Here is a 56,653-nt window from a genome sequence, read left to right on the forward strand (position 1 = left end):
CATGATCGGTTCCGGCATCGGTGGTCTCAACGGCATCGCCGAGACCGCGGTCCTGCTGAAGGAACGTGGGCCGCGCCGAGTGTCGCCTTTCTTCATTCCGGGCCGTCTGATCAATCTCGCCTCCGGCTATGTCTCGATCAAGCATGGGCTGAAGGGGCCGAACCATTCGGTGGTCACGGCCTGCTCGACCGGCGCTCACGCGGTCGGCGATGCCGCCCGCCTGATTGCGCTGGGCGACGCCGACGTCATGGTCGCCGGCGGCGCCGAATCGCCGATCGGCCGCATCGGCATTGCCGGCTTCAACGCTGCGCGTGCGCTGTCGACCGGCTTCAACGAGACGCCCGAGAAAGCCTCGCGTCCTTACGACAAGGACCGCGACGGCTTCGTGATGGGCGAGGGCGCCGGCGTCCTGGTCCTGGAAGAACTCGATCATGCCCTGCGTCGTGGCGCGAAGATCTATGCCGAGGTGATCGGCTACGGCCTCTCCGGCGATGCCTATCACATCACCTCGCCGTCGCCCGACGGCGATGGCGGCTTCCGCAGCATGGCGGCAGCGCTGAAGCGCGCCGGGCTGACGTCGTCCGATCTCGACTACATCAATGCGCACGGCACCTCGACACCGCTTGGCGACGAGATCGAGCTTGGTGCGGTCGAGCGACTCCTTGGTAATGCCGCCTCGAAGGTCGCGATGTCCTCGACCAAATCCTCGACCGGCCATCTCCTGGGCGCGGCAGGCGCGATCGAGGCAATCTTCGCTATTCTCGCGATTCGCGATAATGTCGTGCCGCCGACTATCAACCTGGACAATCCGTCGGTCGAAACCGCGATCGATCTCGTGCCGCATATGGCGAAGAAGCGCGAGGTCAACGTTGCGTTGTCGAATTCTTTTGGTTTTGGCGGTACCAATGCGTCGGTCATCTTCCGGCGCCTGGTCCAATAGTTTGTGGTTGCGACGAATCCACCGTTTTGCCGTATTCGGCGATAGTCATACACGTGGGCGCGTGCATTTGGCAGGACAAGCGATTGTCAGGCCGCAATTGAACCGGCAGGATTCAGGTTGCTTCGATGAGTGAAAGGCCGCCCATTTCGCCCCGAAGCCCGCGGGCAGCGCTCGAGCCCGAGCAGGTCCCGCCGCCGCCGAAGCGATCGGAGCGGGCGCGCAACCCTTTCGTGATCGTCGGCAACGCCATCATCACCCTCCTGCTGATCGCCATGATCGGTGCGGGCGGCGTTTATTATTACGGCCGGCAGGTGCTGGAAGCGCCGGGACCGCTCCAGGAAGACAAAGTCGTCAACATCCCGCAGCGCGCGGGCAAGCGCGACATCGCCGAGACCCTGAACAGGGAGGGCGTGACCGACGTCAATCCGTGGGTGTTCATTGCAAGCGTTGCTGCGCTGAAGGCGAGCTCGGACCTGAAGCCCGGTGAATATTCGTTCCAGAAGAATGCTTCGTTGCGCGACGTCATCGCCACCATCGTCGAGGGCAAGGTGGTGCAGCATGCCGTTACGATTCCGGAAGGCCTGACCTCCGAGCAGATCGTGGCGCGGTTGTCCGATAACGACATCTTCACCGGCAGCGTGCGCGAGCTGCCGCGCGAAGGCACGTTGTTGCCGGAGACCTACAAGTTCCCGCGTGGGACCCCGCGCGATCAGGTGGTCCAGCGCATGCAGCAGGCGCACAAGCGCGTGCTGGCCGAGATCTGGGACCGTCGCAGCCAGGACGTTCCGGTCAAGACGCCGGAGCAGCTGGTGACGCTGGCCTCCATCGTCGAGAAGGAGACCGGCAAGCCGGACGAGCGCAGCCGCGTCGCCGCCGTGTTCGTCAATCGCCTCAGGCAGAAGATCAAGCTTCAGTCCGATCCGACCATCATCTACGGCCTGGTCGGCGGCAAGGGTACGCTCGGCCGGCCCATCAAGCGCAGCGAGATCACGCAGCCTTCGCCCTACAACACCTATGTGATCGACGGCCTGCCGCCGGGCCCGATCTCCAATCCCGGCCGCGCCTCGCTGGAAGCCGCTGCCAACCCGGCCCGCACACGCGACCTCTATTTCGTCGCTGACGGCACCGGCGGGCATGCCTTCACCGAGACCTACGACGCGCACCAGAAAAACGTCGCCAAGCTGCGCGCGATGGAGAAGCAGATCCAGAACGACACGGTCGAGCCGGCCGACGACGCGCAGGCCCCGGCCGCCGCCGCGCCCGCCGCCGCCGATACGGCACCGACCGCGACCACGCCCAAGCCGACCCAGCAGAAAAAGCCACCGGCTTCTCGCCCGGCCAATCCCGCGCCGGCCCGGCAGGGCGCGGCGCAGCCAGTGCCGCCGGTGATCCAGCGCTAGCGCAGGCCTGCCTACGGGACTTTGCGGATTACACTTTCCTGCAAAATAGTCTTAAGATTCGCGCGGCCGATGGCCTCGCGAATCTTACCTGTCCGGAGAAATTGACCCGATGGCGCTGTCGTCCATGACCGGCTTTGCCCGAAGCCACGGCGCGAGCGGGCCGTACACGTTCGAATGGGAATTGAAGTCGGTCAACGCCAAGGGCTTTGACCTGCGCGTGCGGCTGCCGCAGGGGTTCGACGAGCTCGAGGCCTATGCCAAGAAGCGCGCCGGCGAGCTTTTGTCGCGCGGCACCGTCTACGCCAATCTCACCGTCAAGCGCGCCAATGCCGCAGCCTCCGTCCGCGTCAATGAAGACGTGCTCAACGCCGTCCTGAAGGCCGCTGCCGTGATCGCCGGCAAGGTCGATGCTGTCGCGCCAAGCGTTGACGGCCTCTTGGCCATCAAGGGTGTGATCGAGGTCGCCGAGCCCGAGGGCGACGAGGAGGAGGACCAGGCCGCGCGCGCTGCCGTGGCCGAAGCCTTCGACAAGGCGCTCGCCGAACTCGTCGAGATGCGCAAGCGCGAGGGCACCTCGCTCGGGCAAATCCTGATCCAGCGGGTGGACGAGGTCGAGCAGTTCGCGAAAAAGGCCGAGGCTGCGCCCGGCCGCAAGCCGGAGGCAATCAAGGCCAGGCTTGCCGAGCAGATCGCGACGCTGCTCGATACCTCCGACCGTTTCGATTCCGATCGCCTGATGCAGGAAGCGATCCTGATCGCGACCCGGGCCGACATCCGCGAGGAGCTCGACCGCATCGCCTCGCACGTCGCCCAGGCGCGCGAGCTGATCGGCAAGGGCGGCCCGGTCGGGCGCAAGCTGGATTTCCTGGCGCAGGAGTTTCACCGCGAGGTCAACACCTGCTGCTCGAAGTCGAACGACATCGAGCTGACCAATACCGGGCTCGCCATGAAAAACGTGGTCGAGCAGTTTCGCGAGCAGGTCCAGAATCTGGAGTGATCGATGACGACGGGCGGCCACGTAACTGACGGTGTCGAGCGGCGCGGGCTGATGTTCGTGCTGTCCTCGCCATCAGGCGCGGGCAAAACGACGCTGTCACGTCTCCTCATCGACCGCATGCCCGGGCTGAAAATGTCGGTCTCGGCGACCACGCGGGCGATGCGTCCCGGCGAGGTCGACGGTCGCGACTATCTGTTCGTCGACAAGCCCAGGTTCGAGGCCATGGTGAGGGGCGACGAGCTCCTGGAATGGGCGACCGTGTTCGACAACCGCTACGGCACGCCGCGCGCGCCTGTCGAGGCGGCGCTGTCGGCCGGGCAGGACGTCTTGTTCGACATCGACTGGCAGGGCACGCAGCAGCTGCGCGAGAAGGCGCGTGCCGATGTCGTCAGCGTGTTCATTCTGCCGCCCTCGGCCGGTGATCTCGAGAAGCGATTGCATTCGCGCGCGCAGGATTCCGACGAAGTCATCCGCAATCGCATGAGCCGCGCCAGCCACGAGATGAGCCACTGGGCCGAGTACGACTACATCGTCATCAACCACGACGTCGATGAAGCCTTCGCCGAGGTGCAGTCGATCCTGAAGGCCGAACGGCTCAAGCGCGAGCGGCGGACTGGCCTCGTTGGATTCGTGCGAGGTCTGCAAGGTCAGCTTCAAGGCTAGGCTGCGTCAGCCGCGGCCCTTCCTTTGCCAGCCGTTCCAGCATCGCCGTGATGACGTCGATATCGACGGTATCCTCATCGCGTGCATCCTCATCGCGATCGGCCGGCGCTTCGTCATGGCTGTCCTCGGCAGCCAACTGAGGCGCTGACGGCTCGATCTCGAACTCCCCGTCGAGAATCTCGATCTCGGTCTCGTCAGGTTCTGTTGCCGCGACATCAGTGGAACGGGCCTGCGCTGCGATCTGGCCGATCGCATCGGCGAATGCGGCCATTTGCGGCGGCTGAGGACGCGCAGCGTCGAAGTCGACCGGACGCGGCCGCTCCGCGCGCGGCATCCGGGTGGGCGCTGCATCGAGCCAGGGCGCGCGGCTGTCGTCGTGATCCTGCGGCTCCCGATGGTCCCAGTTCACGCGGCGATGGTCGCCGGCCTGGACGCGGACGCCGGCGAAGCGGTAGATGATGCTGGCAAGGAGGCCGGCGAGCGCCAGTGCGCCGCCGATGACGAGCAGGAGCATTTGGAGCGAGCCGGTCGGCCTGTCGGCGGGCGCATCGGCCGCGGCGAGCGTCACTTGGGCAGGGAATTGGACAGGAGACGTGGCCGGCTTCGCGCTCGGCGGCGCATCCGATGTTGCCGGAGCAGCCGCGGGCTGTGGCGCGGGCGCGGCGGCGGCTGTCGATGCATCGGGCCAGCGTGCGGCGACGGCGGGCTGCTGTGCATTGCTGTCAGCATTCGTGCTTGGAGCTTGCGGCGCTGCAGCGGGCTGCGCGTTTTGCGCGGCACTCTGCGGCGCAATGTATTCGGCGTGCGCATTCTGCACCGATTGCGGCGCGGGTGAATCCGGCTGCTGTGCGCTGTTTGCCGTCTGCGTCGTGGTCGCGGCCTTGCCGCCTTCGGCGCGCAGGTACCAGCACTGCCGCTTGGTCGACCGCTCGAGGCGATAGTACCAGTGCTGTCCTTCCGGCGCCGTGCCCTTCGGCGAGGCGAGGCAGTCGCTGGCGGCGTTTGCCGTGCTTGCAGCGGCAGGCGCGCTCGGCGCGTCCTGCGAGACGGCTGCCAGCGGTGCGCCGGCGACGATGCTGGCGACAAGTGTGGATATGAATCTCGCGGATCGGTTGCCCATCCTGGTCTCCCGGTGACGCATGACGCTACTCTTACCGTCCCTTTCTCAACAAAGAGTTGGGTGGCAATGAGCCGCAAATCCGGAGAGGATGTGGCCTGAATTGGGCCCGCCCGGCGATCGCTCCGCCGCCAATTGGGCTTTTTCGACGGCTCTATTGCTTGGTCGAGGTCCATGTTCCCGAACAGCCGTCGGAGCGGCGGAAGGTGCCGGAACCGCTCCGTCCCGACAGGCGGCCGGCGCCCGTGAAGGTCACGCCGTCGCCCGAGCCTGCCGTGTGCACCGAGCCGTTCGGGCTGACACTGCCGCTGACGCCTTCGCCGATGACCCGGCCCGAGGTGACCACGACCGCGCCGGTAGTTGAGCCGCCGCAGCCGACGCTGATGACGGCCCAGGCGCCGTCAAAACTGCCGCCGCCACCACCTCCACCGCCGCTGCTGCGCCGTGGGGACGAGCGCGGTTCGTCGGCGGCCGGCTTGCTTCTGCGTGCGGACGGGGCCGGCTCGGCCGAGCGATCCGAGCGCGAGCCGGACAGCGACTTCTCGTCATTGCCGATCGCGCCGCCGGCGCTGCCGGACTGCGCGAAGGCGGACGATGAGGCGAGGGCGGCGGTAACGAGGGAAGCGAAAGCAAATGAGCGGGCGGTGTTCGGCATGATCGAGAAATCCAAAATCATGAGAAATCAGCGGCAAAATCAGCGACCGGAGCCGTCGGCACAGACGGCTCCAATAATGCGGCAAGCTTTGCCAGCCTTGCCGCATTCGTCAAGCGCGGCGTCCTTCGCGCGCTGCACGTTGTCGCGCTGGACCAGCGACCAGGACTTGTCCGAGATCGCGAACGCGCCGCAACGGTTGCCGTAGAAGGAGAGCTCGATCGGACATTTGGCGCCGGCACAATTGCCGCGTGCATCCGCTACCGCCGCGCGCCGCGAGGCATGATTCCACGAGATGCCCCATTTGTTGCCGTCCGGCCCATAGACGATCGAGCCCCACGGCTTGAGATCGTCCATCTTGCGCATCCGCAGCAGCAGGCCCTCGGTCGGCTCGCCGGTCGGTGCCATCGCGATCCGCTCCTGGAGCTTTGTGACCGCGCGGGTGAGGCCGTCAGCGGTATCTGGATCGAAATTGAGCTCGTAGAGCCGTTCGCTCAATTCGCTGAGCAGCGCCGCATCGCGCAGCGGCACGCGGTCGGGATCGGCGCGCAGGCGCTCTGCCGGCAGTGGATCGGGCTGCATCGCGGCGACCTGCGGCGGCGCGGCTTGCGTCGGGGCTACGAAATAGAAGGTGCCGTCGATCGGCGAGGACGACACCCATGGCTGCTGCGCGCCGGAGGTGGCGCGCTTCACTGCGAGCCCGACCTGGTTGAAAGTCTGGAACACGTCGAGACCTGCGGTCCGGATCGTCGCGGCCAGCGCCTTGGTGTAGGGGCTGTGGCCGTCGCTGCCGTCCTGGGCGACGTTGCCGGGCTGCGTCGCGTAGGAGATCAGCGTGCCCTCGGGCGCGCGCATCTGCGCCAGGCCGCCGTCCGAGGAGCGCAAGCCGCGTGAGCCGAAGGGGTTGTTGCGGCAGGCATCGAGGATTACGAGATTGAGCCGCGTGCCGGAGCCCTGCATCTGCCGCAGCACGAGGTTGACGTCGGTCATCTGGAAATCGACATCGGCCTCGCGCGTCGGGTTGGCGTTGACCGGCACGAGGTAGTTGGCGCCGGCGACCTGCACGCCGTGGCCGGCATAATAGAACAGCGCAACGTCGGCGCCCTGCACCTGCCGCCCAAAACTCTGCACGGCTGTGTCCATCGCCGGCTTGTCGAGATCGAGCTGGGCACGGCCGCCGACCAGCGTAAAGCCAAGCAGGCCAAGCGTCTCCGCCATCAGGCTTGCGTCCTTGGAGGGATTGTCGAGCGGGGTGATGTTCTTGTAGGCGGAGTTGCCGACCACCAGCGCGATGCGCTTCTCGGCCGATGCTTGGTGTGTCGCAGCGGCAAGCGTGGCGGCGATCAGCGCTGCCAGCACCAGGACGCGATTGAAAATCCTCGCGTACATCAAAAACCCCCAAAACAATGGCCGCAATCTACCAGCCGGGCGCGCATCCGAAAAGCGGTGCGACATTCTGCGCGGGGGAGTGTGGTGCGTGGCGAACAGGCGAGGGACCATGGCTCCGCGCTCTCGCGCCCCAATGGGCCGAGCTATGCTGCTTGGTTCGCACCCCCAAAGAATCAAAGGGCGCAGGGAAGACCGGGCGCTGGCTGGCACCCGCAAGTCCGTGCGCTACAGAAATGCACACGGTTTGGACTACAGGTGTAGCCGAACGCCCGGCCTTCCCTGCGCGGATGGTTTTAACGGTGTCCTTCGTGCTCTCCTCGGGGAGCGATGCACTATTGCCCCCGTCGCCTCACCGATGGCTGATGTGCGGGCCCGGTCGGGCCGCCACATCACCGCAAGACTTGACGCACAGGCTCCGGGCGTCAGGACCACACGACTTCTCCGTCCGCGGACGTCCTCGCCGGATCATCCGGGGCTCGCGTGTGCTCACCCCCGATGTCCGTTGAGGCCGCTGCAACCGCGCCGTGTCGTGCCGCGCGTGTGACAAGCTCACGGCGAACCGCCCCGCCGTCACACCTCGCGCCGACGCTGCCGCGTCCACCGCAACCCGGCCCGCATCTCGTGACGATCGCGAAACGCCCCTTTGACGGACCGAGGTGAGGGGTATATGCCATAAATCCGAAATTCGGAAAAGTGAAATGTTTTTGCGGCTGGGGATTGACGAGGTGTTTCGCCCGACGGGTCGGGTCAGCCTGCCTCGATCTCCGGAGCGCGCGTGAGCGCGAACCCGGAATCCATTTCTGCGTGCTGCGCACCCATCCTGGAATGACGGAGGAGGTGAGGTCGAACGGAGCGCGCCTACTTCCAGAACCGTGCGAGTGACAGCGCCAAAAGCCCGAGCACGGTGCTGATCAGACCCACGATCGCGTTGGATTGCGCGAACAGGCCCGTTTCAATGAAGATCTGGCCGGCGATGAAGAAGCAGATCGCGGCCAGCAACAGACAAGCGCAGCCGACGGCGATCGACAAATATCGTATCGCTTTCATGGCCAGAGCTGGTCTTGCGGGGAGTGCGGGGTCGCTCATGCAGGTCACAACGGCACGGTCGACGGGATGTTCCTTCGTCTCCGCGTACGGGAAGCGTCAGTCATTTGCGCAGCAATCCACCAGCGCGCGCCAGATGCGTTTGATTTCGACGGTCTTCTGAAGTTCGAGGACGTGGTTCGCGCTTGGCTGTGGGGATGTCAGCTCCGAGCGCATCTCTCGCGGCGCGATCCAGCGCTCGGATATAGGATCGTACCATTTGCCTGGATTGACCAAGTTAATGTCCCTTCGTGGGAGGCAAACGCGATGGAGGCTCGGAGTGTTCCAAAACAGGCCTGAAAAGATGAGTATCGCGGCGGCACGAAACGCTAGCGCTTCGGCATGTCGTCGACGGCTTCGAGCAAAGGCGGCGTCAGGGAGAACGGCGTCGTCATCGAAGGGGCTGATGGTCCTCCCCGTCAGAGCCCGCCCAGCACTTCCCCAAAATGCTTCTTCACCGCGCCGTTGCAGGCGCAGGCGCTGGCTTCGAGCGCCGGCGCGTCCAGGATCAGGATAGCGCCGCGTCGGGTCGCGAGGATGCGCCTCGCCTTGAACATCTGGATGACGCGGCTGGCATAGCTGCGGGAAACGCCGAGCATGCCGGCAAGCTGCTCGTGGGTGAGGGGGATCTCGTCGCCGCCGATATACTCCTGCGCGGCGATGATCCACTTGGCCGCGCGCTGCTCGATCGAATGCGCGGCGTTGCAGGCTGCGGTCTGAAGCAGCTGCGCGAACTGGCAGGCCGCGTAGCGCGCGAACAAATCCTGGAGGCTGGTCGATTTTTGCTGCGCCTGTTCGAGCGCGCGCAGCGGCAGGCGAACAACCGTGCCGCCAACCTTCACGACGATGCGTGAATAGGCGAGCGAGGGGCCGCGGCCAGCGGGAACGCCAACCGCGCCCTCGCGGCCGACCAGGAGGCTTTCGACCTCGCGATCGTCCTCGACCGGCACTGCGAACGACACGAAAGCGGGGCCGCAGGGGAAGTGGACGACGGCGATGCTGTCGCCGGCGTGATGCAGGATGTGGTTCGCAGGCAGCTCGACCGATTGCAGATGAGGCGCGAGCAGCTCGAAATCATGGGCGCTGAGCTTTTGAAGAAGCTCGTTCTGGGGCCGGCCGGTCACGCTTTTTATCTCTTACCAGGCCGGGAATCGGCACCGGAGAACTCTACGTTTCCGCAAAGGAACCGACGGTTCCAAAGTGCACACAAGGGCTTTTGATAAATCGAAAAGTTGGCGACGGACTGCCGCGTTGCATGCGGGCCACGCCTCGAACTCTGTTCACGTCCGGAGAACTACGGAAATCCGAATGCGAACGCTCTGTTCAGGAGTGAACATAAGGCGCGCGCGGATTGGATTAGCATCACGGCCGCCGAGTGCGCACCCCGTGCGCTCTGCCCGACGGACCGCCGGCCGATACCCACCCTACGCCGCCAGGCCGGCTGGTCCGAGGGGGCATCGCTTGCGGCCGCTATACAACGCGCGCTTCGCGCTCGGCCGACAGGCGGTTCGACGCCAAATGGTTTCGGTAGGCGTCGATCGCCCTGTTGGCGAGCATCAGCGGGCGGCGCTCGCCGGTTTTGAGCTGCGATTCGATGGCATCAAGGATGATGTTTGCGGACGCATCCGGCGAGCCGAGCTCGCCGCCCTTCTCGAGGAAGCTCCAGGCAATGAAGAACGCGCTTTCGACCGTGCAGCGGATGGACATGTGCTGCCAACGCGGTGCGGCCGCCCGCGTTCCGCGGGCGTCGTGCGCGTTGCGAAGGCGCGCTTTACTTCAGCGACGAGCTGATCGAACCGAACTTCAGCTTCAACGTCGAGCCCAGATTGTTGACCACGGCGATGATGGCCAGCGCGATGCCGGCGGCGATCAGACCGTACTCGATCGCGGTCGCGCCGGACTCGTCGGCCAGGAAGCGGCGAATGGTCTGCATGGTCTCACCAGGAATTTCGAAAGGGGAATTGACGAGGACTATAGTCCGCGGGTCATAGGTTCCCCTATTTGGAACCACGGCTTACGTCAATTTCGAGTTAATCGCGGATGAAAGCGCGGCGGCGAGCCACGCGTCTCACCGCCGTGAATTCGGTTCCTCGGCACTCAGTTCTTCAGCACGATGCGGCCGACCACCTTGCCGGCGCGGAGCTCCTCGATCCATTTCTGGACGTCGCCCATCGGCTCTTCCCGCATCGGCGTCGGCTTGATCTTGCCGGCGCGCGCGAGCGCCATCAGCTCCTTCGCCTCAGTGAGCGTGCCGACCATGAAGCCCTCGATGGTCATGCGCTTGTAGACCCATTGCACCATCGGCAGCGTGAACTGGCCGCCCATCAGGCCGGACACCACGATCTTGCCGCCGCGCGCGGCGACCGCGACCGCAAACGCCATCGACTTCTCGTTGCCGGCGAAATCGACGATCTCGTCAAAGCCGCCTTCGGTCTCCTTCAGTATGCGCTTGATCACGTCAGGCTCGGATGGATCGTAGGCAACAGCGGCGCCGTTCCTCAACGCGGTGTCGCGCGCGGCCGGGCTGAGATCGGCGACCGTGATCGGCTGCTTGAACATGGCTTGCGCGAACGACAGGCCCATCATGCCAACGCCGCCCAAGCCAATCAGCAGGATGTTGCGCTGGCGCGGACGATCGACCAGGCGCTTGAGCGCGCCGTAGGCGGTGACGCCCGAGCACATCAGGGTCGCGGCCTGGTTGACGGGCAGGGGATCGTAGTCGAGCAAATATTTCGCGTCAGGCACCAGTACGTGGGTGGCAAAACCGCCGTCGATGGAGACGCCGAGGAAGCGCTGCTTCACACAGAGATTCTCGTCGCCCTTGGCGCAGTCGCGACACTGGCCGCAGCCGATCCAGGGAAACACGGCCTTCTTGCTCCCGACGAGACCCGCCGGTACGTCGGGGCCGACTTCGTCGACGATTCCTGCGATCTCGTGGCCGAGCGTGAAAGGCAGCGTCATACCGCGCGTGGTGTCGAGCTTCTTGCCGCCGCCGAGATCGGCATAGCCGTCCTGGATGTGCAGATCGGAATGGCAGAGGCCGCATCGCTCGATGCGCACCAGCACCTCGCGTCCTTGCGGCTTCGGCGTGTCGACGATGGTCTCGCACAGCGGCGCATCGAACTTGACCAGGGACTGCCGACGCATCAACGCCATATTCCTTCCTCCGAAATTTCTTTCTCAACTCTCGCTGCGTATATCGGCCAATTCACGCGCCATGGCAACAAAGCCTGCGATCGGAATGGTCTCGGCGCGCCGCGTCGCATCGACGCCTGCGGCCGCAGCAAGCCGGGCCGGATCGACGCCCAGCGATTTCAGGCTCTGGCGCAGCATTTTCCTGCGCTGGCCGAAGGCAGCGGCTGCGACCTGTTCGAGCAGTTTTCGATCGCAGGGAAGCGGGTTTGCGCGCGGCACCAGACGCACGACGGAAGACGTGACCTTCGGCGGCGGCACGAAGGCGGACGGCGAAATGTCGAACAGGATCTTCGTCTCGCAGCGCCAGTTTGCGAGCACGCCGAGCCGGCCATAGGCCTCTTCGTCTTCGCGCGCGACGATGCGTTCACCGACCTCGCGCTGAAACATCAAGACCATCATCTCGTACCAGGGGGGCCACGGCTCGGTGGTGAGCCAGCCGATCAGCAGATGGGTCGCGATGTTGTAGGGCAAATTGGCGACGATCTTGGCCTTGTCGCCTGCGAGCAGCGGGCGCGGATCAAAGGTCATGGCATCGCCATGCACGATCTCGAGCCGGCCGGGATAGCGCGCGGAAATATCCTGCAATGCCGGGATCGCGCGCTCGTCATGCTCGATCGCGATGACGCGTTTGGCGCCGAGCGCGAGCAAGGCGCGCGTCAGGCCGCCGGGACCCGGGCCGATCTCGACGATGGTGGAATCTTCGAGCGGTGCTGCGGCGCGCGCGATGCGGGCGGTGAGATTGAGGTCGAGCAGGAAATTCTGGCCGAGCGATTTGCGGGCCGACAGAGCGTGCTGGCGAATGACCTCGCGAAGCGGCGGGAGGTCGTCGATCGCGCTCATCAGCTTTTTGCAGCCGCCATGCGGCTGGCGAGCCTCAAGGCTGCGATCAGGCTGGCCGGATTGGCTTTGCCGGTGCCGGCGATGTCGAACGCGGTGCCGTGATCGGGCGAGGTGCGGATGAAGGGCAGGCCGAGCGTGACGTTGACGGCGTCGTCGAAGGCGACCGTCTTGATCGGGATCAGCGCCTGGTCGTGATACATGCAGACCGCGCAGTCATAGGTGTTGCGGGCAGCCTCGTGGAACATGGTGTCTGCGGGCAGCGGCCCTTTCGCATCGATGCCGTAATTGCGCAGCGTCTTGAGCGCCGGCGCGATCACGGTCTGCTCCTCATGGCCGAGCGAGCCGTCTTCGCCGGCATGCGGGTTGAGGCCCGAGATAGCGATGCGCGGCCGGGCGATGCCGAAGCGGGATTTCAGTTCAGTGGCAACGATGCGCACGGTCGAGACGATCAGCTCGCTCGTGAGCTGGCTCAACGCCTCGCGCAGGGATACGTGGATCGTTACCGGCACGACGGCAAGCCGCGGCGACCACAGCATCATCACCGGCTGCGGCACGCGGCCATCCTGCTCGGCGAGCTCGGCAAGGAATTCGGTGTGGCCGGGATGACGAAAGCCGGCGCGATAGAGCACGCTCTTGGCGATCGGATTGGTGACGACGGCGCCGGCGTGCCCCGTGTGGACGTCGGCGACCGCCTGGCGGATCGAGGCGAGCGCAGCTGGTGCGCTCGATCCATCGGGCTTGCCGGGCAGGGCGGTCGCGCGCTCGCCGGTCGCAACCACGGGCAGGGCGTCTGCGAAGGCAGCCTCGGCCTCGCTGGCGCTCACCGAGGCAATCCTGATGTCGGTGCCGAGCGTTTTGGCGCGCTGCGCGAGCAGCGCCTCGTCGCCGAGCAGATAGAAAGCGGGCAGGTTCAATTCGCGGCGCCTGAGCCAGGCTGCGATGGTGATGTCGGGGCCGATGCCGGCGGGCTCTCCCAGCGTCAAGGCGAGGGGCTTTGCGGGAGTGGTGGCCATCAGCGGTTGCGATATTCGATCATCGCCGCCTTGCGGATCTCTTCGAGATAGGCCTTCTGGGTCTTCTCGTATTTCTCCGAGTACATCTTCTCGCGGATCTCGCGCTTCTTCGGCGTGTCGATCGTGGTCGGCTTGCGCGCGCACAGCACGACCATCTCGATGCCCTGCTTGGTCACCTCGGGTGCGGTCAGATGGCCGATCGGCGTGTCGTCGAGCACCTTGCGCAGCGCCTCGGGCAGGTCCGCAGTCGTCTTGGTGACGCTCTCGCGGATGGTGGCGTTCGGGGTCGAGCGGAACAGCGAATTGGCCTCATCGCAACTGGTCACGCGCGCGCGGTAGGTCTCGGCTTCCTTCTGCCGCGTCTCCAGGAAGGCTGGGGGCGATCCGCGCGGCACGATCAGCACGATCGGCTGCATCTTGTATTCGGTGCCGTCGATCTGAAGCTTTTCGTTGCCCTCAGCCTTGACCTTGTCGGCGACGTCCTTCTCGCCGACCATCAGCTTCTCCTTGTAGCGGCCGCGAACGAGGCTGGTCCAAACCATCTCGGCCTTCATGCGGCCCTTCAGGGTTTCGGGGCGGACACCCTTGACCTCGAGCGACTTGGTGAGCTGCTCCGGCGAGATGCGCATGCGCTGCGCCATGCCCTCGTAAGACTGGTTGATGTCGGAGACGCCGGGATCGACGCCGTACTTCTTGCCTTCCTTGATCTTCACCCTGTCGTCGATCAGCTCGTTGATGACGTCCTGCCGGCCCGGGGTCTTCTGCGTCGTGAGCTGATCGAGCTTGGAGCGCTGCTCGATGTCGAAATCGGTGATGGGATCGCCGTTGACCATGACGACAATGTTCTGCGCCCGTGCCGGCGCGCCGGCCAGGATCAGGACTGCGCCGAGGACGAGAAGGAGGAAGCGGAAGACAGGCATTGGGGTCGTCATGATTGTCGCTCGTATGTCAGCCGCGATGAGCCTGCGATCGGAATCACGCGGCCGTCACTTCAAACCGTTCACTGGAAGCCGCCGGCGGAACTGCTGGTCGTCGACGTCTGTGCGATCGTGCGCAGGCCGATCTGGAACATGAACGCGTGGCTCAGCACGGGCGGCGTGGTCCCCGCAGAATAGCTATACGAAGTTACATAGTTCGCCGCCAGCACGAAGCAATCGTCGACATAACCGGCGCCGAGCACATATTGGTTGATCTTGTTGGCCTCGAGGTCCCAGCGCGCCGAGCCCGTCACCACCCAGTTGGTCGCGAGCTTGATCGAGCCCGACGTCAGGATGCCCTCGCGGCGCGTCAGATAGCCGAGTTCCGGCTGCGGCGCGTAATTGCCGTACATCATGCTGACTGACCAGCGATTGAAATTGGCGCGGCCTTCCGCCTCGAAGCGCTGGATGTTCCAGGTCTGCTCGTCCATGCGGGAGCGGACGCTGAACGTATAGGTGCTGTTCGGCGAGTAGGCGACGCTGGCGACGTAATCGGAGCGCGGCTTGTCGAGGCCGGAATCCACGCCGGTATTGATGGAGTCCTGAACCGCGTAGGAGTTCATGCCGAACAGCTGGTAGGACTGCCCGAACAGCACCTTGACGGCACCGCCCCTGTCGAACTGCGTGGTGGCCTGCACGCCGACATTGGCGCGGCCGCCGCCCTCGACGCGGTCGTAGCCGGAGAACTTGTCGACGCTGAACAGGTTCGATGTGTCGAACACCATGCTCTGCGCATCCTCGTTCGGGAGCTTGCCGGCATAGGTCTCGTTCGGCCGGATGATGATCTGCGCGATCGGCTCGATGGTGGTCGAGCCCCAGGGCTGAACGTTGATGAAGGGATAGCGGTATTCGAGGCCGACGGTCGGCATCAGGCGGAACGCCTGGGTGTCGCCGACCGGCAGGTAGTTCGACACGCCCGGCTGGTTGGAGACATCCGAGTTGATCGCATCGGCGCGAAGGATCGCGAACGGCGTCCAGATTTCTCCGAACGGATCGGTGAAGGACTTGCGCCACTGCGCTTCCGCCGTCAGGCGGGTGTAGGTGCCGGGGAAGCCGCGCAACAGGCACTGCGACGGCGTGCGCGCGAGCGGATCAGCCGACGTCGTCGTGCACAGGCTGTTGGTATTGGCCGCCGTCGTGATCGGATCGAACACGGCGTCGTTACGTGTCAAATTGACGAAGTTGGTCTTGTAGGAGACTTCGCCGCCGAAGATCGGATAGTTGAGCACGTTCGAGTAGTCGATCACGGGATAGACGACCGGGACCTGCTGCTGGTTGCCCGAGAAGCTCAGCCAGTACATCGTGCGCGCGTCGAAGAAGCTGCGATTGCCGACGCCGGTCAGATAGAGCTGCGACAGCGCATCCGTCGGCAGGTTCAGGAACGAGCCGAGCGGATCGCGGTATGCCGACAGGCGGTAATCCGACATGAAATAATAGTCGGAGAGGATGACGCCGTCCCAGCCCCAGACCCATTTGTCGTTCAGCGCGAACTGGCCCTTGGTCTCGACGCCGCCGCGGAACTGGCGGTCGCCCGGCTGGCCGGCGAAATTGTCGGGGTTGAGCTGGTCGATGCCGTAGACGCGAACCTGATAGGCGCCGTCCATCAGGCGCTGGCGGAACTCGGCCTGGAACAGCACGCCCTGCTTGGAGGTGATGCGCGGGCTGAAGGTCGCGTCCATGTCGGGCGCGATCGCCCAGTAGAACGGGACTTCGACGCCGTAGCCGAACGCCGTGTAGGAGGTGAAGCCCGGCATCAGGAAGCCGGTCTTGCGCTTCACGGTCGGGTCGGGCGTCGAGAAATACGGCATGTAGGCGAGCGGCACGCCGAAGAATTCGAGCTGCGCCGTCTCGAAATACAGCATCTTCTCCTGCTGGTCGTGGATGATGCGGGCACCCTTGACCTGCCAGAGCGGCGGTTTCTTCGGATCGTCCTTACACGGCGCGCAGGCCGTGTAGACGCCGTTCTCGAACACCGTGTAGTTGCCGCTGGAGCGGTCGGCGCGGGTCGCGGCCATGCGGGTCTGGTCGGCGGTGTCCACGCGCAGCGAATCCACGAAACCGTCGCGGTAGTCGTCGGAGAGATCCATGATCTCGGCATAGGTGATCTTGCCGTCGGCATCCGTCATGCGGATGTTGCCTTCGGCATGGAGCCGCTTGGTCTTCTGGTCGTAGATGACCCTGTCGGCCTCGACGCTGGTGCCGTTGTAGAACATCTGCACGTTGCCGACTGCCGAGACGCGCGAATTGTTGTAGTCGTAATCGACCTCGGTCGCCTGCACGAGCATCTGCCCGTCATTGGCGGCCTTCGGCGGTTTCGGACGTGGCGGCAGCGGATTGTAGGTGAAGCTCTGGGCGGCGGCCGGCGTCACCGCGGCAAGATCGATCATGCCGCCGAGCGATGCGACAGCAGCGAGCGCGAGCAGGATATTGCGGATCTTGCGCGTAGACAAACCAAACCCGTTCGCGCGCACGAGGGTGCGCAACGCCAAACCAGACACGGGTCCGCGGCGGACGGCCGTCACTATCCGTCCTCCTGATACAGCAAGGCCAAAAAGCCGGTGAGGCCGCCCACCACCACGGGCAACCACGCCGCAGCGATCGGATGCATCAACTCAGCCTTGCTCAAGTCTTCAGTCACTTTCGACAAAACGTAGAGCAGAAAGCCTGCGCCCACGCCACTCAAAACCATCTTCTGTACGCCGCCCATCCGGAAGAAGCGCAACGACACGGAGGCCGCGAGCATCACCATGGCGGCGAGCAAAAACGGCTGTGCCAGAAGCTTGTGATACTGGAGTCGATATCCGGCTGTCGCGAAGCCCGAACTCTCGGAGGAGCGGATGTAGCTCGGTAGTTGCCAAAAGGACACAGTTTCGGGTGTGGAAAAGCTGTTGCGGACCTGCGCCTCTGTCAGCGTCGTCGGAATCTCCAGGCTGGCCTGGTCGACCGGCGGCGCGTCGAGCGAGAAGCGGCGCACACCCCTGAACAGCCAATGGCCGGATTCGAGGGTCGCCTCGCGCGCCTCGATCCGCTCCTTGAAGTGCTGCTCTGTGTCAAACCGGAACAGCGTCAGTCCGGTCAGTCGGACGCCCTGCTGCTCGCTGCGCGCTGCGTTGATGATGGTCTGGCCGTCGTTGGTCACCTGGTTGAGCCAGAAGCCCGAGGCGTCCTGGATGCCGCCGCCGGGCGCCGAGCCAAACAGCTCCGCTTCCATGCGCTTGGAGAGCTCGCGCAAATTCGCCGACATCGGATTGTAGGCGACGGTGGCGATCACCCCGATCAGGAGCGCGCTGCCGAGCGCCGGCGAGATGAATTGCCAGGCCGAGATGCCGGCGGCGCGCGCGACTACGAGCTCGAGCCGGCGGGAGAGGGCGAGATAGCAGGTCATGGCGCCGATCAGCATGCAGAACGGCGTCAGCTTCTCCAGCAGTTGCGGCACGCGGAACAGCGAGGTCTCGGCCACCATGATCGCGGAGGCGGACGCAAGGCCTGAGGTCTTGCGCACCATCTCGATGTAGTCGACCAGCACCAGCAGCAGGAAAATGCTCGCGAACACGCCGAGCGCGGCGACCACGAAGCGGCCTGCGAAATAGCGCCCGAGTGTGTTGGTGAGCATGCTCATGCGGTGGCCGGCCGTCCGAACAGCCGCGCGATGCGCGCGTTCGATCTGTTGATGGCCTCGATCAGGCCGGACGGCGGTTCGACCACGACGCCGCCGACGATCAACCACATGCCGACGCCGATCGCTGTCGCCAGCATCGCATATTGCACGGCGGCTGCGAACGGCGACTTCACCGCCATCACCGAGCAGGCAAATCCGGCCATGCGCAGGCCGAACACTGCGATCACCGAGCCGCCGATCGAGAAGTTGCGGCTCTGGCGCGTGGTGCGCGGCGCGCCGAGGAAGGCGAAGGTCAGCGCCGCAAATGCAAACGGATAGAGCGGCGCCATCAGGCGATCATGCAGCTCGGACCAGAACTGGCCGGGGACCGCCTTGTAGACCGGGTCGTCGTCGGACGGCGAGAACAGCTCCCAGAGATAGCGCTCGCGGATGCCGAGGGTGACGTCGTGCCCCTGGTTGGAGAACTTCGACATGTCGAAGCCGTAGCGGCCGAACGCCACCAGCGCCGGGTCGCGCTTGCCCGCCTCGAAGCGCTGGAGATTGCCGTCCTTGAGAATCAGGAACGATCCGTTCTCGTTCTTCACGACCTCGCCGTGCTCGGCGACGATCGAGACGCGCTCATTCGGATCGCGGCGGTCGTCGATGAAGATGCCGGCAAGGATGCCGCCGGGCTGGCGTTCGCGGATCCGGATCGTGAGGTTCTTGTCGAGCTGGGCGAAGCGGCCGGGCTGGAGGATGTTGGTGAGCACGTCGGCGGTGATCTCGGCGTCCCATTGCTTGATCCGCCGCATGCCGTCGGGGGCGAGGTAGGCCGAGATGAAGGCGACCAGCAGCGCCACCACGCAGGTGGCGTAGAAGAACGGATAGAACAGCCGGAACGGCGAGAAGCCGGCGGCATTCATCACGATGATCTCGGAATCGGTCGCGAGCTTGTTCAGCGTGTGCGAGATCGCGATCATCAGCGCGATCGGCGAGATGATCAGGACCAGCGCCGGGATGACGAGGCTGGTGATGCCGAGGAAGGTCAGGATGGTCTGACCCTGGCTCGTCATGAGGTCGATGCCGCGCAACGCCTGCGTAATCCAGATCACGCCGGTGAGGCTGACCAGGACGAGCGCAAACGACGCCAGCGTCGTGCGGAAGATATACCTATCGATTGACCCCATGCGCTACCGCACGAATCCCCACCAAAGCCCCAATGCAGTCCCCGGAATTTCTGGCTGTCCGACCCATCCCGGAAAGGGAGCCCCAGGGTCGTTGCAGCCATCTCGTCCGCCGTTCACTTTCTCACTACCATCCCTTTGATCCGTCAACAAAATGGCTGCCCCGTGGCGCCGTCAATATATGGTTAATATTTCCCTCGTTGTGGCGTTCGCGCCACGGGCGGTGCTTGGCATCGGCCGTGCCTGTGGCCCATAGTGTGGAAAGTCCAGTGAATCGCCGTTCAGCTCCGACCTTTGGCCGGGATCGCCGACCGGCAAAAAGTCCCATGTTCTTGAGGAGTTACCCATGTCCGATGCCATCAAGGTCGGCTTCGTCCCGTTGGCTTCCGCCGCCCGTGGCATCCTGATCGTGTTCTGTGACGAGGGCCTGAAGCTGGGACCGGCGACGGCGAAGGCGCTGGGCGGTGCTGGCGAGCTTGTGAAGCGGGCAGCCGCCACCGCCTCATTCAAAGGTAAAAGCGGAGCAGCCCTGGACATCCTGGCCCCCGAGGGTCTGAAGGCAGAGCGCCTGATCGTGATCGGGACCGGGAAGGCGTCAGCCTTGAAGGCGAACGATTTCCTCAAATTCGGCGGCATGGCGGCGAGCAAGCTCAAGACGGGTTCCGCGGCCATGACCATCATGGCGGAACTGCCCGACGGCGCCATGACGAGCGAGCAGGCGGCTGCGATCGCCTCGGGCCTGCGGCTGCGCCTCTACAAGTTCGACCGCTATAAGACGAGGAAGAAGGACGGCGAGGAGGGCGGCTTGCGCGCCGACATCTCGCTGGCAGTTGGTGATGCGGCTTCGGCGAAAAAGGCCTTCGCCTCGGCCGGCGCAATTGTCGACGGCGTCATCATCGCGCGCGACCTCGTCAACGAGCCGCCGAACGTGCTCTACCCCGAGGAGTTCGCACGGCGCGCCAGTCAGCTCCGCAAGCTCGGCGTCAAGATCGAAGTGCTCGACGTCAAGGCGATGCAGAAGCTCGGCATGGGCGCGCTGCTTGGCGTCGGCCAGGGTTCGGCGCGGCCGAGCCGCACCGTGATCATGCGCTGGGACGGCGGCAAAAAGGGCGAGGCGCCGGTCGCCTTCGTCGGCAAGGGTGTCTGCTTCGACACCGGCGGCATCTCGATCAAGCCGGCCGGCAGCATGGAGGACATGAAGGGTGACATGGGGGGAGCGGCCTGCGTCGTCGGCCTGATGCATGCGCTCGCGGCGCGCAAAGCCAAGGCCAATGTGGTCGGCGCCATCGGCCTCGTCGAGAACATGCCCGACGGCAACGCGCAGCGGCCGGGCGACATCGTGACTTCGATGTCGGGCCAGACCATCGAGATCATCAACACCGATGCGGAAGGCCGTCTCGTGCTGGCCGACGTGCTCTGGTACGTCGCCAAGAAGACGAAGCCGAAATTCATGGTCGATCTGGCGACGCTGACCGGCGCGATCGTGGTCGCGCTCGGCACCGAGCATGCCGGCATGTTCTCCAACAATGACGAGCTTGCCGACCGGCTGCTGACGGCCGGTATCGAGAGCGGAGAAAAGGTCTGGCGCCTGCCGCTCGGCCCCGAATACGACAAGCTGATCGACTCCCAGTTCGCCGACATGAAGAACACCGGCGGCCGCCATGGCGGCTCGATCACCGCGGCGCAGTTCCTCCAGCGCTTCGTCGACGGCACGCCCTGGGCGCATCTCGACATTGCCGGCACCGCGATGGGCGCGCCGAAGACCGAGATCAACCAGAGCTGGGCTTCCGGCTATGGCGTCCGCCTTCTTGATCGACTGGTTGCGGATCACTACGAGCGCAAATGACCTGAAATGACTGAGGTGCTGTTCTACCATCTGCAAAACATGACGGTTGAGAACGTCTTGCCGCCGCTTCTCGAGAAATCGCTGGAGCGGGGCTGGCGCGTCGTTGTGCAGTCGACTTCGCCGGAACGCGCCGATGCGCTGGACGCGCATCTGTGGACTTATCGCGACGATTCCTTCCTGCCCCACGCGACATGGCGCGTGACCGATGCCGCCGACCAGCCGATCGTGCTGGCGATCGAGGAGGACAATCCGAACGGCGCCAATGTCCGCTTCCTGGTCGACAACGCCGCGCTGCCGCAGGACTGCCAGAGCTACGAGCGCATGGTGCTGCTGTTCAACGGCGAGGATCCGGACGCACTTGCCTTGGCCCGCAGCACCTGGACGGATTGCAAGACGCGCGGATTTGAGGTCACCTATTGGCAGGCCGACGAACGGGGCCGGTGGCAGCGGCGGAATTAGCGGTCGTTTGCAATTAATGATAATTTGTACTTTCGACGGCAAGCTGGTTTCGGTCACCTTCGTGCCGCAAAGTGATGTTGGGACAATCGCTTAGGACTGGTCCTTCAGGCGGGGAATGTAGTTTATCGTGCGACACCAAAAGCTTCCAAAGTCGCTCATAGTTGCGTTGGCCGCTGTCGCGCCGCTGATCGCGGGCTGCTCGGGCGGAACCGATCTGCTGTCGAAGGACGCCGAATGGTTCAACAAGCCGAGCCGCCTGTTCATCAAGAACATCTCGATCGAGTCGCCGCCGCTGACCCCCGACAAGCCAGTGGGGGCTGAAGATCTCGTCAGCGCCGATGGCGCATGCCCCGGCATGGCACCGCCTCCTGGGCCGGCTGACGCCAACGCGTCGACCACGGCGCCCGCGGCCATGGGCGGCACGGTCGCGCTCGGCCACACCGAATGCGACGTGGTGCGCGGCATCGGCGCGCCCTCGAACGTCAATCTCTCCGGTGATGCCGCCGGCCGGCGCGTCGCGGTGGTTACCTGGAACACGGGTCCACGCGCGGGCATCTACACGTTTACATCCGGCCGTCTGTCCTCGATCGAGGGCACGCCGGAGGCGCCGGTTGTTCCGAAGCCGGTGAAGCCGAAGGCGAAGAAGAAAGCGGCGACGTAAAGGCCGCACGCATCAAGCGGCCTTTCGTCCCTTGATCGCCGTCGACCAGGCGTGAACCGTGATCTCTCCGGTCGCGCTTGCCGGCAGTCTGTCCTTCAGTCGGCGTTTCAGCTCCGCGCTCTCCGCATCCGACAGTTTCCCGACGATTCCGCTCGGGCTGCTCACGACCATGGATAGCCAATAATCGTCGAAGTCAGCGAAGGTGCGTTCGACGACAAGCTCGCGCGTCTCGACATCGCGGATGCCGAGCTCCGCCCAAAGCGCCTTCAGCGCTGCGAAACGCGAGACCTCCGCGCTCGGCGGACGTGCGGCCGGTTTGCCCATCGCGTCTATCTCCTCCCACAAATGCTGCGTAGGGGTGCCGCCGCGCATGACGTCCCAAGTGTAGGACGCGACAATGCCGCCGGGCTTGGTGACGCGGAGCATTTCCGAGGCGCCCGTGCGCGGGTCGGGGACGAAGAACAGCACCAGCGCCATCACCGCGACGTCGAAGCGGTTGGCGTCGTAGGGAAGGGCCATCGCATCGCCAATCGACAGCTCGACCTGCTTTGCCGAGAACTTTTGGCGTGCAGTCTCAATTTGTGCGTCTGAGGGATCGATCGCGCAGACGGATGAAGGCGCGGACTTCGCAAGAATGAGCTCAGTGAACGCGCCGTTGCCGGCACCGACATCAACCCAGGCCTGTCCGGAGCCCGGCGCCAGCCAGTCGAGGAAAAGAGTCCCGGCCGAACGGCTCCAGGGCGCCATGAAGCGCTCGTAAGCCGCGCCATCGGTGAATTTGATCGGTTCGGGTGACGACATCTGAGATCTCCCCTAAAAATGACCTATCCAAATATCCTTGGGGCCGAAAAGGCCGGTCCCTGTTTCGTAGCATGGTGCCGCGCGGCGCGCGACGGGCCGCAGCAAATTTGCCCAGCCTGACATTTTCCGATGTGCAACACGGCTTGCATCTATCGAATGCCGCGCCCGGACGGTTACAGTGCTGCCATACGCTATTGGGGACGGGGCATGAGACGGCGCGAATTCATTGCCGGATTAACGGCTACTGTGGCCGCGCCGCCGGGCGCGCGAGGGCAGCCGGCCAAACAGGTACGCCGTGTCGGCGTGCTCGTCGGCCTTGCGGCAAACATCGATGTGCCGGTGGCAAAGGCCTTCCTCAAGCCGTTCCGCGAGGCCATGGGAAAAGTGGGCTGGGTCGAGGACGGCAATGTCCACATCGACTACCGCTTCGGCGGCGCGTTGTCCGATCTTGCCAACACGCGTGCGTCCGCCGCTGAGCTCGTGGCGTTGGCGCCCGAGGTGATCTATGCCCAGGGCTTGCCGGCGACGCTGGCGCTGCGGCAGCAGACCACGACGATTCCGATCGTGTTCACGCAGGTGATCGATCCGGTCGGCTTCAAGCTTGCCGACAGCCTCGGACATCCCGGCGGCAACATCACCGGCTTCGTCACCTGGGATTTCGAGATCGGCGGCAAATGGATGCAGCTGTTGCGCGAGCTTGCTCCGAAACTTGCCCGCGTAGCGATCCTCTTCAATCCGGATACCGCGCCTTATGCGCCAGGCATTGTCGCCGCGGCGAGGGATGCTGCATCCGGAGTAGAGGTGGTCGAGATGCGGACGCATAATGACGGCGAGACCGAAGCACAGCTCGAGGCGCTCGGCCGCACGCCGAACAGCAGCCTGCTCGTCATTCCAGAACCCTTCACCAACGGGCATCGCGACCACATCGTTGCCCAATGCGCGCGCTTTCGCGTGAACGCCCTGAATTCCGTGTTGGGCGCCGTCGATGGCGGGGCGCTGATGTCTTACACATTCGTCTGGGACGAGCTTGTCAGCGCGCCCGTCGACTATATCGATCGCATTCTGAAAGGGGCCTCGCCGCACGATCTACCGATTCAGGCGCCCCACCGTTACGAGCTGGTCATCAATCTGAAGACGGCCAAGGCGCTCGGCGTCGATGTGCCGCCCGTGCTGCTCGCTCGTGCCGATCGCGTCATCGAGTAGTCAGACCTACCCCGCCGCCTCGTCATACTGTGTGCTCGCCTCTAACCATTGCTCCTCGGCGCGCGCCAGCGCGTCCGCGGCATTCGCGCGTGCCTTCGACAGTTGCGCGGCCTGCTTGGGATCGCGCGTAAAAATGTCGGGAAGCGCCAGCGCGGTGTCGATCTTGGCGATGATCTCGCTGACGCGGGCGATCTCGGATTCGGCTTCCGCGATGCGCTTCTTCAGCGGGCCGCGATTATCTGATCTCGCGCGCTGCGGTTTCTCGCTCGTGGCACTGCGCTCGCGCGGGGCGGCTTCCGCGTTGCGCGAGGACAGCACCAGGCGGCGGTATTCGTCGAGGTCGCCATCGTAATTGGTCACGGTGCGGTCGGCGACGATCCAGAGCTGATCGGCGCAAGACTCGATCAGGTAGCGGTCGTGCGAGACCATGATGATCGCGCCGGGAAATTCGTTGATCGCCTCGGCAAGCGCGGCGCGGCTGTCGATGTCGAGATGGTTGGTCGGCTCATCCAGGATGATCATGTTGGGGCCGAAGAAGGTGGCAAGCCCCAACAGCAGCCGCGCCTTTTCGCCGCCCGACAATTTTCCCACCTTGGTGTCGGCCGCCTTGCCGGAAAAGCCGATCGCGCCGGCGCGCGCCCGCACCTTTGCTTCGGGCGCATCGCCCATCAGCTTGCGCACGTGATCGTAGGTGGAGGCGTCCTCGTTCAGCTCGTCGAGCTGATGCTGGGCGAAATAGGCGATCGACAGCTTGTCGGCGCGCGTCACCTTGCCGGAGAACGGCGCGAGCCGTCCGGCGAGCAGCTTGACCAGCGTCGATTTGCCGTTGCCATTGGCGCCCAGCAGCGCGATGCGGTCGTCATTGTCGATGCGCAGCGTGACGCGGCCGAGCACCGGCGTTGCCGGATCGTAGCCGACAGAGACGTTGTCGGCGGCGATGATCGGCGGCGACAGCAGCTTCTCCGGCGCCGGGAAGGTGATCTCGCGGACGTCCTGGGTCACCAGCGCATTGATCGGCTTCAGCCGCTCCAGCATTTTGACGCGGGATTGAGCCTGGCGTGCCTTCGACGCCTTGGCCTTGAAGCGGTCGACAAAGGCTTGCAGGCGGGCCCGCTCGGCCTCCTGGCGCTTGACCGCCTTGGCATCGAGCAGCTCGCGCGTGGCTCGCTGCTCTTCGAAGGAGGAGTAGGTGCCCTTGTAGAGTGTGAGCTTGCTGCGCTCCAGATGCAGGATCTGGTCGACGGAGCTTTCGAGCAGGTCGCGGTCATGGCTGATCACGATCACCGTGCGCGGATAATGCGCGAGATGATCCTCGAGCCACAGCGTGCCTTCGAGATCGAGATAGTTGGTAGGCTCGTCGAGCAGCAACAGGTCGGGCGCCGCGAACAGCGTTGCGGCCAGCGCGACGCGCATGCGCCAGCCGCCGGAGAATTCGGCGCAGGGGCGCAGCTGATCGGCAGCTGAAAAGCCGAGGCCGGAGAGGATCGCGGCCGCTCTGCTCGGGGCCGAATGCGCGTCGATGTCGACGAGCCGGGTCTGGATCTCCGCGATCCGGTGCGGATCGATCGCGCTCTCCGCTTCGTGCAGCAACGCATCGCGTTCGAGGTCGGCCTTGAGCACGACCGAGATCAGGCTTTCGGGGCCGTTCGGCGCTTCCTGCGCCAGGCTGCCGACGCGCCAGCGTGGCGGCAAGGTGACTGTGCCGTGTTCGGCCGCAAGCTCGCCGCGGATTACCTTGAACAGCGTCGACTTGCCGGTGCCATTACGCCCGACCATGCCAACGCGCGAGCCGGGCGTGATCTGCACGGAGCTCTGGTCGATCAGAAGGCGTCCGGCGAGACGGATGGAGAGGTCGGTGATGGACAGCATGCGGCCTTGTCACCGCAGCCGCGATCAAACGCAACCCGTTTTTCTATGTCCCGTCGATCAGTGCGGGCCACTATCGCGGTCGCGCCTCTTCAACTCGTCAAGGAGCTGTTCGAGATGCGTCGGGAGCCGGGGGTCGGGGCGAAGGCTCTGCTGAAGCCGTTCGCCCACGGCATCGCAAATCGAGCGACTGGTCCGCCGGTCGATCTGTTCGCTGTCATTGGCGAAAAGGCCAGTCATTGTGAGGTTCCGTGTTCTCTAGGTAACGATACGGTACCAAGTCATTGGCCCCCGAAATGGTTTCGCCAAGCGTCGGGAATGCCCGGCATTCTAGTAAAAATTGTATGAATTCGCCGTATCTGCCCAAAAACAAGGCCCCGGCGGGGGGACGCCGGGGCCTCGCTTGGAAGGTACCGTGGGGGCGCGGTACCTGAGGGAAGGTGCTGTCGGGCTTCAGTAGCAGCGGTTGATCAGCCTCCAGCGGGGTCCCCAGGGGGTCGGGACCAGCCGGCGCACATAGCAGCCGCCATAACCGTAGGAGACGGGGGCTGAGAAGCGCGGTCCGCCCCAGCCGTAGCCGCCGCCGTGCCAACCGCCACCGCCCCAGCCGCCATGCCAGTGAGCGGAGGCGGAGGTTGGTGCCAGCGCGGCACCAATCGCGACCGCGGCGACTGCAGCAAGCGAAAGTTTCCTCAACATGATGATCTCCTGAAAACTGCCGGCGCGGGGCTATCGCGTCGATGGAAAGGCCTCCCGAAACGGTCCGCCTCGGGAGGAGGCTTTGGTTTCGATGGACTTGACGTTACCCCGGCGAGGCTGAACCAAAGCCTGATGAAGCCTTCAGATTGGGTTCATCTGGGTGAAATCGTTGTAATCCATGTTGGAATTCGGCCGGGAATTCGGGTCTTGGCCCTGCGGCGAAGCGCCCGTGGGCTGCTGCGGCGGTCGCTTGCCGTATCGCGAAGGCGCCGATATAAGCCCGGCAACTCCGAACCACCGCTTTCTCCTTCAAGGACAAGATCATGGCCATCGAACGCACTTTCTCGATCATCAAGCCCGACGCGACCGCGCGTAACCTGACCGGCGCCGTGAACGCCGTGATCGAGAAAGCGGGCCTGCGCATTGTCGCGCAGAAGCGCATCCACATGACCAAGGAACAGGCCGAGACCTTCTACGCGGTCCACAAGGCCCGCCCGTTCTTCGGTGAGCTCGTCGAGTTCATGACCTCGGGCCCGGTCGTGGTCCAGGTGCTGGAAGGCGAGGGCGCCGTTGCCAAGTACCGCGACGCGATGGGTGCGACCGATCCGTCGAAGGCGGCCGACGGCACCATCCGCAAGCTCTACGCAAAGTCGATCGGCGAAAACTCGGCTCACGGCTCGGACGCCACGGAGACCGCCGCGATCGAGATCGCGCAGTTCTTCTCGGGCAACGAGATCGTCGGCTAAAAGCCGATAAGTTAAGTCGACGGGGCGAAAGGACTGATTGTGAACTGGCTCTGGCAGATCTTCGATCCCGCCACGATCGGGGCATTCTTCACCCAGTTTCGCAGTGAGATGGCCGAACCGACCTTCTGGGTCGCGGTCGGCAAGATCATCTGGATCAACATCCTGCTCTCCGGCGACAACGCGCTGGTGATTGCGCTGGCCTGCCGCGGCCTGAAGCCGCGGCACCGGCTTTGGGGCATGGTGCTCGGCGCCGGCGCCGCAGTGCTGCTGCGGATCATCTTCACCGGCATCGTCGTGAGCCTGATGGAGTTGCCGTACCTCAAGCTGGTCGGCGGTCTCGCACTGATCGTGATCGCGGCAAAGCTGCTCGTGCCGGAAAATGAGGACGAGGACGGCGTCGAGTCCGCTTCGCATCTGTGGCAGGCGGTGCAGATCGTCGTCGTCGCCGACATCGTGATGAGTCTCGACAATGTCATCGCGGTCGCCGCCGCTGCCAATGGCAGTGTGCCCCTCTTGGTGCTCGGCCTAGCCATCAGCGTTCCCCTGATCGTCGCAGGCGCGGCGCTGATCATGGCGCTGCTCTCGAAGCTGCCTTTCCTGGTCTGGGCCGGCGCGGCGCTGCTCGGCTGGATCGCGGGCGAGGTGATCGCAACCGATCCCGGCATCGCACCGAAGCTTCACACGCTATCCGAAGGTCCGTTCGGCGCCTCGCTGGACAACATGCTCGGCAGCCTGCACATCTCGCCGCAATTTGCCCATGGCGGCGGTGGCGCCGAATATCTGTTCGCCGCGCTCGGTGTCGTGGTCGTGCTGGTCGTCGGCTCGATCTGGCGCCGGCGCAGGCTGAGCCACGCCGCACTCGAGCACGCAAAAGCCTCTGCGGAATAAGCCTCAGCGCCGGACGATCGAGCCTGCGCGGCCGATCAGGCGGGCGAGCTGCTTGAAGCGGCTGCCGACGCGGTCGGCGACGAGATCGCCGAGCCGGTGCTCGAACACCAGCATCAATTTGCGGCCCTGGCTGCGGAAATGCGTGGCCGGCAGCACGCCCGGCCGCGCTGCCGAGATCAGATGCGCGACACGGAACGCCGCGCCGAGCAGACGGGCGCGTTCGAGCTGCGCCGGAGTCAGCAGCTCCTGCATCGTCAGCGGCGGCTGGTTTTCCTCACTCAGGCCTGCATAGCGATAGAACACCGACAGCCCGACAAAGGCGCGCTCGATGTGGGTGATTGCGCCGAAATTGCCGTTGACGACGAGGCTGAGCGTCTGCTCGCCGCGATGGTCGGGATGCACGCGCCAGCCGATGTCGGAGAGCAGGCAGGCGGCATGGCGCAGGCGGCGGTCCTCCTCGGTCTCGCGCAGCTTGACCACGCGCACGAGGCGGTCGGTCCAGCCGATCAGCTCGCGGGCATGGCGCGCCGAGCGCGAGAGCAGCTGGTTCAGCTCCTCCGCCGCGCAGATCAGCCCATCCTTGTTGCGCTCGGTCTCCGACAGCTTCTCGTGCAGCAGGCCCTCGCGCACACCGAAGGTCGAGAACACGATGGTCTTGGGCTTCGCCACGCGGATGATGTGTTCGAGCACCAGCGCTGCATAAGTGAGGAGAGGGCGCCGCGCATCCGCGACGATCTCGATGTCGGCGAGCATGTCGACGGCCGCAAGACGACGCAGACGGCGCGAGAAGTCGAGCGCTTCAGCCGCGGAGATGGAGTAGCCGTGCATCACCTGGAGCGGATAGCCGCTCTGGATGATGTGGATGCGCGCGAGTGCGCGCCAGGTGCCGCCGACCGCATAGAAGCTGCGGCCGCTGCCCGCCTTGAGCTGCGGCACCTCGTCGAGCGCCTCACGCACGATGCGGTCGGCGCGCTTGAGCGATTTGTGGGCGAGATCCTGGAGCGCGAGGCCGCCGAGCGGCAAGGTTATGCCGCTGCGCGCGCTGTTCCTGCGCACGTCGATCAGTTCGAGCGAGCCGCCGCCGAGATCGCCGACGATGCCGTCGGGATGATGGATGCCGGAGATCACGCCGAGCGCCGACAGCCGCGCCTCGCGCGGGCCGGACAGGATCTCGATCTTTACGGCGCAGATGCGCTCGGCCTTCGCAATGAAGTCGGGACCGTTGGAGGCGTCGCGGCACGCGGCGGTCGCGATCGCGAACACGCGGCCGACTTGCATCACCCGGCACAGCGCGCGAAACCGCTTGAGTGAGGTCAGCGCCTTGTCGACGGCGTCGGGCGCAAGCAGCCCCGTGCTCTGCACCTCACGCCCGAGGCCGCACAGCGTCTTCTCGTTGAAGATCGGAATGAGGCTCCGCGTCAGTCCCTCGTAGACGACGAGACGAACTGAGTTGGAGCCGATATCGATGACAGCGACGCTCGAGCCGCGCTTGCGCGGCCGCGTCACGTCAGCAATCCCCGATCAGGATGGATGACGTTCATTACGGCGCGTGAGACGACGCGGCGAGGATTCCTTGAGCGACTTTCCACGGCCAGACAGACTCGGATTTGTCATGAAGTAGTTGTGGACGTTGAAAGGCTCCTCGCCCTTCGCGGTCTTCATACGCGTTGAGGACCCGTCCGGCAACAATTGCCAGCTCTGCTCATTGTCCTTCAGATTCGCGACCATGATCTGTTCGAGAACCTGCTGATGCACCGTGGGATTCTGTAGCGGACACAGCACTTCGACGCGGCGGTCGAGGTTGCGCGGCATCATGTCGGCCGACGAGATATACACAGCCGCTTTGGCGCTCGGCAGGCCCTGGCCCATGCCGAAGCAGTAGATTCGGCCATGCTCCAGGAAGCGCCCGATGATCGATTTGACGCGGATGTTCTCCGACAGGCCGGGAATGCCGGGCCGCAGGCAGCAGATGCCGCGCACCACGAGCTCGATCTGGACGCCGGCTTGGGAGGCTTCGTAGAGCGCGTCGATGATGTCAGGATCGACCAGCGCATTCATCTTCATCCAGACCGCGCCGGGCTTGCCGTGACGGGCGTGTTCGGTCTCGCCCTGGATGTGCTGGATCATGCGCTTGCGCAGCGTCAGCGGAGATACCGCCATTTTTTCCAGATCGCTCGGCGCCGCATAGCCGGTGATGAAGTTGAACACGCGCGCGGCATCGCGGCCGATGGTCGGTTCCGAGGTGAAGTAGGAGAGGTCGGTGTAGATGCGCGCGGTCACGGGGTGATAATTGCCGGTGCCGGTGTGGACGTAGGTGGTGAGGCTGCCGCCCTCGCGGCGCACCACCATCGAGAGCTTTGCGTGGGTCTTCAGCTCGAGAAACCCGTAGACGACCTGGACGCCGGCGCGTTCGAGGTCGCGCGCCCAACGAATGTTGGCCTCTTCGTCAAAGCGCGCCTTCAATTCGATCAGCGCGGTGACCGACTTGCCGGCTTCGGCGGCCTCCGCAAGCGCGCGCACGATCGGCGAATTGTTGGAGGTGCGGTAGAGCGTCTGCTTGATCGCGACAACGTCGGGATCGCGCGTGGCCTGTTGGAGGAACTGCACCACCACGTCGAAGGATTCGTAGGGGTGGTGGACGACGAGGTCCTTCTGTCGGATCGCGGCAAAGATGTCGCCGCCATGCTCGCGCACGCGCTCGGGATGACGCGGCACATAAGGCGTGAATTCGAGATCGGGCCGGTCGAGCCGGGTCAGCTGCGAGAGCTCGTTCATGGCGAGCACGCCGTCGACCAGGAACACCTCGTCGTCGGCGGCCGAGAGCGCGTGCTGCACGAAGTTGCGCAGCTGCTCCGGCATCTTGGCGTCGATCTCGAGCCGGATCACCGACCCGCGGCGGCGCCGCTTCAGCGCGGTCTCGAACAGGCGGACGAGATCCTCGGCCTCCTCCTCGATTTCGAGCTCCGAGTCGCGGAGGACGCGGAAGGCGCCCTGGCCGTGGAGATTGTAGCCGGGGAACAACCGGTTGATGAACAGGGCCGTCGCCTGCTCCAGCGAGATCAGACGCACCACCTTGCCGTCGGCCGGCAGGCGGATGAAGCGGTCGATCTTGCCAGGCATACGGATCAGCGCGTTCATCTGCTTGCCGTCGACGGCGCGCGTGAGCTGGAGCGCGATGGTGAAGCCGAGGCTCGGAATGAACGGGAAGGGGTGGGCGGGATCGATCGCCAGCGGTGTCAGCAGCGGGAACACGTTGTTGAGGAAGTAGTCCTCGACCCAGGCCCGCTCAGTCTTGGTGACCTCCTTGCCGTCGACCAGCACGATGCCGACGCCGGAGAGCGTGCCGCGCAGATCGGCCCAGATCGCCTGCTGGTCGGAGGCAAGCTGCGACACGGTCTTGTTGATCAAGATGAGCTGCTCCGACGGCGTCAGGCCGTCGGGGCTGCGCTCGGCAATGCCCTCGCGCACCTGGGCCTTGATGCCGGCGACGCGGACCATGAAGAACTCGTCGAGGTTATTTGCTGAAATCGACAGGAATCGCACCCGCTCCAGCACGGGGTGGTTGGGATTGACAGATTCCTCCAGGACGCGCCGGTTGAAATGCAGCCAGGACAGCTCGCGATTGATGAACCGTTCGGGGCTCGACGCGATCGCCGGCAGGCCCTCGGCCTCCGTGGCTTTTTCTTTAATTTCAACAGCTTGCGCAGAGTCCATCAGAATCCGGTCCATCCTGTCTCGCCTTAACTTGCGACTTCTGCGCAAAACCGGCGAGAGCATGTGTGAGTGCGATGACGTTTCGATGACATTGATGTTCCGCCGCCCCACCGCGTCAAGCGGCCTGAGGGCCGAGCGTCCATATCAGCTGTCGCGCAGCAGTTCAGCGGCCAGTGCCCGGGTCACCGGTCGGCCCAGCCTGAGGGCCTCGCTGTCGAGCAGTTCCACAGCCCGGCGGGCAGCCGCCGAGGACCGCTCCAGGCGGGTGGCGAGGTAGCTGACGACGCTCTCATCGACGGAGAGCTGGCGGTCGGCGCAGAATTTGACGATCAGGCCGCGGAACAGCTGGTCGTCCGGCGGCAGCAGCGAGATCACAGGGATCGTCCGAAGCCGCGAGCGCAGGTCGCGGAGCTCGACGTCCAGCGCCGCCGGCACCTCGCGCCCCGTGAAGAGCACATAGGCGCCGTCCTCACGTGCAAGGTTCATCAGGTGGAAGAGCGCGCGCTCGTCAAAATCGTTCGCCTTGAGATCCTCGACCACCAGCGCGCCGGTGGCGAGCGCGCCCGGGACGGAAGCAGGGGTCAGCGCATTGGCCGTGGTGGAACGGGCGCCGGAATCCTCGGCCCAGATCGCGGCGAGATGGCTCTTGCCGCTGCCCTCGGGGCCGGCGAGCCACATGATCCGATTCGGCCATTCCGGCCAGCCGTCGATCAAAGCGAGGCCGGCGGCGTTGGCGGGGCCTTCGAGGAAATTGTCCCGGCTCAGGCTTTCCGCATGCGGAAGCGAAAACGCCAATTGTCGGGGATGAACGCGGCCTGACACGCTTGCTATGCTCCGTGCCGGCGCGCCGGCTTCGCTTGAAAGATTCGACTTCATCGGGTGGGAGTTGGCCTTTTGCGGGGCCGCATCCCGGCTCATTTGGCGTCGATCGTGCTCATGTGCCGCAGCCACTCGACGAGATAGAGCGACACCGAGGAGAGCGTGAAGACCGTGACCAAGCCCATCAGGATGATATCATAGGGCGCCGGCTTGAAGCCGAAGGCAAGCGCGGCCAGCACCAGCGCCGCATACGCCACCTGGGCTGCGGTGTTGAGCTTGGATACTTTCGACGGCTTCATCTCGACCGGCTTGTCGAACAACCAGGATACGATCACCGCAGTGACGATCATGATGTCGCGGGACACCACCAGGATCACGATCCAGCGCGGGATGTCACCCCAGATGCCGAGCGCCAGGTAGATTGAAACCAGCAGCGCCTTGTCGGCGAGCGGGTCGAGCAGGGCGCCGAGCTCGCTCGTCATGTTGAAGCGCTTGGCCAGGAAGCCGTCGACGGCATCGCTGATGCCTGCGATCAGGAAGACGGCGAACGCCACCTCCATTTGGCTCGACACGATGGCCCAGACGATGATTGGGACCAGCATGATGCGGCCCAACGTAATGATATTCGGAATACTCACGCGGCGCTTCCCGGCACCCGGCCTGACCTCGAATCCGGCCCCTTTGAAGGCTGAACCGGTTGATATCTACATAGTATAGGGCGGGGCGCCATGCGAGCCATTGCGCGTCCCCGGAATTCGACGTAACCAGCCGCAAACCCACTGGAAATCGGGCATGACCGACCGCAAAAACGGCCTCACTTACGCCGATTCAGGCGTCGACATCGATGCGGGCAACCGCTTGGTCGACCTGATCAAGCCGATGGTGCGCGCCACCGCACGCCCCGGGGCCGACGCCGAGATCGGTGGCTTCGGCGGCCTCTTCGACCTCAAGGCGGCCGGCTTCAAGGATCCCATCCTGGTCGCCGCCACCGACGGCGTCGGCACCAAGGTCAAGATCGCGATCGAAACCGGCATTCATGGCGGGATCGGCATCGACCTCGTCGCCATGAGCGTCAACGACCTCGTGGTGCAGGGTGCCGAGCCGCTGTTCTTCCTCGACTATTTCGCCTGCGGCAAGCTCGACCCGGAGGCGACGGCTGCGATCGTTGCCGGCGTCGCCGAGGGCTGCCGCGAGTCCGGTTGCGCCCTGATCGGCGGCGAGACCGCCGAAATGCCCGGCCTCTACAAGGATGGCGACTATGATCTCGGCGGCTTCGCGGTCGGCGCGGCAGAACGCGGTACGCTGTTGCCGCGAAAGGACATCACCGTTGGCGACGCCGTGATCGGGCTGGCCTCCTCAGGCCTGCACTCCAACGGTTTTTCGCTTGTGCGCAAGATCGTCGAGCAATCCGGCCTCGGCTTCGAGGCTCAGGCGCCGTTCTCGCCGGTCATGACGCTCGGCGGCGCGCTGCTGACGCCGACCCGGCTCTACGTCAAATCCTGCCTGCGTGCGATCCGCGAGACCGGCGCTGTGAAAGGGCTTGCCCACATCACCGGCGGCGGCTTCACCGACAACATTCCGCGCGTGCTGCCAGACCATCTCGGCGTCGGCATCGATCTGGCGCGCCTGCCGGTGCTGCCGGTGTTCAAATGGCTGGCCATACAAGCCGGCATCGCCGAGCTGGAAATGCTGCGCACCTTCAACTGCGGCATCGGCATGATCGCGATCGTCGAGCCGGACAAGGTCGACGAGGTTGTGCAGGTCTTCACCGAAGCCGGCGAGACGGTGGCGCAGCTGGGCACCGTGATCCCGGCCGAGGGCGGACATCGCGTCGTCTATAACGGCCATCTCGATCTGGCGCTGTGATGAAGCGCCGCGTCGCCATCCTGATATCGGGGCGGGGCTCCAACATGAGCGCGCTGATCAGGGCCGCGGCCGCGCCGGATTTTCCGGCTGAGATTTCGCTCGTGATCTCGAACAAGGCCGATGCGCTCGGGCTGGAGCGGGCCAAGGCGAGCGGCGTGACAACGCTGGTGATCGAGAGCAAGCCGTTCGGCAAGGACCGCGCCGGCTTCGAGGCGGTGCTGCAAGCAGCCCTCGATCAGCACGGTATCGAGCTGGTTTGCCTCGGCGGCTTCATGCGCCTGTTCACCGCTGAGTTCACCAGGTCCTGGTACGGGCGGATGCTCAACATCCATCCGTCGCTGCTGCCGTCATTCCCCGGCCTCGACCCGCACGGTCAGGCCTTGCGCGCCGGCGTCAAACTGTCTGGCGCGACAGTGCACTTCGTCATCCCCGAGACCGATGCCGGCCCGATCGTGATGCAGGGCGCGGTCCCCGTCAGCGACCACGATACGGCGGACACGCTGTCGGAGCGCATCCTAGAAGTCGAGCACCGCATCTATCCCGAAGCGCTGCGGCTGCTTGCGACCGGCAAGGTCAGCATCGTGGGCGACGTCTGCAAGACGTCGGGAAGCGGGCCATCGGAGAATTTCTTGATTGCGCCCGTCGTAGGGTAAAGACGGTCTCGGGCTCACGAGCCACGAAATAACAGATCGGCCGGTTTGTAGATTTGCCGGGGCTGATCGAACACACCTTCGAAGGCCTCATCGGGAAGCTTCGAGCCGAAAACGTCGAAAGCAGTATCCACCCCGACATCAGTGCCTGCGATAACGCGCGCCGAAGCCGAGCGTTGCTGCTTATCAGTCGTCATCGGTGGTGGCTTGGTGGTGATGGTCTGCTCCAAAGCAACGGCTTTTTTCGCTTGTATCATCCAACAATAACAAAATCCCCCGGCAGAGCCGGGGGGCAACGTCATGATCTCTCGCTTGTCAGGCTCGAGAGAAATCAGGAGACCTTGAGGTTTTCCGCGGATGCTTTGCCGCGGTTCTCCACGAGGTCGTATTCAACCACCTGGTTTTCGTTGAGGGTCGAGAGTCCGGCGCGCTCGACGGCGGAGATGTGGACGAACACGTCCTTATCGCTGCCGTTTGGCTTGATGAACCCATAGCCCTTGGTCGGGTTGAACCATTTGACGGTGCCCTTTTGTGGCATCGCAGTCTCCTCCGCTAGATACAAAAAAGACGCGGCTGCTTTTCGCATGCCACGCCACAAACGGGCTTCCGGGAGTCTGTTCGAGTCTTGAGTCTCAATGTCGCGAAACGCACAGCCGAGCGCCAATTCCGATTGTGTCCGATATTGCAACATGAAAATCGCGCGTTAGCAAGCCGTGCGCGAATTTCAAGACCGGGCCGGGCCCGTGCTTCTGCAATTTGCGACCTGTGGCCGCGGAACCACAATCGAGGGCAATGCCTCGGCTATAGCTAGCCAACCGGTTGACCCTCCGTGGCAGTTCGGCACAAATCGCCGCACGTGCGCGCCGTTCGTGTTGCATTTTTGCGGGCCGCCTTTTGCTTCGGGATTAGTCGTCATGAGCTGCCCCTCGCAGCCCTCCGGGACACGGCAAACGATCGGGCTGGACCGCGTCCGCCGGATCGTGACGGCGATCGCCATGGCGTTCGCAGTCGTCGCGGTGATGGCAGCTACGCCCAGCTTCGCACAGCGCCGTCCGCCGGTGCCGCCGCCCACGCCGTCAGCGACCTCGACCAATGACGACCAGTCCGCTGGCAACAGCACGCTCGATCTCGGCTCCGGATTTCTGGAGCGGCTCGGAAACCAGGCGTCTGGCGGCTTCAACCGGGCGTTCCGCAGCAATCCCGGCGGCGGCGGCGCGTCCGAGAGCACGGATGATCCGCGCTACCGCACCTGGTTCGAGGGCTACGGCGTCTCGGTCCGGACCGACGCGCAGGGCGATTTCGTCGGCGACAAGCGCAAGACGGTTGGCGGCGTCGCCGGCTTCGGCGCGCGGATTGCGCCGGGCGTCAATCTCGGTTTCTCCGTTGATCAGAGCCATACCGACATCGACGTGCCGCTCGCGCTCCAATCGGCAACGCTCGACCTGACCCAGGTCGGCTTCAACGGCTCGGTCGACAAGGGGCCGTGGACCTGGGCCTTCGCGGTGGTGCACGGTTTCGGCAAGGTCCATTCCAGCCGCGACACCGGTTTCGGCCTGGCGACCGCTGGCTATCGCGCCGCCGTCGACGGCGCGCTGACCGAGATCAGCTATTACTGGACCAAGGATCAGATGCGGGTCGTGCCCAAGGGCGCACTCGAATATGTCCACGCCACCGGTGCAGCGTTCCAGGAGGCTGGCGGACTTGATCCGCTCGACGTTGGCTCGAGCGCGATCTCACGCGCGCGCGTCATGATCGGCGCCGAGATCGGGCGCTACTTCATCTTCGACCAGAAGATTTTGGACCTGTCGGCCTACGGCAAGTTCGTCGACAATTTTTATCAAAACCTCGGCTCGGTCCAGGTCAGCCTCGGGACCCAGAACATCGTCGTCCCCGGCATCGGCGAGAGCCGTTACGGCATGGACGCCGGCGCCACGGCCTCGCTCAGCCTGACCAACACCGCGCGGCTCTACGTCAATTACGACGGCAAGTTCCGCAACGAGCTGACGTCGCACCAGGGCACGGTCGGTTTCGAATACAGGTTTTAGGCGCGAGCATGATCCGGAAAAGTGTGCAGCGGTTTTCCCTCGCGACAAACGCGGAACGCGTTTGCGCGGAGATCATGCTCAAAATAAGAGTTTGCGTCTATGTCGGCGTTGCCGCGACATAGCCCGTCAATCCAAAGCCCTCGCGCGCGGCCGTCATCATCGGTACCAGCGCGTTCGGATGGATGAACTCATCGCGGAAGCAGGGATAAGTCTTGGGATCGAAGATCCTCTTCAGCCAGTCGATCACGATCTTGTGGCGCTCGGAGGTGCGGAACTCCTTGTGATAGGTGAGCCAGAGATCGGCGTGGTGGCTGACGCCGAGATCGACGGCAATGAGCGGCGCACCGAGCGCGATCGACACCGTCGGCAGGAAGCCGATGCCGGCGCCGCGCTCGACCGCATAAAGCACGCCGACCGAGGAGTTTGTCTTGATCCCGACGATGCCTTCCAGCGACTTCAACCCTAGGACGCGGGCGTAGGCGCTGTCGTCGACCTGGGGCGCGCTCTGCTTGATGATGCGGTGGTTCTTCAATTCGGCAAGCGTCGCCGGCACGCCGTAGAGCTTCTCGTAGTCCTTGGAGACGAAGGGATAGATGTGCAGGCGACCGAGCTTGGCGACGATCAGATCGGGATTGGTCGGCGGCTCGAGCTGGATCGCGATGTCCGACTCCAGCCGCGCGACGTCGGCCTGCTCCATCGCGCAGCGCAGATCGACGGCGATCTTGCGATAGGTCTTCTGGAAATCGATCAGTCGCGGCAGGATCCAGAAATTGCCGGGGCCTTCCGTCACTGCGACACGCACGGTGCCCGCCGTATCGTTCGACGAGCGCGAGGCGCGCCGGAATACGTTGAAGGCGTGACGTTCCATATGCGCGACGTCGGCAATCATTGCGGTGCCTTCGTCGCTGAGCGTAAGCCCGCTCTGGTCGCGCAGGAACAGCTTGCAGTCGATGCGCTCTTCGAGCCGGTCGATGCGACGCATCAACGTCGTGGAGGTGAGTCCGAGTTCTTCGGCGGCGTTGCGGAAACTTTTATATTTTGCGCACGCTAAAAATAGCTTCAAATCATCCCAAGACGCATCCAGGGCTTCTTCACGGTGCTGCATCATCGCAGCACCCCGGTGCAATACTTGCTGCATACTCCAGATCCCCAGCCGCTAAGCTTCGCAGCGTAGCGGGCGCGAAAAGCCCCGAACGATAGAGGGGCGACATCGGTATGGAAAGGGGCTCGTTTGCCGCAAGGCATGATTTCGACGCGCTGCCGCTGAGCCCGGACGTCGAAGTCCGTTGTGCGCAATTTTCCGAAATTGCCGCACTTTGCGATATGGCGCATCGGCTGGTGCCGGGCGTGCGGGTCGGGGCGGCGGAGCTTGCGACATATGTCGCCCGCGATCCCCAGAGCCTCCTGACCTTCAGCCGAAAGGGCGATCTGCTCGGTGGCATGGCCTTCCTGTTCCTCAGCGATCGCGGGCACGATGCGTTGCTGCTCGACGAGATTTGCCTGACCGCGCCCGATACGCGCCATCTTGCCTCGGCAGACCAGGCGGTTTCCGCCATCTACATCTGGGCGATCGCGGCGACGGGGCGCGGGATCGCGGGCCTCGGCAAAGCCGCGGCTCATCTGCGCCAGATAAGATTCCGCAACGCCGACTGCTATGCGCACCCGTCAACCGTGGCCGGACGCGACATCATGAAGGCGACCGGCTTCGAGCCCGTTCCAAGTTTCCAGTCCGACCTCTGGTGTTACGAGCGCCCCTGGAACCGGCGGTCAATGCGCATGCCGGGCGCGATCATCCAAGCAAGGAGTTTTGCAGATGCACGGCACTAGGATTCCTCTCGCCAAGCCAGACTCCCGCGCCATCACTATCCGCCTCGCGCGCGATGTGGGCGATCTCATGCTTGTCACCGCCATTCGCTCCGCGGTCTATCTCGCCGAGCAAAATTGCCCGTTCGAGGAGGAGTTCGACGGCAACGACATGGTGGCCGCGCATTTCATCGGCTTCGTCGGCAACGAGCCTGCAGGCTGCCTGCGGGTGCGCTTCTTCGGCGATTTCGCCAAGGTCGAGCGGCTGGCGGTGCGTCACCAATATCGGCGCTCACGCGTCTCGTTCAAGCTGGTGCAGGCGAGCGTCGACTATGTGAAGCGCAAGGGGTTTCGCAAGATCTACGGTCAGGCCCAGGACCGGTTGGTCGATTTCTGGGCTCATTTCGGCGCCAAGCCGCTCGGCCACAACCGCAAGATCACCTTCTCGGATTTCTCCTATACGGAAATGCTGCTGGAGATCGAGCCGGGGCCGGATGCCATCACGCTGGACAGCGATCCTTACGTGATCATCCGTCCCGAGGGCGATTGGGATCGGCCGGGCGTGCTCGATGCCTCGGCGGGGCGGGCGGTGACATCGCCGCTGCGGGACCCCGCGCCCGCCTATCGCTGAAGCCGGAGCAGCTACGCGCACGACAATGTCGGTCTCCATCCACGACGATCCGCTGATCCTGGTCTGCGCGGATCTCCAGGTCGAATATCTGACCCAGGGGCGTCGCCACGTCATCCTCGACGGCGACGCCGCCACCTCGCGTTCCCTGGAACTACTGACGCTGTGGCGCAACAATCTCTGGCCGGTGATGCATCTGAAGCGCATTGCCCAGGCCGCCTGGTTCAATCCGGCATCCAGGCTGACCGATTGGATCGCCGAGACGAAGCCGCGGCCCGGTGAGATGACGTTCGAGCACCCGCTACCCTCGGCCTACAGCTCGTCGCGGTTCGGGGATTACATGTCCAGTATCCGCAACGTGCGCTGCGTTCTGATCGGCTTTTCCCTCGACGAAACCATTCTGGCCACAATTGTCGAGGGGTTTCACCGCAGCCATCGCTACCAAGTGGTTGGCGACGCCGTGGCCTGCCGGCGGCCGGGAACGGGTGAGGCGGTCGCCTACAAGCAGTCGGTGGTGAATGTCATCGGCAATTTTGCTACGATCCGGTCCAGCGCCGAACTGATCAGAACCAGCGGCGCCGTCGCGGTCTAGGTGGACGCGATCGGCGGATGGGTGGGTGGGACATTGTCACGGGGAGACGAACTCAAGGAGCTGGCGAGCGACCTGTCGCGTGCCGCCGAGACGGCACGCCGCATCGGCCTGCCGACGACCATCTATTTGCTTGCGATGGCGCTGGTCGAGGTGAGGGAGGCCGCTGAGGCTGCCGGCGGTGAGGATGACGACGGCGCGGCCTGAGGGCCGGTCCGTGTGCGGCTTTGTGCAACGCTGCTGGGCGTTTGTTGCCAACGAATTGGCGTTGCAAGTTCTGCCTCATCGCAATAGCCAAGGGATGAAGCCGGCTGCGCTGGCGACGTGAAGACCTGAGGATCCCCGCAATGTCCATGCTGCCCAATTCGCAAGAAGCCCGGGATGTGGCCTATCAGCTCCATTCCTACACCAACGCCCGCGCCCATCAGCAGGCCGGTCCCCTGGTGATCGAGCGCGGCGAGGGGCCTTACGTCTTCGACGCGTCGGGCAAGCGCTATTTCGAGGCGATGGCCGGCTTGTGGAGCGTCGGGCTCGGCTTCAACGAGAAGCGGCTGGTCGATGCCGCGCACAAGCAGATGCTGGCGCTGCCGTTCTATCACACGTTCTCCGCGAAATCGCATGGGCCCTCGATCGATCTGGCCGAGAAGCTGGTTGCGCTCGCGCCGGTGCCGATGAGCAAGGTGTTCTTCACCAATTCCGGTTCGGAGGCCAACGACACCGTCCTCAAGCTGATCGCCTACCGTTCCAACGCGCTCGGCCAGCCGCAGCGCAAGAAGGTGATCAGCCGGATGCGCGCCTATCACGGCGTCACCATCGCATCCGCAAGCCTCACCGGCCTGCCCAACAACCATCGCTCGTTCGATCTGCCGCTGCCGAACATCCTGCACACCGGCTCGCCGCACTTCTACAAGGACGGCGCGCCCGGCGAGAGCGAGGAAGCCTTCGCGACACGTCGTGCCGAGGAGCTCGACGCGCTGATCCAGAAGGAAGGGCCGGACACCATCGCGGCCTTCTTCGGCGAGCCGGTGATGGGCGCGGGCGGCGTCATCGTGCCGCCGGCGACCTATTGGGACAAGATCCAGAAAGTCCTCAACAAATACGACATCCTGCTGATCGCCGACGAGGTGATCTGCGGCTTCGGCCGCACCGGCAAGATGTTCGGCTGCGAGACCTACGGCATCAAGCCCGATGCGATCGTCGTCTCCAAGCAGATCACGTCGAGCTATTTCCCGCTGTCGGCGATTATCCTGAACGACCGCATGTTCGAGCCGATCGCGGACGAGAGCAACAAGATCGGCGTGCTCGGCCACGGCTTTACCGCGGGCGGCCATCCCGTCGGCTCGGCGATCGCGCTGGAAAATCTCAAGATCATCGAGGAGCGCGGCCTGGTCGCGCATGCCGCTGAGCTCGGTGGCTATATGCAGGGCAAGCTGCGCGAACTCACCAGCCATCCGCTGGTCGGCGAAGTCCGCGGCGTCGGCATGATCGCAGCCCTCGAGCTCGTGCTCGACAAGGGGCGCAAGACGGCAGCGGCGACGCCCGGTGCGGTCGGCGGCATGGCCAGCCGCATGCTCCAGGAGCGCGGCGTGATCTCGCGCAACATGCTGGATGCTATCGCCGTCTGCCCGCCGCTGATCGTCACCAAGGCCCAGATCGACGAGCTGATCGCCGCGATCTCGGGTGTGCTGGATGACATGAAGCCGGAAGTCGCGAAGCTGACGCCGGCGTAGGGCGGGTCCGACTCTATCACCGTCACCCTGAGGTGCTCGCCTCTTCGGCGAGCCTCGAAGGGCGACGGCCCGATCGACCGCAGCGGGGGCCGTTCATCCTTCGAGGCTCGCCATGCTGCGCATGGTGCGCACCTCAGGATGACGGCTTGACTGCCTCCACTCGCTGAACCCCGATCACGCGGCCCTTCTCGATCGCGAGCGCCAGTTCGCCGCGCTTGAGCTTCAGCGCGGCATCGCCAAACAGCTCGCGGCGCCAGCCGCGCAAGGCGGGCACGTCGGCCTCGTCGTCGGCTGCGATCTCCTCGAGATCGTCGACGGTGGCGATCACCTTGCTCGCGACCGCGTGGCGCTCTGCGGTCATGCGCAGCAGGACCTTCAGGAGCTCTACGGTCGCAGCACCGTTGGAATTGTTGCGCGGCTTCTCCAGCTTCGGCAGCGTGGTTGGATCCCGCGCCAGCCCGCGCTCGACCGCGGCAACGATGTCCGCGCCCCATTTGGACTTCTCGAACCCCTTCGGCACCGAACGCAGATGCGCGAGTTTTTCGATCGTGTTCGGGGCGTGGGTTGCGATGTCACTGATGGCCTCGTCGCGCAGCACGCGGCCGCGCGGCACGTCTCGGCTCTGCGCTTCCTGCTCGCGCCAGGCCGCGACCTCCATCAGCACCGCGAGGTCCTTCGGCTTGCGCACGCGCGTCTTCAAGCGCTCCCAAGCGCGCTCGGGGTGGAAGTCGTAGGTCTTGGGCGAGGTCAGGACTTCCATCTCGATGGAGACCCATTCGCTGCGCCGGCGCTTCTTCAGGTCGGCATCGAGTGCCGCGAACACGTCGCGCAGATGGGTGACGTCGGACACCGCGTAGTGCATCTGCTCTTTGGTCAGCGGCCGGCGCGACCAGTCGGTGAAGCGGTGGGTCTTGTCGGGGCGGTGGCCGGTGACCTTCTCGACCAGCTGGTCGTAGGCGATGCTGTCGCCGTAGCCGAGCACCATGGCCGCGACCTGGGTGTCGAACACCGGATGCGGGATAATATTGGCCTGGTGCCAGATGATCTCGATATCCTGCCGGGCGGCGTGGAACACCTTTAGCACGCTCTCATTCGCCATCAGCTCGAAGAACGGCTTGAGGTCGAGGCCCTCGGCCAGGGTGTCGATGACCATCGCTTCCTCGGCGCTTGCCATCTGCACCACGCACAGCAGCGGGTAGTAGGTGGTTTCGCGCAGGAACTCGGTATCGACAGTAATGACGGGGTGCTTGGCCAGCCGGCTGCAGGCAGCCGCGAGGTCAGCGGTGGTGGTAATCAAATCCATGAACGGCCCATGACACTTGATATCAGCCGTTCTGCCGAAAGCGCTGTGATGTCAAGGGGCTCGTAGCGAATTCGAGCCTTGCATTTGGGCCGGAATCGCACTTTTCCGCCGAAAATCCTATTCGTAGCGGATGCGCTGCGAGGGTTTTCGCGCGCAGGGCACCGCCACCACGATCACGCACATGGCGACCAGCGCCAATCCCAGGAACTCGAAAACCAACAAATCCACGACAAAATCCCTCAGCAACATTGCTAGACTTGTCTGGGGTGAATTGAGGGTCTGTTAATTGTCGTGGTTACCGGCGGCGGGCCGGGCCGGATGGTGGACGGGGGGTTAACGCGCTGCGACTGACCAAAACGTCTTCGGCGCCCCGCACGGCGGAGCGCCGAATGTTGTTCGTACGATGAGCGCCGGCCTCACGGCAGCTTCAGCGACGTCTCCGCGTTGTACGGCTTGAGCAGCTCGTCGGCGGCCTTCTGGGCGGCGGCGAGCGCCTCCTTCGGCTGCTTCTTGCCGTTGAGAACCAGCATCACCTCGTCCTCCAGTGTCTTGCGGACCGGCACGGTCTTGTAGGTCGCAAACCAGGGCTTGGCGACGTCGAGCTGCTCGACGGCGGTCTTGGCATCCGGGTTCTTGTTGAGGAAGTCGACCATGTCAGGCGTCTTGTAGGCGGCCATGTTCGGCGCGAAATAGCCGGTGGCGCGGCTCCACCAGCCGCTCTTCTCTGGCGAGGTCATCCACTTGATCAGCGTCCAGGCCGCCTTCTGCTTGTCGGCTTCCTGGCCTGCCGGAATGATCAGCGAGGCACCGCCGATCGGCACGGCGTTGCGGACGTTGCGCGGGATGAAGGCGACCTTGTAGGCGAATTTTGCGTTGTCGCGCACATAGGTCAGCGAGCCCGTCGAGAGCATCATCATCGCGGCGTTGCCGGAGATGAAGGAGGTGCTGACGGCCGGACCGGGCGTGGCGCCGGGCGGGTGGACCTTGTGCTTGTAGACGAGGTCGTTCCACCAGGTCAGTGCGCCCTGCATCGAGGGCGTGTCGTAATAGACCTCGCCGCCGAACTCCTCGTTATAGTAGCGCCCGCCATTGGTCATGGTGAGCGTTTCCATCATCCAGCCGCAATAGTCGTAAGCGCAGGGGATCGCGATGCCCCAGCGGGTGACCTTGTCGCCCTCGCGCTTGGTGAGCTTCTTGGCCCAGTCGGTGAGCTCCGCCCAGGTCTGCGGCGGCTTGTTCGGATCGAGGCCGGCTTCCTTGGCCTGATCGGCGTTGATGTAGAGCAGCGGCGTCGAATTGTGGAAGGGCACGCCGTAGACCGAGCGGTCGATCACCGCGTTGCCCTGGAGCGCCGGGAAGAACTGGCCGAGAAACTGATCCTTGGTGGTGCCGTCGGCGGCGATCAGGGAATCGAGATTGGTGAGTTCGTTCTCGATCTGCATGTCGAGCAGGAAGTTGGCCGACATGATCACGGCGGCCGGCGGCTTGCCGGCCTTGATCGAGGCACGCGTCTTGATCAGCGTGTCGTCATAGGAGCCGGTATAGACCGCGGTTGCCTTGATCGCCGGATGGGTCTCGTTGAACTCCTTGATCAAGGTGCCCATGTCGCGGGCGAGCTTACCGTCGACGGGGACGGGAAAGAACAAATCGATCTCGGTCGGGCCTTCGGCCAGCGCCGGGAAGGCGATGGTACCTGCGATGGCGAGGCCGAGCATGAGCCTGCGGGAAAACAGCATCGAGAAATCTCCTATTTGATGCCTGAGGTGACGAAAGAGCTGATGAAGCGCTTCTGGAAAATGAGGAAGGTGATGAGCAGCGGCGCAATCACCATCAGCGTGCCGGCGGCGATAGTGCCCCAGGCCTGTGTGCCTTCGGCCGTGGCGGTGAACACCGAGAGACCGACGGTGAGCGGCCGCTTGTCCGGCGAATTGATCACCATCAGCGGCCACAGGAAGTCGTTCCAGTGGCTGGTGACGGAGATGATGGCGAACGCCGAGAAGCTCGGCAGCGACAGCGGCACATAGATGTGGCGGATGCGCTGGGACAGGCTGGCGCCGTCGATCAGCGCTGCGTCCTCGAGTTCGGTCGGAATGGCCTCAAAGGCCTGCCGCATCAGGAAGGTGCCGAAGGCCGAGGCGAAGAACGGCATCATCACGCCGGCGAGCGTGTCGTAGAGGCCGAACTGCGCGACGATGCGCAGGTTCGGCACGATCAGCAGCACCGGGACCAGCATGAGCTGCATCAGGAACAGATAGAAGATCAGCGATTTGCCGGCGAAGTCGAGCCGCGCAAACGCGAAGCCCGCGAGCGTGATCGTGACGAATTGCACCAGCAGGATGCCGGTGCAGATGATGGTGGTGTTGAGGAAATAGCGCGGGAAATCGCCGATCTCCCAGGCGTCCCTGATGTTGTCGAGCGTCGGTTTGAGGCTCGGCATCAACTCGGCCATCAAATTGATGCCGTCGGACGCGGGGCGCAGTGTCGCCACGCCCATCCACAGGAACGGGATCAGCCAGACGAGCGCGAGCAGCACGGTCAGCACGAAGCCAAGCTTCGGCGTGATCTCGCGGCGGGTGGCGAGCGGGGTGTCCTTGAACAGGCGATCGATCAGCGTCACGCCCCGCCCTCGCGGTTGGCCATCGTCCGGAATGAGAGCGCGGTGAGGGCCATCAAGGCCGCAAGCGTCAGCAGCGTCGCCGCCGAAGCCTTGCCGATGTCGTAATGCTCGACCGCCTGCTGGTAGATGTAGAACAGCACGAGATTGGTGGCGTTCGACGGGCCGCCCTTGGTCATGACGAAGACGTGGTCGACCTGCGTCACCGCATTGAGGATTGCGATCACGGTGACGAACAGGAAGGTGGGCTTAAGCTCCGGCAGGATGATGTGGCGAAAGCGCGTGAACGGTCCGGCGCCGTCGAGATGCGCGGCTTCCATGACGTCCTCCGGAACGGATTGGAGGCCGGCGAGGAAAAACAGCATGTAGTAGCCGGCGTTCTTCCAGATCGTGATGACCATGATCGCATAAAGCGCGATGTCGGAATCGCCGAGCCAGTTCGGCAGCACCGGAAGGAAGCGGCCGATGTAGTAGTCGAGCAGCCCGACATTGGGCAGGAAGATGAACAGGAACAGCGCCGAGGCCGCGACCATCGGGATCAGCACCGGCAGGAACAGCGCGGCCCGCAGCGCGCTGGTCAGCGCATTGGTGCGCGACAGCGCCAGCGCGAACAGCAGTGCAAGCCCAATGCTCGGGATCGCCGTGCCGACGGCGTAGATGAGGTTGTTGACGACGGCGCCGGTGAAGGCAGGGTCCGCCAGCACCGCGCTGATGTTGTCGAGGCCGACGAAGCGGACCGGCGCCTTCGGTGTGGCGCGCTGGTAGAGCGCGTCGATGAACACCCGCCCCACCGCGCCATAAGTGAACAGCGCGAGGAAGACCAGCGAGGGCAGCAGCAGCAAATAGGCCGGCAGTGAGGCTTTGAAGCGGGTGGAAAATCGCTTCGCGAGATGCAGGCGCGGCGGCGCCGAGGCCGCGACCGGGAGAGCCGCGGGTTCAGCGAGGCTCATCTCACCGCGCCGGGAAATTGAGCGCATAGTCGCGATCGTCCATTCCCGCTGGCGCGGCGAAGGGGAAGCGCAGACTGGTGTCGAGGAAGTCGTGGCTGTGCACGACCAGGTTCTCCTGGTCGATCAGCACTACGCCATAGGCCGGCGGCTCGTGGCTTGCCAGATGGTCGGTGGCCGTAGCATCGAGCTCGAACCAGACCTGGTGGTTGGTGCCGCGCAAGGTGGAGAAGGGGATCTTGCCATAGCTGCCGAAAATCGGCCGGTGCACATGGCCGAAGAAGAGGTGGCGAATGCGCGACCGGTAGGGCGCGATCACCTCGGCAAATTCGGCGCTTTGCTTCAGTGCGATCTCGTCCATCGCGTGCACGCCGACCGGGAACGGCGGGTGATGCATGAAGACGACGAGCGGCGTATCGGCTGGTGCGGCGGCCAGCGTGCTCGCAAGCCAGCCAAGGCGCTTGGCGCACATTTCGCCGGCATGGCTGGTCTCGTCCAGCGTGTCGAGGAACACGAACAGACCGTGCTCGGTGGTCCGCGTGCCCTGCACGAAGCCGTTAGGATCGCGCGGCGCCGCCTTGAGGCCGTCGAGGCAGGCGACGCGGCGGTCGTGGTTGCCGACCATGGCGATGTACGGCATTTTCAGCGCGGCCAGCGCCTCGGCGAAATTGGCGTAGGATTCAGGCTCGCCCCAATGGGTGAGATCGCCGGTGACGACCGCGAAGGCGGCATCGGACTGGTGGGTGTTGATGTCGGCAATCGCAGCATCGAGCCGGGCGCGCGGGTCGAGGCCATAGAGCTTCAGCCCCGGATTCGCGAGATGCGTGTCGGTAATGTGGATGAATTTGAAGGGCATGGCGCGCTTGTCAGGACTGTTGGAGGATGGACGCCTCCGGCAAGACGGCCCTGACAGGCCGTTAGAGCGCGAGTGTTTCAGTTTGATGACAGTGGTTCCGCGCGCCCCGAATTCCACAGGAAGCGCTGGCGATGGCGCCGAGCCGCATGCTCACAAAAATATCGAAAACAACCCCATGCACAGTAGCCGATGGTTGTCGGAACAACGGCTTACGCGTCTTTCGACATGCTTTGACGCGTCGGGCAAAACAGTGGCATGATGCCATTATCGGAAAATCCGCAGTGCGGCGCTGTGGCCGGCCCGGCGATGGGCGGCTCGACGGAACGGCTGCGGACGAAGCCCGGCCCGGGTCACGTCCCGCAGAACGTCTGCAACACCCGCTGGTCCGGCAGCGGCGGATTCTGGTAGGCCGCGTACTCTGGCTGGTCCTGGTACGGCTTCGCCAGCACCTTCACCAATTCCTCGAACGGCGCATAATTGTCATCATTCACTGCGGCCTGGATCACGGCTTCGACGCGGTGGTTGCGCGGAATGAAGATCGGATTGACGGCATGCATTGCCGCTTGCCGCTCGGCCGCGGTCTGCGGCTCTAGCGCCGCGCGCTCGCGCCAGCGTGTGGCCCAATCGTCGAACGCGCCGGGATCCATGAATTGCGCGCGGACGTCGGCGACGCTGGCTTCATCGCCAGCAGCATCACCCAGCTTGCGGAAGGTGAGGGTGAAGTCGGCCTGGTTCTTCGCCATGGCATCCAGGAGGTCCTGGATCAGCGCCTCGTCGCCATCGCGCATCGTGAACAGGCCGACCTTTTTGCGCAGGCCTGCCTGATAGGCTTTGCTGAACGTCTCGGGGAATGCGCCCAGAATGTCCTGCGCCTGCTCGACCGCCTTCTCCTGATCGTCAGAGAACAGCGGCAGCAGGCATTCCGCCAACCGAGTCAGATTCCACAGCGCGATGCGTGGTTGGTTGGCATAGGCGTAGCGGCCCGCCTCGTCGATCGACGAGAACACCTGCGCGGGATTGTAGGCATCCATGAAGGCGCAGGGGCCGTAATCGATGGTCTCGCCCGAGATCGAGGAGTTGTCGGTGTTCATCACGCCATGGATGAAGCCGACCAGCAGCCAGCGCGCGACGAGCTCAGCCTGGCGCGCGACCACACCGGCGAGCAGGGCGTGATAGGGGCGCTCCGCACCGAGCAGCTCCGGATAGTGGCGGCCGATGACGTGATCGGCGAGCCTTCGGATCGCGTCGGTGTCACGGCGCGCGGCGAAAAATTGGAAGGTGCCGACGCGGATGTGGCTCGCGGCGACGCGCGTCAAGACTGCGCCGGGCAGCACGGTCTCACGAATGACCGGCTCGCCGGTGACGACGGCAGCAAGCGAGCGCGTGGTCGGGATGCCAAGCGCGAACATCGCCTCGCTGACGATGTATTCGCGCAGCACCGGCCCGAGCGCGGCGCGGCCGTCGCCGCGGCGGGAGAACGGGGTTGGCCCCGAGCCCTTGAGCTGGATGTCGCGGCGGACACCGCTTTTATCGATGACCTCGCCGAGCAGGATCGCCCGCCCGTCGCCGAGCTGCGGCACGAAATGTCCGAACTGGTGGCCGGCATAGGCCATGGCGATGGGATCCGCGCCGGCGGGAACCGTCTTGCCGGCCAGGATCTCGGCGCCCTCCGGGGTCTCAAGCAGGTCGGGATCGAGCCCAAGCTGGACCGCCAGCGGCCGGTTCAGCTTGATCAGCCGGGGGGCCGTGACCGGTGTCGGCGCGACCCGGGCAAAGAAGCTGTCCGGCAGCGCCGAATAGGAGTTCTGGAAGGGGAAATGGACCGTCATGGCCTCAAGATAAGGCTGGAACGCTCGATGGCAAAGGCTCGGGCCCAGATTGGCTAAAAATGGGCGGTTCGGCCCCAAAACGGACCGTTCCCTTGGTTGCCGCCCCGGGCCTCGTCGGGTAAACCCTCCGCAATTCGGGCAGGCCCGTTGGGACGCTCGATTCGACCCCTCCGACATTGAATTTGGGACGACCATGCATCGCTACCGGTCACATAAATGCGGCGATCTCCGCGAGAGCAACATCGGCGAGACAGTTCGCCTCTCGGGCTGGGTCCATCGCGTTCGCGACCATGGCGGCGTGCTGTTCATCGACCTGCGCGACCATTACGGCCTGACCCAGTGCGTGGTCGATCCGGATTCGCCGGCGTTCTCGCAGGCCGAGAAGCTGCGCTCGGAATTCGTGGTGCGGATGGACGGCAAGGCCCGCCGCCGCCCCGAGGGCACCGACAACGACGATTTGCCGACCGGCAAGGTCGAGGTCTATGTCAGCGAGATCGAGGTGCTCGGTCCGGCCGGCGACCTGCCGCTGCCCGTGTTCGGAGACCAGGAATATCCTGAGGACATCCGTCTCAAATATCGCTTCCTCGATCTGCGCCGTGAAAAACTGCACCAGAACATCATGACGCGCATCGAAATTATCAAGTCGATGCGTCGGCGCATGGAGGGGCAGGGCTTCTTCGAGTTCAACACCCCGATCCTGACCGCATCCTCGCCGGAAGGCGCGCGCGACTTCCTGGTGCCCTCGCGCATCCATCCCGGCAAGTTCTACGCGCTGCCGCAGGCGCCGCAGCAGTACAAGCAGCTCTTGATGATGTCGGGCTTCGACCGCTATTTCCAGATCGCGCCCTGTTTCCGCGACGAGGACCCGCGCGCCGACCGTCTGCCCGGCGAGTTCTACCAGCTCGACGTCGAGATGAGTTTTGTCACGCAGGAAGACGTCTTCGCTGCGATGGAGCCCGTGATCACCGGCGTGTTCGAGGAGTTTGCCAAGGGCAAGCCAGTGAGCAAGAACTGGCGCCGAATTCCGTTCGCAGAGGCGCTGCGCAAATATGGCAGCGACAAGCCGGACCTGCGCAACCCCATCGAGATGCAGGACGTCTCCGAACATTTCCGCGGCTCCGGCTTCAAGGTGTTCGCGCGCATGCTCGAAGATCCCAAGAACCAGGTCTGGGCGATCCCGGCGCCGGGCGGTGGTTCGCGTGCTTTCTGCGACCGCATGAATTCGTGGGCTCAAGGCGAGGGCCAGCCCGGCCTCGGCTACATCATGTGGCGCGAGGGCGGCGAGGGCGCAGGTCCGCTCGCGAACAACATTGGGCCTGAGCGCACCGCCGCGATCCGCGCGCAGGTCGGCGTCAAGGAAGGCGATGCCGCCTTCTTCGTCGCCGGCGATCCCGACAAGTTCTGGAAGTTTTCAGGTTTGGCCCGCAACAAGGTCGGCGAGGAATTGAACCTCACCGACAAGGAGCGGTTCGAGCTCGCCTGGATCGTCGACTTCCCGATGTACGAGTACAACGAGGACGACAAGAAGGTCGACTTCTCGCACAACCCGTTCTCGATGCCACAGGGCGGCCTCGACGCCTTGAAGGGGCAGGATCCCCTGACCATCAAGGCGTTCCAGTACGACATCACCTGCAACGGCTACGAGATTGCCTCGGGCGGCATCCGCAACCACGTGCCGGAAGCGATGGTGAAGGCGTTCGAGATCGCGGGCTATGGCGAGCAGGAAGTGGTCGAGCGGTTCGGCGGCATGTATCGCGCCTTCCAGTACGGCGCGCCGCCGCATGGTGGCATGGCCGCGGGTGTCGACCGTATCGTGATGCTCTTGTGCGGCACCAACAATCTGCGCGAGATCTCGCTGTTCCCGATGAACCAGCAGGCCATGGACCTCCTGATGGGCGCGCCGTCGGACGCCACCACCAAGCAGCTCCGCGAGCTGCATGTGCGGGTGAACCTGCCGCAGAAGTGAATGCGTGCCCCGGACGCAGCGCAGCGCTTCTTCAGCGGTGCGCTGCAGAACCGGGGCCCATTTCTCGGCGAACAGCGGCCTCTGTGGATCCCTGCTCTGCGTCGCGTCATTTCATGCCGCGCCGCGTCCGGGACACGAGACCAACTACAACCCCGTCGACGCCTCGATCCTGAACTGCGCCAACGCGACAATCGGCTCGCTGTTGAGGGCGTTCATGAGCTGGACCACCGGCACCTTGCCGAGCGGCGTCAGCTTAATCGTGAGCGTTTGCCCCGATGTCGCAACGAAGCTCGCGAGCGCATCCACTGCCGTTTTGGCGTCGGGATTGGTGGAGACGATCCTCTCGCCCTGCGCCCGGATCATTTCGACGATGGCGCTGCGCGCGGCGTCGCGGCTGACGTTCTGAATCCGCGCGAACTGCGCTACGACGAGATCGACGACGCCGCTGTCGCGCAAGGAGAGCTCGATCGCACCGGTCTCGATCTGCCCCGCCTGACCCATGGCCTGCACCGGGTCGGCCGTGAACACGCCACGCGGCACGTTGGCGAGCGCGAAGCGGGCTTGCGCCTTGGCGAGATTGCCGAGATCGATGGTTGCTGGTGCGAGCGCGAACGTGCCGGACGACTCCGTCCAGGCGGCGCCGAGATCGAGGTCGATCGCGAGCTTGTCGACGCCCGCCATGATCAGCGGCCGTTGCGCCGGACTGGTCGGGTCGGTGGGGGAGACCATCTTCACGACCAGATTGGCCTTGCTCGGGATCGATCCGACCAGCTGGCCCCAGTCCAGGCTGATCGTATCGATGGTGACGAGCTGCCGGGTGTTCTTGTAGGGCGAGACCACGCCCTTGATTTCCGCGCCCGCTAGCACCCGGAACAGGCCGAGCATCTGATCCGGCGAGGGGGGCTGCCCGGGATTGGTGAGGCTCGCGGCCCAGTGCATCAGGTTTGCGATATTGAAGGACTTGAGCGCGAAGCGCTCCATCTTGATTTGCCCTTGCGGCGTCGGTGCATCGAGGCCCTCGATCGCGAGCTCGCCCTCCCTGTATTTGATGGCCCTGAGCCGGGGCGTCCCTTGCGGGGTCGTCATCGACATGGTGCCGATCTCGATCTTGCCGACGCGAAGGCCCTCATAGAAGCCGGCGACCTTCTCCATCATCTCGCGCGATTGCGCCGGTGTCGGCAGAGCCGAACGGTCTGCCGGCAGCAGCGCCAGGATCTCGGCCGGCCGGAATTTTGACGGCTGCACCGCAATGTCGGTGACGGCGATCCCATCGACCTGCATCCGCATGCCCAGCGTCGACGTCGCTACATAAGAGCCGCTTGAGATCTGCCCGTAGACACGATGATAGCTGTCGTCATTGGCTTTCTGCGGGTCGAGCGCGGCGGCGATCCCGGTCGAGTCGAAATCATTGATGATGATGTCGGATATCTCGCCGGTCAGCTTGTCCGCCTTGCCCGGCTGCGGCAGGTTCATCGTGAAGTTGGCACGGTCCACCTTCATCGCGTCGACCTTGCCCTGGCCGAGCTTCTGGATCGCGAGACCCGAATAGGCGATCTCGCCGCTGCCGCCCTTTCCGGCGTCGAAGGTGACCGCAAGGGTCGGCGCCGTGACTGAAGATGCGGTCACGCTCGCATACTGCTCGAGCACAAATCGATACATGTCGATCAGCGAGCCTGACGCCGGTGGGTTCGGCGCGCGAAGCGGGCCGGCGTAATCCCGCATGGTCAACTGCGGGACCTTGTAGGAGACTTTCAGCTTCCCGGGGCCGACCTCGTCCAGCGCAATTTCGAAGCCCGAGATATCGATGCTGTCGGCTGCGAAGCGTCTCTCATCGACCTGGCGGACGCCTACGCCCTTGATGGCGGCGATTTTGACATGCGCCTGCGGCTGCTCGGCAGGCTCAACCGCGATGTCCTCGACAGTCAATGTCCGGCTCGTCAGGTCGAACGCCACCTTGCCGTGACTGGCTTTGCCGCCGCCGGCGCGGAGCTGCTCGAAGGCCGCCTCGACCTCGGCGGTGGCGCGATGCTGGACGTAGAGATTGAAGCCGAACCATCCGCCCGCGGCGAGCACGATCACCGCGACTAGGCCGATCAGGATTCGTTTCATTCTTCAGCTCCAGTTGCCCATTTTGCACTGCGCAACCTGCCATATTCGCAAAGCGGTGTGCGGTCTAGGGAAAGCTATGGTTTTCAAATATTTGACCGCGCGCCCTGTTGATGGGGGCGCAATCGGATGTTGCCACCGGGGCGCCGGCCGTGCTTCATCCCGTTTCCATGACCCGGAATACCGCGACCCGCGACAGACCGGTCAGGACAACGTAGTTTGAGGCCGGTAACGCGAGGCAAGACACCGCATGTCCTCCTATTCTGATGATCTCCACCAGGCGGCGCTGGCCTATCACCGTCTGCCGCGCCCCGGAAAGCTCGAGATCCAGGCGAGCAAGCCGCTCGCCAACCAGCGCGACCTCGCGCTTGCCTATTCTCCAGGCGTTGCCGCCGCCTGTATGGAGATCGCCAAGAACCCGGCCGAAGCAGCGACCTTGACGATCCGCGCCAATCTGGTCGCCGTGGTCTCGAACGGCACCGCGGTGCTCGGCCTCGGCAACATCGGCCCGCTCGCCTCAAAACCCGTGATGGAGGGCAAGGCGGTCCTGTTCAAGAAATTCGCCGGCATCGACGTGTTCGACATCGAGATCGCCGCCGACACCATCGAGCGCGTGGTCGAGACGGTGGCGGCGCTCGAGCCGACGTTCGGCGGCATCAATCTGGAGGACATCCGTGGGCCGGAGTGCTTCGAGATCGAGGCGCAGCTGAAGGAGCGCATGAAGATCCCGGTCTTCCATGACGACCAGCACGGCACCGCGATCATCGTTGCCGCTGCCGTCACCAACGGATTGCGGCTGAACGGCAAGAAGCTGTCGGACGTCAAGATCGTGGCTTCGGGGGCAGGGGCGGCCGCGATCGCGACGCTCAATCTCCTGGTGTCGATGGGCGCGCAGCGCAAGAACATCTGGGTCTGCGACATCGACGGTCTCGTGCACGAGGGCCGCAACACCACGATGGACCGCTGGAAGGCGGTCTATGCGCAGAAGACCGACAAGCGCACGCTCGGCGACGTCATCGGCGGCGCCGACATCTTCATCGGGCTTTCGGCGCCGGGCGTGCTCAAGCCCGAGATGGCCAAGGCGATGGGCGACAAGCCGCTGATCATGGCGCTCGCCAACCCGACGCCGGAGATCATGCCGGAGGAGGCGCGCAAAGCCCGCCCCGACGCGATGATCTGCACCGGGCGCTCCGACTATCCGAACCAGGTCAACAACGTCCTCTGTTTTCCCTTCATCTTCCGCGGTGCGCTCGACGTCGGCGCCACCGCGATCAACGAGGAGATGAAGCACGCTGCCGTCGAAGCTATCGCGCAGCTTGCGCGCGAGGCGCCATCGGATGCGGTGGCACAAGGCTTTGACACCGGCGAGACGCAAGGGTTCGGCCCGGGCTCGCTGATCCCGAGTCCCTTTGATCCACGGTTGATTCTGCGCATCTCGCCGGCCGTGGCCAAGGCCGCGATGGAATCGGGCGTCGCGACGCGTCCCATCACCAATTTCGACGAATACACAGCTCTCTTGGAACGCTTCGCCTTCCGCTCCGGCCTCGTCATGAAGCCGATGTTCGCGAAGGCCAAGACCCAGCCGGTGCGCGTGATCTACGCCGAAGGCGAGGACGAGCGCGTGCTGCGCGCGACGCAAGTGGTGCTGGAGGAGAAGCTGGCGACGCCGATCCTGGTCGGCCGTCCGTCCGTGGTCGACGCGCGCATCAAGCGCTTCGGCCTGTCGATCAAGGCGGGCAAGGATTTCGACCTCGTCAATCCCGAGGACGATCCGCGCTACCGCTCTTATGTGCAGTCCTATGTCGAGGTCGCCGGCCGCCGCGGCGTGACGCCGGATGCGGCCCGCACGGTGGTGCGCACCAACAACACGGTGATCGCGGCGCTCGCGGTGATGCGCGGGGAGGCGGACGCCATGCTCTGCGGCGTCGAGGGCCGCTATATGCATCATCTACGTCACGTCCGCGAGATCGTCGGCTTCCAGACTGGCATCAGCGACTATGCCGCGCTGGCGCTGCTGATCACCAGCAAGGGCGCCTTCTTCATCGCCGACACCCAGGTGCGCCCCAATCCGAGTGCGGAAGAGCTTGCCGAGATCGCCTCGCTCGCGGCGGTGCACGTCCAGCGCTTTAACATCAAGCCGAAGATCGCCTTCGTCTCGCATTCTGATTTTGGCAGCTACGACACCGATTCCTCGCGCAAGATGCGCCGGGCGACCCAGTTGTTGAAGGAAAAGCATCCGGAGATCGAGGCCGACGGCGAGATGCAGGGCGATACCGCGCTCTCGGCCGCAGCGCGCAAGATGGTGCTGCCGCACTCCAAGCTCGAGGGTGAAGCCAACATCATGATCATGCCGACGCTGGACACCGCCAATGTCGCCTATCAGATGATCAAGTCGCTCGCGGATGCGCTGCCCGTCGGCCCGATCCTGATCGGCCCGGCGCGCCCTGCGCATATCCTTACCCCCTCGGTGACCGCGCGCGGCATTCTCAACATGACCGCAGTCGCCGTGGTGGAAGCGCAGGAGCGTGCAGCGCGGCAGCAGCCGACGTTGTTTACCTGAGGCGACGTCGCTTCACCTCGCCCCGCTTGCGGGGCGAGGGAGCGCATTTCTGGCGTGTCAGCACTTCAACCTTTTCAAAACGGTTTTCGCCATTTCCCCGTTTGTAAACCAGCGAACGACGCTCCATAATCGCCCGGTGCGTTCGTCGAAATTCCGGTTTCAAAAAGCCTGAGCCAAGAGGCCGATCATGCCAGCGTTCGTGACTTTCGGGCGAATCCTGTTCGCCGTGCTGTTCATCTACACGGGCGCCACCAAGCTCTTCGCCATTCAGGCGACGGCAGACTTCATCGCCACCAAGGTCGTGGTGCCCGAGATGATCGCGCCTTACGCCAAGCAGATCGAGGCGGCGACCGCCATGACCACGCCGCAGCTGCTGGCGATCGCGGTCGGCGTGCTCGAGATCATCGCAGG

53 protein-coding genes (2 of these 53 only partly in view) are annotated in these 56,653 nt (G+C 64.5%); 21 read left to right on the forward strand and 32 right to left on the reverse strand.

The features are described from left to right. The 4 genes from fabF to gmk form a co-directional block, all read left to right on the forward strand. Nucleotides 1–940, forward strand: the 3' portion of a protein-coding gene (fabF, locus tag UB31_RS01765; RefSeq protein ID WP_045009580.1) for a beta-ketoacyl-ACP synthase II. 326 nt of this gene lie to the left of the window's left edge; 940 of the gene's 1,266 nt are visible here — the last part of the coding sequence; its start codon lies off the left edge, out of view; it ends in the stop codon at nucleotides 938–940. A gap of 125 nt (nucleotides 941–1,065) precedes the next feature. Beyond that, nucleotides 1,066–2,340: an endolytic transglycosylase MltG gene (gene mltG, locus UB31_RS01770; RefSeq protein ID WP_045009581.1), complete on the forward strand. Its 1,275-nt coding sequence runs from the start codon at nucleotides 1,066–1,068 to the stop codon at nucleotides 2,338–2,340. A gap of 109 nt (nucleotides 2,341–2,449) precedes the next feature. Then, on the forward strand, nucleotides 2,450–3,337 hold the full coding sequence (locus tag UB31_RS01775; protein WP_045009582.1) for a YicC/YloC family endoribonuclease: 888 nt from the start codon (nucleotides 2,450–2,452) through the stop codon (nucleotides 3,335–3,337). 3 nt (nucleotides 3,338–3,340) lie between these two features. Continuing rightward, nucleotides 3,341–4,000, forward strand: a complete 660-nt coding sequence (gmk, locus tag UB31_RS01780; RefSeq protein ID WP_045009583.1) for a guanylate kinase — start codon at nucleotides 3,341–3,343, stop codon at nucleotides 3,998–4,000. Here the strand turns inward: gmk and UB31_RS01785 are convergent. The 14 genes from UB31_RS01785 to lptF all read right to left on the reverse strand — a co-directional run bounded on the left by UB31_RS01785 (nucleotide 3,933) and on the right by lptF (nucleotide 19,051). Further along, on the reverse strand, nucleotides 3,933–5,120 hold the full coding sequence (locus tag UB31_RS01785) for a hypothetical protein (protein ID WP_045009584.1): 1,188 nt from the start codon (nucleotides 5,118–5,120) through the stop codon (nucleotides 3,933–3,935). The two genes, gmk and UB31_RS01785, sit on opposite strands and share 68 nt — an antisense overlap. 151 nt (nucleotides 5,121–5,271) lie before the next feature. Next, the gene (locus tag UB31_RS01790) at nucleotides 5,272–5,772 is read right to left on the reverse strand and encodes a hypothetical protein (protein ID WP_045009654.1); all 501 of its coding nucleotides are present in this window, start codon (nucleotides 5,770–5,772) and stop codon (nucleotides 5,272–5,274) included. A gap of 39 nt (nucleotides 5,773–5,811) precedes the next feature. Further along, nucleotides 5,812–7,158, reverse strand: a complete 1,347-nt coding sequence (locus UB31_RS01795; protein WP_045000341.1) for a caspase family protein — start codon at nucleotides 7,156–7,158, stop codon at nucleotides 5,812–5,814. Nucleotides 7,159–8,016: 858 nt separating this feature from the next. Further along, the gene (locus UB31_RS01800; RefSeq protein ID WP_245305931.1) at nucleotides 8,017–8,205 is read right to left on the reverse strand and encodes a hypothetical protein; all 189 of its coding nucleotides are present in this window, start codon (nucleotides 8,203–8,205) and stop codon (nucleotides 8,017–8,019) included. A 455-nt stretch (nucleotides 8,206–8,660) separates the two neighbouring features. Further along, the gene (locus tag UB31_RS01805; protein WP_045009586.1) at nucleotides 8,661–9,365 is read right to left on the reverse strand and encodes a Crp/Fnr family transcriptional regulator; all 705 of its coding nucleotides are present in this window, start codon (nucleotides 9,363–9,365) and stop codon (nucleotides 8,661–8,663) included. Between the two features lie 346 nt (nucleotides 9,366–9,711). Further along, complete coding sequence (locus UB31_RS01810) at nucleotides 9,712–9,948, reverse strand: hypothetical protein (protein ID WP_045000329.1); 237 nt, start codon at nucleotides 9,946–9,948, stop codon at nucleotides 9,712–9,714. A 64-nt stretch (nucleotides 9,949–10,012) separates the two neighbouring features. After that, complete coding sequence (locus UB31_RS01815) at nucleotides 10,013–10,174, reverse strand: Flp family type IVb pilin (RefSeq protein ID WP_045000328.1); 162 nt, start codon at nucleotides 10,172–10,174, stop codon at nucleotides 10,013–10,015. A 164-nt stretch (nucleotides 10,175–10,338) separates the two neighbouring features. Next, complete coding sequence (locus UB31_RS01820; RefSeq protein ID WP_045009587.1) at nucleotides 10,339–11,397, reverse strand: alcohol dehydrogenase; 1,059 nt, start codon at nucleotides 11,395–11,397, stop codon at nucleotides 10,339–10,341. 24 nt (nucleotides 11,398–11,421) lie between these two features. Further along, nucleotides 11,422–12,276 (reverse strand): 16S rRNA (adenine(1518)-N(6)/adenine(1519)-N(6))-dimethyltransferase RsmA, encoded by an 855-nt coding sequence (rsmA, locus tag UB31_RS01825; protein WP_045009588.1) that lies wholly within the window; start codon nucleotides 12,274–12,276, stop codon nucleotides 11,422–11,424. After that, nucleotides 12,276–13,289 (reverse strand): 4-hydroxythreonine-4-phosphate dehydrogenase PdxA, encoded by a 1,014-nt coding sequence (gene pdxA / locus UB31_RS01830; protein WP_045009589.1) that lies wholly within the window; start codon nucleotides 13,287–13,289, stop codon nucleotides 12,276–12,278. Before pdxA ends, rsmA begins: the two co-directional genes overlap by 1 nt. After that, nucleotides 13,289–14,221 (reverse strand): SurA N-terminal domain-containing protein, encoded by a 933-nt coding sequence (locus UB31_RS01835; RefSeq protein WP_045009590.1) that lies wholly within the window; start codon nucleotides 14,219–14,221, stop codon nucleotides 13,289–13,291. Before UB31_RS01835 ends, pdxA begins: the two co-directional genes overlap by 1 nt. 68 nt (nucleotides 14,222–14,289) lie before the next feature. Further along, nucleotides 14,290–16,788: an LPS-assembly protein LptD gene (locus tag UB31_RS01840; RefSeq protein ID WP_045009591.1), complete on the reverse strand. Its 2,499-nt coding sequence runs from the start codon at nucleotides 16,786–16,788 to the stop codon at nucleotides 14,290–14,292. After that, nucleotides 16,788–17,885, reverse strand: a complete 1,098-nt coding sequence (lptG, locus tag UB31_RS01845; RefSeq protein ID WP_045000317.1) for an LPS export ABC transporter permease LptG — start codon at nucleotides 17,883–17,885, stop codon at nucleotides 16,788–16,790. The genes UB31_RS01840 and lptG overlap by 1 nt, the downstream gene beginning before the upstream one ends. Then, on the reverse strand, nucleotides 17,882–19,051 hold the full coding sequence (gene lptF, locus UB31_RS01850) for an LPS export ABC transporter permease LptF (RefSeq protein WP_045000316.1): 1,170 nt from the start codon (nucleotides 19,049–19,051) through the stop codon (nucleotides 17,882–17,884). Before lptF ends, lptG begins: the two co-directional genes overlap by 4 nt. A gap of 343 nt (nucleotides 19,052–19,394) precedes the next feature. Between lptF and UB31_RS01855 the strand changes: the two genes are divergently transcribed. From UB31_RS01855 to UB31_RS01865, 3 genes are all read left to right on the forward strand, one after another. Then, nucleotides 19,395–20,894, forward strand: a complete 1,500-nt coding sequence (locus tag UB31_RS01855; RefSeq protein WP_045009592.1) for a leucyl aminopeptidase — start codon at nucleotides 19,395–19,397, stop codon at nucleotides 20,892–20,894. A gap of 6 nt (nucleotides 20,895–20,900) precedes the next feature. Continuing rightward, a complete protein-coding gene (locus UB31_RS01860; protein ID WP_045000313.1) occupies nucleotides 20,901–21,353 on the forward strand; it encodes a DNA polymerase III subunit chi in 453 nt (150 codons plus the stop codon). Between the two features lie 166 nt (nucleotides 21,354–21,519). After that, on the forward strand, nucleotides 21,520–22,014 hold the full coding sequence (locus UB31_RS01865; protein WP_197087125.1) for a hypothetical protein: 495 nt from the start codon (nucleotides 21,520–21,522) through the stop codon (nucleotides 22,012–22,014). A gap of 12 nt (nucleotides 22,015–22,026) precedes the next feature. Here the strand turns inward: UB31_RS01865 and UB31_RS01870 are convergent, their stop codons facing one another. Then, the gene (locus UB31_RS01870) at nucleotides 22,027–22,815 is read right to left on the reverse strand and encodes a class I SAM-dependent methyltransferase (RefSeq protein ID WP_045009593.1); all 789 of its coding nucleotides are present in this window, start codon (nucleotides 22,813–22,815) and stop codon (nucleotides 22,027–22,029) included. 207 nt (nucleotides 22,816–23,022) lie between these two features. Between UB31_RS01870 and UB31_RS01875 the strand changes: the two genes are divergently transcribed. Then, nucleotides 23,023–24,018 (forward strand): ABC transporter substrate-binding protein, encoded by a 996-nt coding sequence (locus UB31_RS01875; RefSeq protein ID WP_045009594.1) that lies wholly within the window; start codon nucleotides 23,023–23,025, stop codon nucleotides 24,016–24,018. 6 nt (nucleotides 24,019–24,024) lie between these two features. Here the strand turns inward: UB31_RS01875 and UB31_RS01880 are convergent, their stop codons facing one another. The 3 genes from UB31_RS01880 to UB31_RS01890 all read right to left on the reverse strand — a co-directional run bounded on the left by UB31_RS01880 (nucleotide 24,025) and on the right by UB31_RS01890 (nucleotide 26,583). Further along, nucleotides 24,025–25,887 (reverse strand): ABC-F family ATP-binding cassette domain-containing protein, encoded by a 1,863-nt coding sequence (locus UB31_RS01880; RefSeq protein WP_045009595.1) that lies wholly within the window; start codon nucleotides 25,885–25,887, stop codon nucleotides 24,025–24,027. Between the two features lie 57 nt (nucleotides 25,888–25,944). Continuing rightward, on the reverse strand, nucleotides 25,945–26,124 hold the full coding sequence (locus UB31_RS42435) for a hypothetical protein (RefSeq protein ID WP_045009596.1): 180 nt from the start codon (nucleotides 26,122–26,124) through the stop codon (nucleotides 25,945–25,947). 213 nt (nucleotides 26,125–26,337) lie between these two features. Next, entirely contained in the window at nucleotides 26,338–26,583 is a 246-nt protein-coding gene (locus tag UB31_RS01890) for a hypothetical protein (RefSeq protein WP_045009597.1), read from the reverse strand. A gap of 323 nt (nucleotides 26,584–26,906) precedes the next feature. Here UB31_RS01890 and ndk point away from each other — a divergent pair, with 323 nt between their 5' ends. Next, a complete protein-coding gene (ndk, locus tag UB31_RS01895) occupies nucleotides 26,907–27,329 on the forward strand; it encodes a nucleoside-diphosphate kinase (RefSeq protein WP_045009598.1) in 423 nt (140 codons plus the stop codon). 39 nt (nucleotides 27,330–27,368) lie between these two features. Continuing rightward, the gene (locus UB31_RS01900) at nucleotides 27,369–28,217 is read left to right on the forward strand and encodes a TerC family protein (protein WP_045009599.1); all 849 of its coding nucleotides are present in this window, start codon (nucleotides 27,369–27,371) and stop codon (nucleotides 28,215–28,217) included. Nucleotides 28,218–28,220: 3 nt separating this feature from the next. Here UB31_RS01900 and ppx read toward each other — a convergent pair whose 3' ends face one another. The 4 genes from ppx to UB31_RS01920 form a co-directional block, all read right to left on the reverse strand. Continuing rightward, nucleotides 28,221–29,723 (reverse strand): exopolyphosphatase, encoded by a 1,503-nt coding sequence (ppx, locus tag UB31_RS01905; RefSeq protein WP_045009600.1) that lies wholly within the window; start codon nucleotides 29,721–29,723, stop codon nucleotides 28,221–28,223. 15 nt (nucleotides 29,724–29,738) lie between these two features. Then, nucleotides 29,739–31,931 (reverse strand): RNA degradosome polyphosphate kinase, encoded by a 2,193-nt coding sequence (locus UB31_RS01910; protein ID WP_045009655.1) that lies wholly within the window; start codon nucleotides 31,929–31,931, stop codon nucleotides 29,739–29,741. A gap of 144 nt (nucleotides 31,932–32,075) precedes the next feature. Continuing rightward, nucleotides 32,076–32,753, reverse strand: a complete 678-nt coding sequence (locus tag UB31_RS01915; RefSeq protein ID WP_045009656.1) for a P-loop NTPase family protein — start codon at nucleotides 32,751–32,753, stop codon at nucleotides 32,076–32,078. A 92-nt stretch (nucleotides 32,754–32,845) separates the two neighbouring features. Further along, nucleotides 32,846–33,388 carry a CDP-alcohol phosphatidyltransferase family protein gene (locus UB31_RS01920; RefSeq protein ID WP_045000292.1) on the reverse strand — a complete coding sequence of 181 codons (543 nt, stop codon included), beginning with the start codon at nucleotides 33,386–33,388 and terminating at the stop codon, nucleotides 32,846–32,848. 154 nt (nucleotides 33,389–33,542) lie between these two features. Here UB31_RS01920 and purM point away from each other — a divergent pair, with 154 nt between their 5' ends. After that, nucleotides 33,543–34,616 (forward strand): phosphoribosylformylglycinamidine cyclo-ligase, encoded by a 1,074-nt coding sequence (gene purM / locus UB31_RS01925; protein WP_045009601.1) that lies wholly within the window; start codon nucleotides 33,543–33,545, stop codon nucleotides 34,614–34,616. After that, complete coding sequence (purN, locus tag UB31_RS01930) at nucleotides 34,616–35,269, forward strand: phosphoribosylglycinamide formyltransferase (RefSeq protein ID WP_045009602.1); 654 nt, start codon at nucleotides 34,616–34,618, stop codon at nucleotides 35,267–35,269. Before purM ends, purN begins: the two co-directional genes overlap by 1 nt. 14 nt (nucleotides 35,270–35,283) lie before the next feature. Here purN and UB31_RS01935 read toward each other — a convergent pair whose 3' ends face one another. Together UB31_RS01935 and UB31_RS01940 are read right to left on the reverse strand one after the other, a co-directional pair. Then, complete coding sequence (locus tag UB31_RS01935) at nucleotides 35,284–35,568, reverse strand: hypothetical protein (RefSeq protein ID WP_156175135.1); 285 nt, start codon at nucleotides 35,566–35,568, stop codon at nucleotides 35,284–35,286. Nucleotides 35,569–35,597: 29 nt separating this feature from the next. Next, entirely contained in the window at nucleotides 35,598–35,804 is a 207-nt protein-coding gene (locus tag UB31_RS01940) for a cold-shock protein (protein WP_007591938.1), read from the reverse strand. Between the two features lie 376 nt (nucleotides 35,805–36,180). On the opposite strand from UB31_RS01940, the gene UB31_RS01945 reads away from it, so the two are divergent. After that, on the forward strand, nucleotides 36,181–37,311 hold the full coding sequence (locus UB31_RS01945) for an autotransporter outer membrane beta-barrel domain-containing protein (RefSeq protein ID WP_045009604.1): 1,131 nt from the start codon (nucleotides 36,181–36,183) through the stop codon (nucleotides 37,309–37,311). Nucleotides 37,312–37,408: 97 nt separating this feature from the next. On the opposite strand, the gene UB31_RS01950 is transcribed toward UB31_RS01945, so the two are convergent. After that, nucleotides 37,409–38,449, reverse strand: a complete 1,041-nt coding sequence (locus UB31_RS01950) for a LysR family transcriptional regulator (RefSeq protein WP_045009605.1) — start codon at nucleotides 38,447–38,449, stop codon at nucleotides 37,409–37,411. Nucleotides 38,450–38,526: 77 nt separating this feature from the next. On the opposite strand from UB31_RS01950, the gene UB31_RS01955 reads away from it, so the two are divergent. The 5 genes from UB31_RS01955 to UB31_RS01975 all read left to right on the forward strand — a co-directional run bounded on the left by UB31_RS01955 (nucleotide 38,527) and on the right by UB31_RS01975 (nucleotide 42,061). Beyond that, complete coding sequence (locus tag UB31_RS01955) at nucleotides 38,527–39,138, forward strand: hypothetical protein (protein ID WP_045000284.1); 612 nt, start codon at nucleotides 38,527–38,529, stop codon at nucleotides 39,136–39,138. Next, nucleotides 39,125–39,745: a GNAT family N-acetyltransferase gene (locus UB31_RS01960; RefSeq protein WP_045009606.1), complete on the forward strand. Its 621-nt coding sequence runs from the start codon at nucleotides 39,125–39,127 to the stop codon at nucleotides 39,743–39,745. Before UB31_RS01955 ends, UB31_RS01960 begins: the two co-directional genes overlap by 14 nt. Before the next feature lie 25 nt (nucleotides 39,746–39,770). Then, nucleotides 39,771–40,334 (forward strand): isochorismatase family protein, encoded by a 564-nt coding sequence (locus UB31_RS01965; RefSeq protein WP_045009607.1) that lies wholly within the window; start codon nucleotides 39,771–39,773, stop codon nucleotides 40,332–40,334. A 33-nt stretch (nucleotides 40,335–40,367) separates the two neighbouring features. Further along, a complete protein-coding gene (locus tag UB31_RS42020; protein ID WP_197087108.1) occupies nucleotides 40,368–40,538 on the forward strand; it encodes a hypothetical protein in 171 nt (56 codons plus the stop codon). Nucleotides 40,539–40,678: 140 nt separating this feature from the next. After that, complete coding sequence (locus UB31_RS01975) at nucleotides 40,679–42,061, forward strand: aspartate aminotransferase family protein (RefSeq protein ID WP_045009609.1); 1,383 nt, start codon at nucleotides 40,679–40,681, stop codon at nucleotides 42,059–42,061. Between the two features lie 133 nt (nucleotides 42,062–42,194). On the opposite strand, the gene rnd is transcribed toward UB31_RS01975, so the two are convergent. From rnd to UB31_RS02005, 6 genes are all read right to left on the reverse strand, one after another. Further along, nucleotides 42,195–43,364: a ribonuclease D gene (rnd, locus tag UB31_RS01980; RefSeq protein ID WP_045000276.1), complete on the reverse strand. Its 1,170-nt coding sequence runs from the start codon at nucleotides 43,362–43,364 to the stop codon at nucleotides 42,195–42,197. Between the two features lie 416 nt (nucleotides 43,365–43,780). After that, nucleotides 43,781–45,100 (reverse strand): ABC transporter substrate-binding protein, encoded by a 1,320-nt coding sequence (locus UB31_RS01985; RefSeq protein ID WP_045009610.1) that lies wholly within the window; start codon nucleotides 45,098–45,100, stop codon nucleotides 43,781–43,783. Between the two features lie 11 nt (nucleotides 45,101–45,111). Next, entirely contained in the window at nucleotides 45,112–45,981 is an 870-nt protein-coding gene (locus tag UB31_RS01990) for a carbohydrate ABC transporter permease (RefSeq protein WP_045009611.1), read from the reverse strand. Further along, nucleotides 45,978–46,928 (reverse strand): carbohydrate ABC transporter permease, encoded by a 951-nt coding sequence (locus UB31_RS01995; RefSeq protein WP_045009612.1) that lies wholly within the window; start codon nucleotides 46,926–46,928, stop codon nucleotides 45,978–45,980. Before UB31_RS01995 ends, UB31_RS01990 begins: the two co-directional genes overlap by 4 nt. A 1-nt stretch (nucleotide 46,929) precedes the next feature. Continuing rightward, entirely contained in the window at nucleotides 46,930–47,781 is an 852-nt protein-coding gene (locus tag UB31_RS02000) for a phosphodiesterase (protein ID WP_045009613.1), read from the reverse strand. A 350-nt stretch (nucleotides 47,782–48,131) separates the two neighbouring features. Then, nucleotides 48,132–49,610 carry a protein adenylyltransferase SelO gene (locus UB31_RS02005; protein ID WP_045009614.1) on the reverse strand — a complete coding sequence of 493 codons (1,479 nt, stop codon included), beginning with the start codon at nucleotides 49,608–49,610 and terminating at the stop codon, nucleotides 48,132–48,134. Between the two features lie 193 nt (nucleotides 49,611–49,803). Between UB31_RS02005 and aspS the strand changes: the two genes are divergently transcribed. After that, complete coding sequence (gene aspS / locus UB31_RS02010; protein WP_045009615.1) at nucleotides 49,804–51,576, forward strand: aspartate--tRNA ligase; 1,773 nt, start codon at nucleotides 49,804–49,806, stop codon at nucleotides 51,574–51,576. A 144-nt stretch (nucleotides 51,577–51,720) separates the two neighbouring features. On the opposite strand, the gene UB31_RS02015 is transcribed toward aspS, so the two are convergent. Then, nucleotides 51,721–53,685 carry an aq_1923 C-terminal domain gene (locus UB31_RS02015; protein WP_045009616.1) on the reverse strand — a complete coding sequence of 655 codons (1,965 nt, stop codon included), beginning with the start codon at nucleotides 53,683–53,685 and terminating at the stop codon, nucleotides 51,721–51,723. 247 nt (nucleotides 53,686–53,932) lie between these two features. Here UB31_RS02015 and UB31_RS02020 point away from each other — a divergent pair, with 247 nt between their 5' ends. Together UB31_RS02020 and UB31_RS02025 are read left to right on the forward strand one after the other, a co-directional pair. After that, nucleotides 53,933–56,242, forward strand: coding sequence for an NADP-dependent malic enzyme (locus UB31_RS02020; protein WP_045000264.1), 2,310 nt, complete (start codon nucleotides 53,933–53,935; stop codon nucleotides 56,240–56,242). Nucleotides 56,243–56,429: 187 nt separating this feature from the next. Further along, nucleotides 56,430–56,653: the start of a DoxX family protein gene (locus tag UB31_RS02025; RefSeq protein ID WP_045000263.1), read on the forward strand. The gene runs 229 nt beyond the window's last position; only the first 224 of its 453 coding nucleotides appear in the window; its start codon is at nucleotides 56,430–56,432; its stop codon lies beyond the right edge, outside the window.

The organism is Bradyrhizobium sp. LTSP849, assembly GCF_000938255.1.
Taxonomy (GTDB): Bacteria; Pseudomonadota; Alphaproteobacteria; order Rhizobiales; family Xanthobacteraceae; genus Bradyrhizobium.

Coding starts and splice junctions, on each gene's coding strand:
- mltG (WP_045009581.1), top strand. CDS start 1,066: ATGAGTGAAAGGCCGCCCATTTCGCCCCGAAGCCCGCGGGCAGCGCTC.
- UB31_RS01775 (WP_045009582.1), top strand. CDS start 2,450: ATGGCGCTGTCGTCCATGACCGGCTTTGCCCGAAGCCACGGCGCGAGC.
- gmk (WP_045009583.1), top strand. CDS start 3,341: ATGACGACGGGCGGCCACGTAACTGACGGTGTCGAGCGGCGCGGGCTG.
- UB31_RS01785 (WP_045009584.1), bottom strand. CDS start 5,120: ATGGGCAACCGATCCGCGAGATTCATATCCACACTTGTCGCCAGCATC.
- UB31_RS01790 (WP_045009654.1), bottom strand. CDS start 5,772: ATGCCGAACACCGCCCGCTCATTTGCTTTCGCTTCCCTCGTTACCGCC.
- UB31_RS01795 (WP_045000341.1), bottom strand. CDS start 7,158: ATGTACGCGAGGATTTTCAATCGCGTCCTGGTGCTGGCAGCGCTGATC.
- UB31_RS01800 (WP_245305931.1), bottom strand. CDS start 8,205: ATGAAAGCGATACGATATTTGTCGATCGCCGTCGGCTGCGCTTGTCTG.
- UB31_RS01810 (WP_045000329.1), bottom strand. CDS start 9,948: ATGTCCATCCGCTGCACGGTCGAAAGCGCGTTCTTCATTGCCTGGAGC.
- UB31_RS01815 (WP_045000328.1), bottom strand. CDS start 10,174: ATGCAGACCATTCGCCGCTTCCTGGCCGACGAGTCCGGCGCGACCGCG.
- UB31_RS01820 (WP_045009587.1), bottom strand. CDS start 11,397: ATGGCGTTGATGCGTCGGCAGTCCCTGGTCAAGTTCGATGCGCCGCTG.
- rsmA (WP_045009588.1), bottom strand. CDS start 12,276: ATGAGCGCGATCGACGACCTCCCGCCGCTTCGCGAGGTCATTCGCCAG.
- pdxA (WP_045009589.1), bottom strand. CDS start 13,289: ATGGCCACCACTCCCGCAAAGCCCCTCGCCTTGACGCTGGGAGAGCCC.
- UB31_RS01835 (WP_045009590.1), bottom strand. CDS start 14,221: ATGACGACCCCAATGCCTGTCTTCCGCTTCCTCCTTCTCGTCCTCGGC.
- lptG (WP_045000317.1), bottom strand. CDS start 17,885: ATGAGCATGCTCACCAACACACTCGGGCGCTATTTCGCAGGCCGCTTC.
- lptF (WP_045000316.1), bottom strand. CDS start 19,051: ATGGGGTCAATCGATAGGTATATCTTCCGCACGACGCTGGCGTCGTTT.
- UB31_RS01855 (WP_045009592.1), top strand. CDS start 19,395: ATGTCCGATGCCATCAAGGTCGGCTTCGTCCCGTTGGCTTCCGCCGCC.
- UB31_RS01860 (WP_045000313.1), top strand. CDS start 20,901: ATGACTGAGGTGCTGTTCTACCATCTGCAAAACATGACGGTTGAGAAC.
- UB31_RS01870 (WP_045009593.1), bottom strand. CDS start 22,815: ATGTCGTCACCCGAACCGATCAAATTCACCGATGGCGCGGCTTACGAG.
- UB31_RS01875 (WP_045009594.1), top strand. CDS start 23,023: ATGAGACGGCGCGAATTCATTGCCGGATTAACGGCTACTGTGGCCGCG.
- UB31_RS01880 (WP_045009595.1), bottom strand. CDS start 25,887: ATGCTGTCCATCACCGACCTCTCCATCCGTCTCGCCGGACGCCTTCTG.
- UB31_RS42435 (WP_045009596.1), bottom strand. CDS start 26,124: ATGACTGGCCTTTTCGCCAATGACAGCGAACAGATCGACCGGCGGACC.
- UB31_RS01890 (WP_045009597.1), bottom strand. CDS start 26,583: ATGTTGAGGAAACTTTCGCTTGCTGCAGTCGCCGCGGTCGCGATTGGT.
- ndk (WP_045009598.1), top strand. CDS start 26,907: ATGGCCATCGAACGCACTTTCTCGATCATCAAGCCCGACGCGACCGCG.
- UB31_RS01910 (WP_045009655.1), bottom strand. CDS start 31,931: ATGGACTCTGCGCAAGCTGTTGAAATTAAAGAAAAAGCCACGGAGGCC.
- purM (WP_045009601.1), top strand. CDS start 33,543: ATGACCGACCGCAAAAACGGCCTCACTTACGCCGATTCAGGCGTCGAC.
- purN (WP_045009602.1), top strand. CDS start 34,616: ATGAAGCGCCGCGTCGCCATCCTGATATCGGGGCGGGGCTCCAACATG.
- UB31_RS01935 (WP_156175135.1), bottom strand. CDS start 35,568: ATGACGTTGCCCCCCGGCTCTGCCGGGGGATTTTGTTATTGTTGGATG.
- UB31_RS01940 (WP_007591938.1), bottom strand. CDS start 35,804: ATGCCACAAAAGGGCACCGTCAAATGGTTCAACCCGACCAAGGGCTAT.
- UB31_RS01945 (WP_045009604.1), top strand. CDS start 36,181: ATGAGCTGCCCCTCGCAGCCCTCCGGGACACGGCAAACGATCGGGCTG.
- UB31_RS01950 (WP_045009605.1), bottom strand. CDS start 38,449: ATGCAGCAAGTATTGCACCGGGGTGCTGCGATGATGCAGCACCGTGAA.
- UB31_RS01955 (WP_045000284.1), top strand. CDS start 38,527: ATGGAAAGGGGCTCGTTTGCCGCAAGGCATGATTTCGACGCGCTGCCG.
- UB31_RS01960 (WP_045009606.1), top strand. CDS start 39,125: ATGCACGGCACTAGGATTCCTCTCGCCAAGCCAGACTCCCGCGCCATC.
- UB31_RS01965 (WP_045009607.1), top strand. CDS start 39,771: ATGTCGGTCTCCATCCACGACGATCCGCTGATCCTGGTCTGCGCGGAT.
- UB31_RS01975 (WP_045009609.1), top strand. CDS start 40,679: ATGTCCATGCTGCCCAATTCGCAAGAAGCCCGGGATGTGGCCTATCAG.
- rnd (WP_045000276.1), bottom strand. CDS start 43,364: ATGGATTTGATTACCACCACCGCTGACCTCGCGGCTGCCTGCAGCCGG.
- UB31_RS01985 (WP_045009610.1), bottom strand. CDS start 45,100: ATGCTGTTTTCCCGCAGGCTCATGCTCGGCCTCGCCATCGCAGGTACC.
- UB31_RS01995 (WP_045009612.1), bottom strand. CDS start 46,928: ATGAGCCTCGCTGAACCCGCGGCTCTCCCGGTCGCGGCCTCGGCGCCG.
- UB31_RS02000 (WP_045009613.1), bottom strand. CDS start 47,781: ATGCCCTTCAAATTCATCCACATTACCGACACGCATCTCGCGAATCCG.
- UB31_RS02005 (WP_045009614.1), bottom strand. CDS start 49,610: ATGACGGTCCATTTCCCCTTCCAGAACTCCTATTCGGCGCTGCCGGAC.
- aspS (WP_045009615.1), top strand. CDS start 49,804: ATGCATCGCTACCGGTCACATAAATGCGGCGATCTCCGCGAGAGCAAC.
- UB31_RS02015 (WP_045009616.1), bottom strand. CDS start 53,685: ATGAAACGAATCCTGATCGGCCTAGTCGCGGTGATCGTGCTCGCCGCG.
- UB31_RS02020 (WP_045000264.1), top strand. CDS start 53,933: ATGTCCTCCTATTCTGATGATCTCCACCAGGCGGCGCTGGCCTATCAC.